The sequence below is a fragment of the Allorhodopirellula heiligendammensis genome (assembly GCF_007860105.1).
GTDB lineage: Bacteria > Planctomycetota > Planctomycetia > Pirellulales > Pirellulaceae > Rhodopirellula > Rhodopirellula heiligendammensis.
The window spans coordinates 2,261,882-2,319,552 of record NZ_SJPU01000002.1 but is presented as its reverse complement, the minus strand read 5'-3'; the positions used below and the strand labels follow the sequence as shown (position 1 = coordinate 2,319,552).

Below are 57,671 nucleotides of genomic sequence, written 5' to 3'. Positions count from 1 at the left end.
TTTTGCCGTCGCTGTCACAGGTGATGTCACCGAGCACCGCGTGGCGGGTGGGCCGTTCGAGCAACCGATGAATCGGCATGATGGGAAACAGTTGGTCGATCGCCCAGGAATCGGGCATGGACTGGAACAGTGAGAAGTTTGCGAAGTAAATATCGGAGAGCATGCGATCGAGATCACATAGATCTTCGGGAATTTCGTCCAGTTCCGCCGCGAAATCGCGAGCCCGATGACAGATGGCAAAATACAGCGTTTCTGCGGCAACGCGTTGTTCCAACGGCAGATACCCACCGCTGAACAGGTTCATGCACAGATCGAGCGCAACTTGGGCGTCGTGAAACGTCTCCAGCATATTGCCAGGGGTCATCAGTTTGTACTGTTCCCAGAGATCATGCACGGGCTGTTCGAATTCGAATGGCGGCCCTGCGGGCTCATCGCTACGAAGCTGGCGTCCGCGAATTTCTTCGCTGAGTGCGTCTTCGCCGAGGTTGTTGTCGTCACCGATTTCGTTGGCTTCGGCAGTCCGAGCGGCTTGCTTCTCATCCGCCGGCACGCGGGCCCAGCTGGGTAAACTCCCCCCGCCCTGAGACGTCACACCGAGCGTTTCCATCACCAAGATGCTGTGTTGCGCTGCCACGGCTCGACCGCTCTCGGATATCAGTTGGGGATGCGGTACGTCTGATTCATCGCACACGCTTTGGACATGGTACACCACGTCATTGGCGTATTCCTGAATCGTGTAGTTCATACTTGATTCGTTGTCCGATTGCGAACCGTCGTAGTCCACCCCGAGGCCGCCGCCGACATCGAGATATCCCATCGCGGCACCACGTTTCTTCAGATCCACGTAGACGCGCGCGGCTTCGAGAATGGCGGACTTCAGCTGGCGGATATTGCCAATCTGGCTACCGACGTGAAAATGCAGTAGTTGGAAACAGTCACCCATGTCCATCTCGATCAGGCGATCGAGTTGAGCCAGCACTTCCGCAACGGTCAAACCGAATTTGCTGCGGTAGCCGCCACTGGCCTGCCAGCGCCCACTGCCACGAGTGGCGAGTTTCACCCGAATTCCAAACGTCGGTCGCACCCCGACCTCGGCGGCAACACGCAGAATTAAATCCAGTTCACTGACCTTTTCGACCACAGGGATTACTGTGCGTCCGAGACGCTGGGCGTGGAGCGCCAGCCGAATGAACTCTTCATCTTTGAAGCCATTGCATACGATGGGCAGTTCCAGAGTGCCCATGGCGACGGCCGCGAGCAGTTCGGGCTTGCTGCCTGCCTCAATGCCAAACCCCAGCTGCCCACCTTCGCTCACGATTTGTTGCACCACTTCACGTTGTTGGTTCACCTTGATGGGAAATACGCAGCGGTATCGATTGCCGTAGTCGTGGTCTTCAATCGCTTTGTGAAAACACGCGGCCAAGCGATGGAGGCGATCGCGAAGAATGCCGTTAAAACGGATCAAGATCGGCAGTTCCAACCCGCGATCGACTAACCGATCGACCAGCTCCTTCAGATCAATCGATTCAGGTTTATTCGGGTCGGGTGAGACGAGAACCGTGCCATTTTCCGAGATGGAAAAATAGCCGTCACCCCAGCGCTCGATCCCATACATCGCCGCTGCATCCTCCACAGCCCAAGACTCGTCGGACGGGGGAGAGGTCATCGCCAAATGTTCGTTCACAGGTATCAAATCCGGGGTGCAGGTGTCGCCCAATGCTCGTAGTTCATCCCAGTCGGGCCGCGGTTCATTATCCACGTACCGCCTGGCACGGCAACGCCGCTAATCATGTTGAGCATCACCGGTGCGGCGATTCAGCCCAAATTAGCATCAGCGGCGATTCTGAAAATGTGAGATGCCTTTGACGAGCAAGCTGACGCCAGTCGATCCACAGAAAATGATGCCAGCGATGGCTTTGAACGGCTTTCGAGCTTCCACTTTCCCCATCAGCACAAGGCAGAGTAAGACGATCAGAGCGATTGCGACGCCAATGAACACGACGCCGCCGACGAGGCACGCGATGGCCCCAACCGTCGAGCCCGATTCCCCACCTGAGGACCGCTGTTGATTGGCCTCCCGCTGAGCTTGCTCGAGGTGGCCACCGGCGGATCGATAGGCGGGTGTGGCTGCCGGGCTGGGGTGGGCGTAGCCGCCGCCCGCATAGGCCGCTGGTGATGGAGAGCTGCTGAATAGGCTGATCAGCCCCCAGATCGCGCCTCCTAACACAATGGGATACATCAAAATTCCGAGGCAGGCGACGGACACGCAGATCGTCGGGACGAGCGCTGCCAAGCAGGTTAGGATGCTCACCCACCGCGGGCCTCCTCGGAGCATCGAGATCGCGCCGCCGAGCACGACGACAAAGTTGATTGCCGCCACGCCAAAGATCACCAGTACCACGGATCGCGTGCCTGCCTGGTCTGGGTTGTCGCTGGCGAGCGTCATGAAAAACTGTGCGACGACAAATAGGAGCGCGAGTGCATTCGGAATGGCAATCAACAGCGATTGCGGCAGGAGTGCCGATTTACCACCGCCGGATATCGAGGAGCGACCGGCCGCGGAGGCGTACGAGGGCGTGGGGGCGGCGTAGGGGTTTTGTCCCAGCGGACTGGGCTGGCTCGCTGCTGAGCGGCCCCCACCGAAACCGGTCGTGGGCGAGGTGGGCAGGTCACCGAACAGGGAGTCACCTGCTGGTGTGGCAGCAGACCGGGGGGCTGGTGCCCGTGGAGCGGTCGGCCGTGGAGCCGCGCGTGGGTTGGTGCTCGGCGACGGGCCGTTGGCTGCAGTTCCGCCCTGCGGCGCTCGCACGGTTAACTTCGTTCCACACTTTGGGCACTGGAACGTGGTTGTTCCCGCCTGGGTGGGCAGCCGCATTGGCACGCTGCATTTGGGGCACCGGGTCGTCCGTGGCTGGGAGCCACCGCTCGATGCCGTCGACTGAGCTGGGGCTTGGCGGGGCGTGGGCTGGGCAGTTGCCGCGGGCCGCGTGGGGGCTCTGCTGGCAGCAGGGGCTGGTCTGGACGACAGGTTCGGAGTCGTATTTGGCGTCGATTTCCGATCGACCAGGTAGACTTCCCGGCATTTAGGACAGCGGACCTGTTTCCCTCTCATCTGATCGGGAATGCTCAGTCGCTGAGCGCACTTGGAGCAAGTTAGAACGAGTGCCATGGGGTCGCTCGCAAGTGGGGGGAAAAGAAATGCCGGTTTATTCTAATCCCCAATGCCGTCGTCGCGTCAAATTGACGCGCAAAAAATGACGATCATCCGAGCGAGGCCCGCGTGGGCGGCTGGCGGGCGTCGCTCCCGTACGCAGCGATCGAGGGCTTCGGCGATCGGTAGAGCTTCTACCGAAATCGCCGGTGAAGAACGGCATTCAAGTTCCGCCGACGCGTTTCGGGGCGAAGGAATATTCGGCTCGGCGGTGTGGCAACAGTGCTCCCCAAAGAGCCAAAAATCAACGTTCTCGGAACAATTCGCTGATCGATTGATCGTGGTGGATTCGCTTAATCGCCTCTGCCAGCAACGGGGCCACCGAGAGCTGGACCAGGTTGGGGAGTAATTTGTCCTCAGAGAGTGGAATCGTGTCGGTCACGGTAATCGAATCAATCGGGGCGTCACGTAGACGCTCAATCGCAGGGCCGCAAAAGATGCCGTGCGTACAAGCGATGTGAATTTCTTTCGCCCCGAACTCGTGCACGAGTCTGGCGGCGCCGCAGATCGATCCCGCCGTGCTGATCATGTCGTCAAACAGCAATGCAATGCGTCCTTTGACGGGCCCGCCAATGATGGTGCTCTGCCGAACCTCGAGCGCGCTGCTGCGCCGTTTATCAACAATGGCAAGTGTCCCACCGAGCCGTTTGCCATGTCCGACGGCACGCTTGATGCTGCCTTCATCAGGGCTGACAACGACGATTTCCTCACCGTCAAAACGACGACTGACGAAGTGATCGTTGATTACCGGAGCGGCATAGAGGTGGTCGACCGGGACGTCAAAGAAGCCTTGGATTTGGGCTGCGTGCAGATCCATCGTGAGCACCCGATCGGCACCAGCACGGGTGATCAGATTGGCGACCAATTTGGCCGTAATGGGCACGCGTCCCTCGTCCTTGCGGTCTTGCCGCGCGTAACCGAAGTATGGGATTACCGCGGTGATGCGTTCGGCGCTGGCTCGTTTACAGCAATCGATCATCGTCAACAGTTCGATCAAGTTATCGTTGACCGGCGGGCATGTCGGCTGCATCAAGAAGACATCGCGACCACGCACGTCTTCATCGAGTTTGCAGTAATTCTCACCGTCAGGGAACTGTCCGAGCGTAATTCGGGCCGGTTTGAGGTGCAGATGTCGGCAGAGTTTCTCAGCGAGTTCGGGATTGCCACGGCCGCTGAAGATTTTGAGTTCACGCATATCCCATCGCTCGCATTGTTTGATCGACCAGTTGAAGTTCAGCAGGGTTGTTGATCGACAAGGATTCGCAGTCCTTGAGGACGGGCAGTGCCTCGACCGGCCGTCCGGCCTCGTAGAGCAGTCGAGCACAGTCGGTGAGATAATATTCACCCTGGGCGTTGTCGTTGCTGAGGTGCTCGAGCGCCCAGATCAGATCCGGAGTGGCGAACAGGTACGTACTCATGTTGACTTCGTTGATTTCCAACTGTTCCGGCGTCGCGTCCTTATGCTCGACAATCCAGGTGAACTGTCCCTCGGAATTTCGCACAATTCGCCCCAGTCCCGTCGGGTCGTCTTTTTTGAGTGTTCCGAGCAGTAGCGCGGGCTGGGTGTTTTCAAAATGGGCGACCAATTTCTGAAGGCTGTCTGCTTGGATTAGCGGCGAGTCGCCAGCAATCACCAGCGTCAGGCCATCGTGTCCGGCAAGATGCTCGCGGCACATCTGCACGGCGTGGCCGGTGCCAAGCTGTTCGTTCTGCTCGGCGAACACGATGTCGCCGTCACCGCGTGCGTTCAATGCGTCGCGGACGGCTTGCTTCTCGTACCCAATGACCACTACTTTTTTACTGAATCCCGCTTCAGAAGCGGCATCGAGCACGAAGTGAATCATCGGGCGGCCGACGACGGGACAGAGCACCTTGGGCAGGTCGCTATTCATGCGTGTTCCCTTGCCAGCAGCCAAAATCACGGCCACGGCAGTTTGGGCGGGAGCGGGGACAGGGTCAGTCATGGGGTGGTCAGTGGGGGGCGGACGAAACGAAAATGCGTGCGTTGGCACTCTGCGGTGTCCAATCGTCCCCTGTCAAGCGGAATCGGGCAACCGGGCTGCCGCGGGAGAGCAGGAAGAAGCGGTTACCGGGTTGATTTGCAGTCGTCGATCGATCGCTTGGCCGACCGCTGTTAGCCCCGGCGAATGGTCTTGCAATGCCGGCGACTGGTCTTGCAATGCTGGCGACTGGTCTTGCGACGCCGCTCACGGGGTTGCTAATCTGAGCGTTGACCCATGCTCCGGGAATGTTTTCTGTTTGAACGAATAAAATACGCTTCAGAAATCGCGATGACCGAGTCGATACTAACTGTGTTCTCACTCATCTGCGCTTGCGAAGTCTCCACTGATTCTGACGGAATGCATCCTGGGACAAGGATTGCGGCGCTGGTAACCGAACCCGAGAATTGTCACTCAGACGAACGAATTTTGCTGGGAAACCAACCTTTTCGTGAGTTCACGAGTCGACTCGGTTGCCGCACAGCCCAATTCCAAAACCGTTTCTGACGAGATTCATATAGTTGTCAATTGTCCACCTGTTTGGCGGGCAAGCACCCACGACGGGTGACAATTGGAGATCGTCAGGTTCCGCTTTCCTCCCAGGGAGCCAGTGAAGATGCAAATTTACGGACCATTTCGACTTTCGACCGCCGCGCCCACGTCATCGGCTGCGAGCACTGCGGCGACCAACCGCAGTACCAATCGACTGGCGACGCCCAACGCTGCAAAAACGTCGGCCGCGCCCGTGGATCAATTGGATTTGTCGTCGACAGCCAAAGCCGCCGCCAGTTCGCCCGCCAACCGGCTCCATGAGAGTTCCGCCGTCGCCGGAGGTGGTGACATTCGCGTTGACCGAGTGGCTGATCTTCGCCGCCAAATTGCTCAAGGCAATTACGATACGCCTGAGAAGATGGATATGGCCTTGGACCGCTTTCTCGACGGCTTTGCCTAACAGCCAGTCAATTGAATTGACATGGCGACTCGGTTGCAATTTGTGAGCCGAGTTCGATCGAGGCACCGGACAAGCCCGGCCGCTTGCGCGTCTGGGCTCACTAGTATGACGGATTCGTCCGCTTGGCTTCTCGGCTCAGTCCTGGAGCGACTCGAACGTTCGCAACTGGTAACCGATCTGCGTGTAATCGAGCAGATTGCACAACGCACGGGCTGCGATCCCAAAACCGTCGGGGCCGCTGAAGCCGCCGAATTGGCCGCCGCCGCGCACATGGGGTTCCAGATCCATGAATACGCCGTCGGCACCGCGGTCGACCATCCGCTGGTGCAGGGTTGGCAAGAATTCACGCAAATCTCTCAGGATCGCTTCATGGGCACTATCGCCACGATCGGCGGGTACAAAGTGGCTAGCTGATTCCTCGTCGACGTGCTCGACGCGGCCACGCAATCCTGGGTCGCTATAATCCTTGATGTGTAGCCAGCCGAGCGATGGTTTCATGGCTTGGTATTCCGCGTAAACCTGATCTGGCGTGAAGCCTTGCATGGCGATATTCGCACCATCGAATATGGTCAACATCGCCGGATGATTCACCTTCGCTGCGATGTCGGCAAGCAGGTGTCCCGTCTGTCCGACTAGATTGGCTTCGACCTCGAGACCAAACGTCAGCCCGCGGGCATCACAGGCTTCGGCAATTTGGCTCAACTGGTCGGCAACGCGGTCGATATGATCTTCGGGAGCGGTGCCTTTGGGATGATAGAACGAGAATCCTCGCAGCAACTTGGCGCCAAACGCTTCCGCACGATCGCAGGCGATCGATACATCCTCACGTAAATATTGGTCAAATGGAACGAACTTGTTGGCCGTCCCGTCATCGATATCGAGCAGTTTGACTTTGCCGATAGGCGAGCCGATGCTGGACACCTTCAGACCGTAATCTGCATGCATTTGCTGCAGCATTTTGATTTCAGTCTCGTCGAGCGCCATCACGTTCTTGATGCCATTGCCGACATCGACGAACCGGATCGAGTAGTATTCCAGTCCAATGGCGGCGAGGGCTGCAAACTGTTCGTTGGCTTGCTTGGAGAGTGCGGACTCGTCAGCGAAACCACTGAGCAAAACGATTGGTGCGGAGTTCATTAAAAGGGACATCCCAAGGTACGGTGATCAGGTGCAACGGCTAGATGGTGATCGCGAATCAATAAGCCACGTTCGCCAGATCTTGGCTAAAATCACGTCGCTGCGTTCGTCAGAAAGTGTAACTTAACCTCTGGCGAGGCTAGCTACATGTGCCGTAACGCGTTTTATTGTCTCGCTGTCGCCTAGTGTGCGATAATATGACCCTGGAGTGAACCCGGCAGCTCGACCTCACGCGCAGAACGCGGCAACCCCTGACTCAGATGAATCTCTTTCAGTTCCAACCCACGTTCACCGTCGACGTTCCGGTGGACCAAGAGAGGGCGATCGCACGATTGAAAACGGCAATTGCGAGCGAGGAGCTGCACGGGTTTGCAGAGTCGGCCGGAATGGTGATCGACTTTAAAATCGCCCCCGCAGAACGTCGGTTCTGGTCACCGCATTTGTCAGCCCAGTGCGGCGAGACAGAGGACGGGGCGAGGATCTTTGCTCGCTTCTCGCCACGGCCAGAAGTTTGGACGATGTTCATCGCGATCTACTTTGTCGTCGCGATCTTGATCTGTTTGGCGATGATAGTTGGTTACGTTCAATGGTCACTCGGGTACGCACCCTGGTCGTTGGTGGCGGTGCCGATTGGGCTGCTGTTGATCGCTGGGCTGCATGCCGCCAGTTTAATTGGCCAGCAACTTAGCGCCGATCAGATGACGCTGTTACGTAGTCGGCTCGACCGCGCGATTGAAATTGCTTTCGGCGACGGGCACAAGTAGCTCAAGGCTATTGGCTCAAGCAAGCAGAGCACGTGAACTTAGCTCCCGCATCGATCACACCGGCTCACCGGCAGGGATTGCTGCCTGGAGTTCATCGCCTGAATGTTTTTGATGCGAGCATCCTGGCACGTGGGACAGTGTCGTACCATCTCGATGTCCCAGGTGTCTGCGGTGACCACGCAGCCCGAATCGTCAGTGCGTATCTGCGACAGTGAGTCGTGCAGCGCCGTCTCCAGTTGCATCAGGGTTGGCGAGACAAACTCCCCGGTGGCGATGAGCTTTTGCATCGCCGGGGTGTCGCTGCGGGTTGGAATGATGGCGACGAACTGGGCTCCGGCCTGAGCGGCATGGATCACGGCTTGCACGGCATCGTCGACACATTTTTTGGGGTTGGCGTGTGGCAACTGCAGCATCACGAAGCACCGGAGAGCAATCTCATTGCGCTGCAGGAACTCGGCCGCACCAGCAAAGTCGTCCAACGTCATCTGTTTCTGTTGGCGTGCGAGCACATCGGGATTGGAGGTTTCCAGTCCCACGGCGACTTCGAGTTGAGGCGAGAGGAGGTCGCGAAACCGCAGTAGCCGTTCGCCGCACATCGTAGCGTGGTTCTCAACGATCACCCGTTCAAACGGTTTGCAGAGTTCGGCGATTTCCGGCCAGTCGGCTGGTGGGATACTGAGCGGATCGGTGAAGTTGCCGCCGTTGTAAAGTTTGATGGCCCAGGTCCCTACCGGCGAGGTGAGAGAAGCTGTTGCGCCACGGATCTGGTGTGGGATCGATCCCACTGGTGTGGCGCCGGGATGGTTGTGCTTCCAGAGATCGCAGAAGACGCATTCAACGGGGCACCGCCGAGCGGTGAGCAGCAGTGTCAGCGTGGGGCGTGTGCGGTTTTCACCGATGGCTTCATGCTCCACGCTGACTCCATAGGCGGATGGACCTAGGAACACAGTTCGCGGAACGCCTTGCGATATTCCATCGGCGATTGCGGGAAGATACGATCGAACGCATCTCGGGAAACCGCACCATGTTGGAAACGCCGCTTCTCGAAAGTCGGCATCTCGATCCCTGTCACCGATTTGACTCCGGCGGCAACGACACTGCCTTTGAGCTGATACAGGGATTCGTGATCCCAGTCGGTTAGGTCGATGAACGGGATCGCCTCGGCGACTTCGATTACCGACGGGGTTGCGAAGGGACTAAAACCGGAGAAACCGAAGGCCCGTAGCACTGCCGAAGAGCGGGAGTGCCCTCGGCTTTGGCCGCCGCTGTAGGTCAGTGAGTGCTTGATCGAATCAACCCCCCAGCCTTCCTGATAGAGCATCAGGTTGTTCAGCACGCTACGGATCGTTAGCTCAGGGTTGTCCTCGATCAGGTAATCCTTGAGGTTTTCATCTCCGCCATCGCCATCGACCAGCCATCGCCAGTCGGGATACCGTTGCCGAATCGCTTCAACGAGTGCGGCTGCGAAGGTCGCAGATTGGATGTCGAGCGGTTTGTAGTCCTCGACCAGTTCAATCGCTCGCCGCCAACTGACCTGCTCCTCAGGTACTTCAACGACTTCGAGGAGTTCGGGAAAACCGCACTTGTTGACGAACTCAGCGGCCTGTTTGAAATCCTGTGCATGGCCGTCAACGGCCAGCGAGAATGCTTTTAGACGCGTGGGGGCCTGGCCGCGTCGCAGCATCAAATCATAGAGCACGCACAGCACCGCACCGCTATCAATGCCCCCGGAAAACAAAACACCAATGGGCTCAGTTTCACCGATGCGATCCAGCCATGCATCGCAAACCCGCGCTAAACGCGTGATGTATTCGTGACCGATCGCGGGGACGTCCGCGGGCAAGCGGTTCCGCTCGGGCGTGAAGAAACGTTGATGGACCGGATTCGGATCAGGACATCCGACGAGTTGTAGCTCGATTAAGTAGTGGGCCGGCACCATGCGCGTGTAGGAAGGGTCAAACTGATCGCGCAAACCTTCACGCTGGAGCCAGGCGGCGATTTCATCGATGCGTTCAGCGACGACCAAGCACGGTCCGGCTTTGAGTTTGGCCATGAAGTAACGCATCGGTCGTCCGATCGTCCGCACCATCCGCACGGTGCGACCGTCTTTTTCACAGATCGCGAACTGACCTTCGATTTTAGAGATGCGTTCACGGTCACCGCCTCGCACGATCTCTGCCGCCGATGTGGCGGTTTCATTGAGGAGGACGTTGGCGTCCGGATCCATCAAATTGACGAGCCGGTCGATCGTTTGTTGAGTAGGCATTTAGCGGGTCTCCGGGAACAAGGCATCCAGACACAACTGACTCCATGTTTCCAACGCATCATATTGGGTTCGTAACTGGGCGATCGTCAGAAACTCTCCGTCCGCCAGTTCCGCTTCGTTGCTAGTCACCTGAGGGTGATCGAGTGTGAAGCGATGGATCACGCCCAGGTGCACGCGGCCGACTTCGTTGCTGGGATCGTACAGCAAGCCTTCTCGCTGGTCGACGTAGTCGCACTGGATCGTTACTTCTTCATCGAGCTCGCGGCGCATGCCTGTTAGATAGGGATCTTCATCGCCTGCGGCGTCCTCGCGGCTGATGTGGCCGCCCACACCGATGCTTCGCTTAGCGTGCAATCGAGATTCGCCCGAGCCCCCGCCGCGTGTGTACGTAAAGACGCGAACGAGTCCGTCCGCTGGATCGGTCCACTGCATCACAACGTAAGGGATCAGCTGCTTGAAACTTGGGTCCAATTCCATCGCCGCTCGGGGCCGATACGAAAGCTGGTCACTGGCGAGGATCGGCATCAGAAACCGATCGACATCGACCTCGAATCCCTCGAGATGTCCCAGTGAGGAAATGAGGTCGGCGGGCACGACCAGGACGTGTTCTTCAGACATGGGTGTTTTTCAAGGGGGGAAGATTTCTTGGGCGAGCGGCAGGTGTTTTCTTAACAACCCAAACGCGTGAGTTTTCCTGAGGCTGACGCCACAGGTGTGATATCACCGTGGCTGAAAAACTCTGCCTGCTGCGTGCGTTGGATCGGTACCTATTTCAGTGGCGGCAACGCGCGGACGTCCCAGATGTCTTGGGCGTATTGCGCGATCGTACGGTCACTACTGAACCATCCGCTTCCGGCGGTATTGAGAATGCTCATTTCATTCCATTTTGCCGTGTCTTGGTAGGTGTTACTCACTTCGACCTGCGCGTCAATGTAGCTTCGCAAATCGGCAATCGTGACCCACGGATCGTGCGGGCTCCGCAGTCCACCGGTCAGCAAATCATACAGGCCAGGGTTATTTCGATTGAATGTTCCGCTTTCGAGGATACTCATCAACCGGGCGATATCCGGATCCGCTGCGATAATATCGTTGGGCCGATAGTCTTTCTTCGTTTCGACGACTTCTGGCGCGTCGAGGCCAAACAAGAAGAAGTTTTCATCGCCGGCATTCTCGCGAATCTCGATATTGGCACCATCGAGTGTGCCAATTGTGAGCGCTCCGTTCATCATGAATTTCATGTTTCCGGTACCGGATGCCTCTTTGCCTGCCGTCGAAATCTGTTCAGACAACTCCGTCGCTGGGCAGATCACCTCCATTGACGAGACACGGTAGTTCGGGAAGAACACCATTCGCAGCAGATCGCGGCACTTCGGATCCGCATTGACTACTCCTGCGACGTCGTTGATCAATTTGACGATCAATTTTGCTACGTGGTATCCCGGTGCTGCCTTTCCACCGATCAGCACGCAGCGCGGAGCCATGCCGGTGGTCTCGCCGCGTTGGATGCGATCGTAAAGGTGGATGACGTGTAACACGTTGAGCAGTTGGCGTTTGTACTCGTGAATCCGTTTGACTTGAACATCAAACATAAACGATGTATCGAAGTCGACGCCCGTGGTTTCAGCGACCAGTTCAGACAAACGTTTCTTGTTGTCGAGCTTGATCGACTGCCAGCGCTGGCGGAAGGTCGCATCGGTCGCCAGCGGCGCAAGTTCTTTGATCTTGGTCAGATCGGTTTGCCAGCCATCACCAATAGTTTCGTTGAGTAGGTCTCGTAGACCGGGATTGCAGTGAGCGAGCCAGCGTCGTTGAGTGACACCATTGGTCTTGTTATTGAACTTGCGTGGCCAAAGTTGGGCGAAGTTCTTGAACAAGCCACTCTCAAGTAACTGGGTATGCAATCCAGCGACACCATTGACGGAGAAACTGCCGACGATGGCCAGATACGCCATCCGAATGTGCGGGTTATCGCTTTCTTCGATCAACGACATCTCACGCCGCATGCCGACATCACCCGGCCACTGCTGGTCGACGAGTTTGAGGAACCGAGCATTGATCTCGTAAATGATCTCGAGCAATCGAGGCAGCAATCGACTGAATAGTCCCACCGACCAACGCTCAAGTGCCTCAGGCAGCAGCGTGTGGTTGGTGTAGGCCATGCACCGCGTGGTCACGTCCCACGCTTCGTCCCACTCCAGGCCGTGCTCGTCGAGCAGCAACCGCATCAATTCGGGCACAGCGCAAGCCGGGTGGGTGTCGTTGAGTTGGAAGCAGTTCTTTTGGCCGAACTGCGAGAAGTCTTCGCCATACTTCTTTACCCACCGGTCGATGACGTCCTGGAGCGATGCTGAAACGAGGAAGTACTGTTGCTTCAGACGCAATTCCTTTCCGTTTTCGCTGGCATCGTTCGGGTACAGCACCATCGAAATCTGTTCGGCATTGTTTTTTGTCGCGACGGCTTCGGTGTAACTGCCCGCGTTGAATTCAGCGAGATCAAACACGTCCGTCGTCGACGCTTTCCATAGACGCAGCGTGTTGACGGTTTCATTGCGATAACCTGGAATGGGCATGTCAAATGGCACGGCGAGCACATCGTGCGTATCAACCAGCCGCTGGCACATCTTCCCTTGATCGTTGGGATACTGTTCGGTGCGACCATAGAACCGGATTCGCCGACTGCTCTCAGCGCGAACGATTTCCCAGGGGTTGCCGTCGCGGAGCCAGTGATCGGGATCTTCGACTTGGCGTCCATCTTCAATACGCTGGTGGAACATGCCGTATTCGTAGCGGATGCCGTAGCCAACCACAGGGAGTTGCAGGTTCGCACAACTGTCAAGGAAACAGGCAGCGAGCCGTCCCAAGCCACCATTGCCCAAGCCCGCATCGAGTTCTCGGTCAGCAACGTCCTCCATCTCCATCCCGTAGGCATGCATGGCGGCGCGTGTTTCGTCGTCCAGATCGAGGTTCTGAACGGCGTTGGTGAGCGAACGGCCGATCAAAAATTCCAGAGATAGGTAGTACACCTTGCGGTCGTCGCTCTCTCGCATTCGACGCAATGTCTGCTGCCACTCCGGCACCAAGCGGTCACGCACTGAAATTGCTAAGGCGCGATACAGGTATCGTTGATCCGATTCGTTGCCGGGCGTTTGGCCATCGTCGAAGTGGCCCAGCGTGACTGTTAAATGTCGGCGGACAGCGGTCGGAAGATCGAGCTCGCCCAACGAGAGTGGCTGCTTAGAGGCTGGTTTCGACTTTGCCGAAGCTGAATTGGTGAGCGTGTTGGACATGTGCGTAGTGCTTTCGTAGAGAAAGTAAAGAGGTCTGGGTGAGACGAGAGATGCGTCCCCCCTGGACATGGACCGCCCTATGGATACGGTTGGAGTATAGAGGGATCTGATTGCCACGCCAACGTCGCATCTTATGCGACCGGTGCGCAAGGGCCGGTTTGATCACGAGAGGGCGGCTTGCGGTTAAGGACGGAAACAGTAGCAACCGGGCAAAAAAACGCGATTGCAGCGGGATCACGCGTCCTCAGAGGCGGTGAGTTGTCGTCGTTGAACTCATGGCGAGTTGCGGCGATGCGGCATTGCCGGCAGGAAGGCCGGAAGTCTTCAAGACTTCCGCTACCTCCCCAGCCAAACGGGCGCCCGGATTGTAGAAACTCACAGCCTCTCCGGGACGATCCGCGCTCTTAATGAAGAAACACCTGCGGTCTGGCTTCACGTCAATTGCGCGTTGCAGACGTAAATCTTCATGGAGTGCCGTGGCATGTCGATAATGCGGTTGCTCGGAGCGACCGGGCCGTCAATGTCCGGAAAGATATCCTTGGGTGGAATCGCGGCCGTGTCGGCGAATAGGTTCCACACGACGCCGCGTCCGATCGAAGGCAGTTCGAAGTCGAGATTGTCGCCCGTGCTGTTGAACATAATGATCAAATCGCGGCCAAGTCCTTCGGGATCGTCAGCGCGACTGGGGGCGGCGATGTAAGCGGTCATCGCCAGCATGCCTTGGTCCCAGTGCAACGGATTGCCTTTGATGCCATACCATGACACATCGGGGACTTTGCGGCCGTCGATCGGACGACCAGTGAGGTATTCTTTTCTCCGGATCGTCGGCTGGTTCTTACGGAACTCGATCATCGCACTGACGAAACGGGCTAAGTCCGCATTCCGTTCGACCAGCCGCCAGTCAAACCACGAGATGTCGTTGTCTTGGCAGTAGGCGTTGTTGTTACCTTTCTGCGTGCGGCGCACTTCGTCACCGCTGACGATCATTGGGACACCTTGGCTGACCAATAGCGTGGCGAGCATATTTCGGATTTGCTGAGAGCGAATCGTGGCGATTGCCTTCTTGCGAGTCGGGCCTTCGACGCCGTAGTTGTCACTCGTGTTATGGTTGTCGCCGTCACAGTTGTTTTCGTTGTTGGCCTCGTTGTGCTTCTCTTTATACGAGACCAAATCGTTCATCGTGAAGCCATCGTGGCTGGTGATGAAGTTGATGCTGCAAAAAGGCGGTCGACCGGCGTGTTCGTAAAGGTCACTACTACCCGCCAGGCGTGTTGCGAGCGGGCCAAGCGTGCCACCATCACCGCGCCAAAAGCCGCGTGCATCGTCTCGATAGCGACCGTTCCATTCGGCCCAACGATGGTTGCCGAAACTGCCGACTTGATAGGCGCCAGCGGCATCCCAGGCTTCGGCAATGATCTTGGTATCCGCTAGCATCGGGTCCTCGGCGATCAATTCCACGATGGGTGGGTTAGAAATCAAATTGCCGGTGCGGTCACGACTGAAGATGCTGGCTAGGTCGAATCGGAATCCATCGACATGGTAGTTGTGCACCCAGTGCCGCAAACAGTGGAAGATCATTTCACGGACGACGGGATGATTACCATTGAGCGTATTGCCGCAGCCGCTGTAATTGCAGTAGTGCTGGCCTTCGCTGAGAATGTAGTAAACCTGGTTCTCCAGACCTTTGAACGACAGAGTCGGCCCGTTTTCGTTGCCTTCACAGGTATGGTTGAAAACCACGTCGAGGATGACTTCGATGCCAGCCTGATGCAACGCCTTGACCATCTGTTTGAACTCGTTGACCTGCGCCGCTGGCGTCTTTCCGTGGGCGTACCCGCGGTGAGGTGCAAAGAACGCCATGGGGTCATATCCCCAGTAGTTCGGGCGTTCGAGTTTTTTTCCGTGCGGTTCAAGAATCGGGAATTCATGTACCGGCATCAATTCAACGGCCGTAATACCGAGCGATTTCAGGTACGGAATCTTCTCGATGACACCGAGATAACTACCCGGCGCCTTCACCTTGGCGGTCCGACTCTTCGTGAAACCTTTGACGTGCATCTCGTAAATGATCGTCTCGCTCATGTCGCGACGGAGATGCCGGTCGCCCTCCCAGTCGAAGGAGTGGTCGACGACGACGCACTTCGGCGGACGAATCAATCCGTCTTTACCGGTTTGGTAGGTGCCCGCCAGGGCCTGCGCATACGGGTCGATCAAACGCGCCGAGGCGTCGAAACGATGTCCGTTCTCTGGCTCCCATGGGCCGCTGGCTTGGAAATGGTAGAGCCCGCCGGCCTCCATTCCGGGAACCTGCAGACTCCAGACGTCTCCCCAGCGGTCGGTATCGCGATCGAAATCGATGATTTCAGCCGGTTCGCGATCGTTAACTTTGTTGTACAGCAACAATCGCATTTCGGTTGCCGAACGGCTGAACACAGAGAATTGGGTACCGGTTGCCGTCGGCGTCGCCCCGAATGGAGGTGCGTAGGCAAATTGTAGTTCAGGGCACGGTTGTCGCATCAGCATTGAAAGATCGCTCCTTGAGTCATTCAGATCGGAACGGCCAAACGCGTCTGCTTGCCACGCGAACCCAGTGTCGTTGGCAATCATCACGCCGGCTGTCCGGTTAGGTTCCAGTCGTCAGGTGAACCCTACCACCCGGTCCCAGTCAAAGCCGCAGAATCGTCCGGCGATACCGCAAAATCGGCACGCGGGGCGACCGTGCGCTCCAATAAGGCAATCGGCTCATTCCAGGTAATTCATGAGAGCCGTGACGGATAAACCACTCCCGCAACTCGATGGGGATGATCGATCCCGTCAGGTACCAGTAGTGGGGGTCGACTGTCAGGGGAACCTCGCTCGGATGAGCAAAGTCATCCGAAAACTCGGAAACGATCTCCTTGTTAGAAGGAAAAGTGAAAATGTCTGAAGAATCGCATCTTATCTGCACAGGCGGACGAAACCGAGCACGAATTCACTTGTTTCGGCGGGTATCGCCACTGCCGTCCCTAAATTACCCCTAGTGGGGAATTACCTCCCCGCGGTTGGCCACTCGCGGGTAAGATTTCCAGCAGACGATGAGCGTTCTCGTCAAGTACTCGTAAAGATTGGGCATTTTAGTCACGATGACGGACCATTCAATTCAACAGCGGATCGATCAGCTCGTCGAGCAAATTCGCTATCACGACCGGCTTTACTACCAGGACGCCGCGCCGGAAATTTCGGATCTGCAGTACGACCAACTCCTGGCAGAGCTCGTCGGATTGGAGCAGGATCACCCTGAATTTGCCGCTTCTGATTCACCAACCCAGCGGGTGGGGGGCGACGTCGTTGAGCATCTGGTGTCGGTCGAACATCGCGCGCCCATGCTTTCGATTGACAATACCTATAGCCGCACAGAATTGCGGGCGGCCATGCAGCGTATCGAAAAGTCGCTAGCTCCCTCGCTCGCCGAGGGTGACGCAGTGGTCTGGGTAATGGAGTACAAAATTGATGGGGTCGCGGGGTCGATTCGTTACGAAGACGGGCACCTCGCCCTGGCGCTGACGCGGGGAAACGGCGTCTTGGGTGACGACATCACCCACAATGTCCGCACCATTCGGGATTTGCCCCTGAGACTCGAAACCGAACATCCACCCGCCGTGGCCGAACTTCGCGGCGAGATTTACATGACCGATGCCGATCTCGCCGATCTGAATGTGCGACAAGCCGAGGCCGGCGCCGAGCCGTACAAGAACACGCGCAATGTGACCGCTGGCACGATTCGGCTCCTCGACCCCAAGATTGCCGCCGCCCGCAAACTGCGATTTTTCTGTCACGGCAGCGGTGAGCTGATGGGCGTTGATGCCAACAATCATATGGAGTTCCTCGACTGGGTGCGGCGCATGGGCGTTCCCGCCACGCCCAATGTCGTGCGGCTGGAGTCAATCGAGGAAGCCCTCGACGCCGTCGCAAAGCTCGAAGAAGGGATGCCCGACCTGCCTTTCGAAGTTGATGGTATCGTGTTCAAAATCGATTCGTTTGCTCAACGGGAGACATTGGGCGTACGCAGCAAGAGTCCACGCTGGGTCATCGCCTACAAATTTGAGCGTTACGAAGCCACCACGCGTCTCGAAGCGATCGAGGTGCAAGTCGGTAAGACAGGCACGATTACCCCGGTGGCATATCTGACACCGGTGGACATTGCCGGCACGACTGTGTCGCGTGCCTCTCTGCATAACGCTGACGAGATCGAGCGTCTGGATGTTCGCGTGGGCGATCTCGTTGTCGTTGAAAAAGCGGGTAAAATCATCCCCAAGGTCGTGCGTGTGGAGAAACATCTCCGCACCGACGAACTGCCGGTGTACGAGTTTCCAACCGCATGCCCCGAGTGCGCCGAACCGCTGACGCGTGACGAAGGCGGTGTCTACATTCGCTGCACCAATCCGCTCTGCCCGGCACAACTCCGTCAACGGTTAGTCTATTTCGGCAGCCGCGCAGGGATGGATATAGATGGGTTGGGCGAAGAAGTGGTCGATCTATTGCTGCAAAGGAATCTGGTGGCCTCGTTCGCTGATCTGTATCGCCTCGATACCGACACGCTCGCGGAATTGACATGGCCTCGTCAGCGAAAAGGTAAAGCCGACGAGATGATCAACGTCCAATTCGGTCGTAAAAACGCAGAGAATTTAGTGGCCGGAATCGATGCCAGCCGGACTCGCGGACTCGCTCGGGTGTTGGCATCGATCAGCATTCGGCATGTTGGACCTCGAGTGGCAAAGTTGATCACCGCCAAGTACTGGACCCTCGCGCAGTTGCAAGCGGCGACGGCTGAGGAGATTGCGTCCATCCACGAAATCGGTGAACGAATCGCGGAGAGCCTCACTGGCTTCCTGCATAGCAATCACGGCGGGCAGGTGCTCGCGGATCTGCAGTCCGCCGGCGTTGTTCTGAGTGAACCTGAGCCGCAGGTGACGGCGGTTGACCAGGACAACCTACCGCTAGCGGGCAAGATAGTCGTCGCCACTGGGACGCTCTCCCACTACACCCGCGACCAAATTAAGGCGCGGATTGAAGAACTTGGTGGGCGGGCGGCGAGCAGCGTCAGCAAGAATACTGATTTCCTGATCGCGGGAGAAAAAGCTGGCAGCAAACGGAACAAGGCCGAGAGTCTCGGCGTCGAAGTCATCAGCGAGGACGAATTCCGCGCACGATACGAGTCGCTGTAGCGATTGGCTGAAGGGCTGAATTATCGCTTGGCACTACGAGCCGAAAGCGTCTGCCCCCATCCGATATGACTAGCCAGTTGACGATGTTGGGTGCTCTATTGAGTTCAAAACGTGCATGCCATCGTTCAAGCTGTAACGCCAATCGATAACTGCCAAGATTCTTTTTCAAGGGCCATGAATCATGCCGCGCCCCGCCGTTTTTTGCAGCGTTGCTGTTGTTCTTTGTCTGCTGTTACCTGAGCTCAGCTCAACCGGCCAAGCTGATTACACCGTCTATCAATTGCCCGGCACATCCCTGCAATTGTTACTTGAGGGCTCGGTGACTTACCACGCGGGCGGGAACGTGACGCACCAGCATCCTCGCGGTTCACTGCATTTCAGTGCACAGGACATTCAGGTTCTCAAGAGCCCGACGCCGCAGAGCGTCTATGCCAAGCGACTTCGTGAAGTCCGCAAATTGGGCGATGTCAACGAGGTTCTGGAGCTAGCCAAGTGGGCGCTCAAGAACGGCATGCTCGAAGAGTCCAAGTCCCTGTTGAGCGTGGCGTGGAAGATTGACTCCAGCGACGAACGGCTCGTCAAGCTCGCGGACTTGATGCGATACATCAATCATTCGGTCCCTGACAATCCCGAAGTCGAACAGCACGCTCGACAGTTTGTCGGTAGCGATCGCATGGTCGCAACCCGCAGCAAACACTTCCTGCTACTGCATGATGCGAACACGGCCACCGACGAGGTGACCCACAAAACGCGGGCCGAGATGCGGCTGGAGCTACTCGAAAAGGTATACGAATCCTACTTATTGACGTTTGCCTTTGAAGGCGTCTTTCTGCGACCCCCAAACCAACCCTTGGAAGTGGTTCTGTTTAGCCGGCAAGCCGATTTCATGCAGATGGAACGCAGACTCGGTGGCTCGCTGAAACAGACAGCTGGTTTTTACCTGCCCAAAGAGAACATCTCGATGTTCTACGACTCCGGCACGTCCGAGGAATTTCAAGTCCTGATGGAGCTCGACCGCCAGCTCGTGAAGTTGCGAGAGACTGCCAAGCAGGCTCGCGGTCCCGGTGCCGGTCAGTTGATCCGGTTTGCCAAGACGATCGAGCTGCTGATTGACATCACCCGCGAGAGCGAAGATGTGTCCACCGTTTCGCATGAAGCGATCCATCATCTCGCTGCCAATACCGGCGTCTTCCCCCGGGACGGTGCTTTCGTACGCTGGGTCCACGAAGGGATGGCGTCCTATTTCGAGTCCGCCAAACTCGCCAAATGGAGCGGTGTGGGTGTGGTCGATTCGAGTCGGATCAGTTACTACCGCGTGCTGGAGGGCGACCCGCATCGTGGCAGCCTCGAATTCATTGTCTCGGATCTGGGGTTCCTGGTCGAAACGGCCCTCGGCGACCAGCTACCCGCGTACGGTCAAGCGTGGGCCCTAACTCATTTTCTTTTCAACGAGCACTTCATGGAACTCATGCAATACTACAAGAAAGTGGGGCAGTTGGAGGAACACGAGGGCGACATGACTGCTGCGATTTTGAAAGAGCGATCCGAAAATTTGCTTTCCGTTTTCGATGAATGTTTTGGGGATCGGACCAAGCTCGAAATGGAATGGCGACGCTACATGCGCACGCTACGAACAGATATGGAACGCTTGGCCGAGAACCGGGCCGGTGGAACCGGACCTACTCGCTGAACCGAAAACTCCCGTCGCGGAAGTCAACCTTGATCGTCGAACCCTCTGGGTAGCTGTTCCTCAGCAGTGCGCTGGCGAGTGGGTTTTGCACTTCGCGTTGGATGACGCGTTTGAGGGGGCGGGCGCCGTAGGCTGGGTCATAGCCGACTGCCGCGATCTCGTCGACTGCGGCGGGCGTGAGCTCGAGTGCCAATCCGCTGACGGCCAAACGACGGCGCAGTTCGTCGAGCTGAAGTTCGACGATGTGTCGAATCTGGGCCTGCTGCAGCGGATGAAAGACCACGATGTCGTCAACGCGGTTGAGGAACTCAGGAAGAAAGCGTGCCTTCAGAGCGTCGTGGACTGCCGCGCGCATTTCGTCTTCGTCACCACCCTCTTCGGTGACACGTTGGATCACTTGGCTCCCTACATTGCTGGTCATCACGATGACGGCGTTGGTGAAATCAACCGTCCGACCTTGGCCGTCGGTCAGGCGGCCGTCATCGAGGACTTGCAGCAGGATGTTAAACACGTCTGGATGGGCTTTCTCCATCTCGTCGAGCAAGATCACCGCATAGGGGCGACGGCGCACCGCCTCGGTGAGTTTGCCCCCTTCCTCATAGCCGACGTATCCGGGAGGTGCTCCGATCAACCTTGAAACGCTGTGTCGTTCCATGAACTCGCTCATGTCGATTCGAATCATGGCTGAATCGTCGTCGAACATGACTTCGGCGAGTGCCTTGCATAATTCCGTTTTCCCTACCCCGGTTGGACCGAGGAATAGGAATGATCCGATGGGGCGATGAGGGTCCTGCAATCCACTGCGACTGCGTCGGACAGCGTCTGAAACCGCTGCGACGGCTTCGTCTTGTCCGATCACGCGTCGGTGCAGACGCTCTTCCATGACGAGTAGTTTCGCACGCTCGGTTTCCATCATCCGCGAGACCGGAACTCCGGTCCAGGTACTAACGACTTCAGCGATCTCTTCTTCGGTTACTTCTTGGCGTAAGAGTCGGCGCGGCTCACGATCATCTTGGTCTATTTCACTGGATTGAGATTCGGCCTTGGCGGACTCAGCGGCTTCGGCTTCCTCAATGCGAGTTTGCAGTTCTCGCTGCCGGGATTGAACTTGCAGCATTTCCCGATAGAGCTCTTCGGGGCTCTCACCACGGAGTTGTTTCTCTTTCGCCTCGGAGTCAAGTTTCGCAAAGCGATGTTGCAGCTGCTCGGCTTCCTGGCGGATCGACTGAACATCATCGAGCCCCATCTTTTCGGCTTCCCACTGCTCTCGCAGGCTGGCCAATTCCGCCTTCACCTCGTCCATTTCTTCCTCAACGTCGGAACGCTTTTCAACGGCCGAGGCTTCACTTTCATCGACGAGTTGGCGATGGGCAAGCTCGAGTTGACGCAGGCGGCGCTGGAGGCGGTCGATCGGTTCAGGCACCGACTCCTTTTCCATCGCTAAGCGACTGGCGGCTTCGTCGACCAAGTCGATCGCTTTGTCAGGTAGAAATCGATCGGCGATATAACGGCTGGATAGGTTAGCGGCAGCCACCAGCGCGCTGTCGGTGATGCGGACACCATGATGTGATTCATAGCGAGATTTCAAGCCTCGCAGAATCGCGATCGTATCATCAATGTTTGGCTCACCGACGAAGACAGGCTGAAAACGACGCTCCAACGCGGCATCCTTTTCGATGTGTTGTCGGTACTCGTCGAGTGTGGTGGCCCCGATGCAGCGTAGGGTGCCGCGTGCCAGTTCGGGTTTGAGTAGGTTCGCCGCGTCGGCGGAACCCTCGGCGTTGCCTGCCCCGACGACTAAGTGCAGTTCGTCGATGAATAACACCACGCCGCCATCGGAATCCTTGACCTCGCGGAGTACTGCCTTGAGTCGCTCTTCGAAATCGCCCCGGAACTTCGCGCCAGCTACCAACGCGCCCATGTCCAACGAGATGACACGTTTCCCTTTGAGGCTCTGAGGCACATCGCCTTCAAAGATGCGCAGTGCGAGCCCTTCAGCAATGGCGGTTTTCCCGACACCGGGCTGGCCGATTAAAACGGGATTATTCTTCGTTCGCCGCGACAGTACTTGGATGACTCGGCGAATCTCGTTGTCGCGACCGATTACCGGGTCGAGTTTACCGGTCTCGGCGAGCTGGGTGAGGTCGATGCCGTATTTTTCGAGAGCTTGGTAGGTCGACTCCGCGTTGGGATCCGTCACTCGCGCCGAGCCACGGATCTCGCTGGTCGCTTTGAGCAGATCGTCAGCGGTCACGCCGGACATCGCGAGCAAATTCTTGGCGGTGTTTTCGATCCGCACCAATCCGAGCAGCAAATGCTCCGTGCTGACGTACTCATCCTTGAGCGACTTGGCCGCTTCATCGGCGGACTGAAAAACCTCTTGCAGCTTTGCACTCACTCGAGGCTGGCCGCCGCCGCTGCTGCGAGGCAGTTTTTCGAGTTCACTCGTGATCAACGCTTGCAGCGATTTCGTGTCGACGTTGAGCTTGTCGAGCAGCGGTTTAGTGATACCGCCGGATTGGGCCATTGCCGCCGCAAACAAATGCAGCGGAGTGATCTCCGCGTTTCCTGAAGCAGTTGCCTGAGCTTGCGCCTCGGCAACCGTGCTCTGCGCTTGAGTGGTCAGCTTATCAAATCGAAACGCCATGAGACTGCTCCGCAGTGAGGATTCGAATCTCTCCGAGACTCCAATGCGTGTCCCGGCGAACATCGACGATGAATGGAAGTGTTTGGTAATGGCTGCCTGTGATGGGAGTAGGCGAGTCTATTGGAGACTCGCCCTACGTGCCTCAGGAGGCACGTCTACTCAATAATCCAAACCTACGGGCCGGTGGCCCGTGTAGAGAAAGCTAGATGCTATTCCTATTCCTTGACTTCGAATTCCGCGTCAACCGCGTCATCATCGTCACCGGAGGATGCACCGGCGCCAGCGGCGGGACCGTCGGCCGACTCGCCTGCCGCATCGGTCTTTTCGTAGAGGACCTTGCTGAACGCCTGCGAGGCGGCATCGAGCTCATCGGAAGCCGACTTGATGGCAGCCAAGTCGTCGCCTTCGGCGGCCTTCTTGACTTTTTCGATCGCGGCGTTCATCGGTGCCTTATCGGCATCGGTGAGTTTCTCGCCGTTCTCGGTCATCAATTTCTCAAGTTGGTAAACCTGCTGGCTGACCTTGTTGCGAGCTTCGACGAGTTCGAACTGACGTTTGTCATCTTCCGCATTCGCTTCGGCATCCTTCTTCATCTGCGCGATGTCATCGTCTGACAATGCACCACTGTCCTTGATCTCGACGTGGGCTTCCTTCCCGGTTTTGAGCTCCTTGGCCGACACGCTAAGGATACCGTTCTGGTCGATGTCAAACTTGACTTCAATCTGTGGTACACCTCGTGGCGACGGGGGGATGCCGTCAAGGTTGAATTCAGCGAGCAGGCGGTTGGCGTTCGCCATCTTGCGTTCGCCCTGGAAGACTCGGACGGTGACGGCGGTCTGATTGTCTGCAGCGGTGCTAAACACGTTTTTCTTTTCCGCTGGCACGGTCGTGTTACGTTCCACCAGTGCGGTCATGACGCCACCTTCGGTTTCGATACCGAGGGTCAGCGGCGTGACGTCGAGCAACAGCACATCGGTACGATCGCCAGCCAAAACGCTACCTTGAATCGCGGCACCAATGGCCACAACTTCATCGGGGTTAACGCCTTGGTGAGGCTCTTTGCCGAAGATTTCCTTCACGGCTTGTCGCACCTTGGGCACCCGAGTACTACCGCCGACCAACACGATTTCATCGATGTCACTCGGGCTCATGCCAGCATCTTTCAGAGCTTGCAAGACCGGGCCACGGCAGCGATCGACGAGCTTGTCGATCAGCTCTTCGAACTTCGAACGCGTGATCTTCATGGTCAGGTGTTTCGGGCCGGATGCGTCCATCGTGATGAACGGCAGGTTGATATCCGTTTCCGGCAGCGTGCTGAGTTCCTTCTTGGCTTTTTCACAGGCTTCCTGAAGTCGTTGCAACGCCATGGCATCGTTACGCAGGTCGATCCCGTTGTCTTTCTTGAATTCGTCAGCAACGTAGTGGATCAAGGCTTCGTCAAAATCGTCGCCGCCCAGGTGGGTATCCCCTGAGGTCGAGATGACTTGGAAGACGCGGCTCTCTTGCTCCTCATCGCCACTATCGGCCACTTCCAGGACCGAAACGTCGAACGTTCCACCGCCGAGGTCAAACACGATGATGCTCTCGTCTTTCTTCTTGTCCAGGCCGTATGCGAGTGCGGCAGCGGTCGGCTCGTTGATGATCCGCGCCACTTCCAATCCCGCGATCTGGCCAGCATCTTTGGTCGCTTGACGCTGGGCATCATTGAAATACGCCGGCACGGTGATGACGGCCTTATTAACTTTATGTCCGAGGTAGGATTCTGCCGACTCTTTGAGTTTGCGCAGTACCTTGGCCGAGATTTCTTGGGGCGTGTATTCGTTGTCGCCGACTTGGATCTTTACGTAGTCGCCCGCACCGCCGGTGATACCATACGGTACCATCTTCTCTTCCGATTCGACTTCGCTGTGCCGTCGGCCCATGAATCGCTTGACCGAATAGACGGTGCGTTTAGGGTTGGTGACCGCTTGCCGGCGAGCCGGTTCCCCGACGATCGTTTCTTGCTTGTCGGTAAAGGCCACGACGCTCGGTGTGAGCCGGTTGCCTTCCGCGTTTGGAATTACCTTCGGTTCGCTACCTTCCATGATCGACACGACGCTGTTCGTGGTGCCGAGGTCGATGCCGATAATTTTTTCGCCTTGTGCCATAATGTTTTCTCCGCAGGGCAGTGTGCCCCGCAGCAAGCGAGGCTAGTTCGTTTAAGAAAATGTGGGTGATGGGTTGTCAACGAACCAAGGGTGACAGGGATCGTTGGTTGATCAGGGTGTCAGACTTTTTCAACGGGACAGGGGAAAGGCAAGAACTGTGCCAGACCGCGAAATTACGCTGAATTGAGCCCCATGCCAAACCTGCACTCCGCTGGAAATGCGGCTTTTTGTTAAAATAAAATGCGTTTTGACATCCATGAAAAAGTTTTTGCAGCAAAATTGGCAGCCCTAGGTTTTCAGGGAACTCGGCCAAATATGGCGTGTGTCAAAATGGCAGTTTACGCGCTCGCGCGACGTAGGTGTTCGCGGACGATTCCCCAGGCGTCGCACCCAGACTCCGTGATGGATATCTTCGGCGATGGGGAAACGGCGATGGGGAAACGGCGATGGGGAAACACTGACCCGGAAGTACCGGAGACGCTCGTCGCCGAAGTTCGTGGAGCAGCTGAACAAACTCTTAAACCAGCGGATGCTTACATCAGCGGCACCTGAATCGGAATGCGTGCTTCCTTCCGATGAGCCGGTTTTGTTGATCGGAACGCACAGGGGGTAATCGCAACCGTTCCTTAACTTGGGGCGTTTGGCCTTACTGCTGAAACCATCGTCGCCAGCGCGACCATAATGAACTCGCAGGGAACCGGATTCGAGCTGGTGTGACGAGTCGTGCCGGAAGGGTGGTCTTGGAGCTCACGCTCTCCAGCGCGACGATGACCTCATAGTGAACCGTACCGACCATCGTGCTATCGCGGTCAATCGGATCACTGCCGAGCCAACCTGCGGCTAAGACTTCTTCCGGGGCACTATCGACGGGGTCTGCTGAGATCGATGCAACTCGCCCGCGAATCGATCCCCGGGGTAAGCCGCCATATCCGAATATGACTGATTGCCCGATCCGGACTTCGTCGATGGTATGTTCGGGGACATAGAGTGAGGCGACACGGCGATCAGGACTGCCGACACGACCGAGGAGCGTGCCCTCGCCCAGCGTCGCACCGACGTTGGCTGGTTGGAGTGGCGTACCGGTCCAACCCCAGCGGCCTGCGATTTGTTCTTGTCGAGAGACGTGCCGTAGCGGCGGCGCAAAAAGTTTTTCCTGGGGAGCTATGGAGATGGAGAGCTGATCAAGACGATTGACCAGCGTGCGGTGATTCTCCTGCTCGCTGGCGATCTGATCGGCGAGGATCGGTTGGATCAACGATAGTGAAGGGTGGTCGATGCGATCAACGCGACTGGCAGCCAACTCTGACTCCAGTTCTGCGATGCGACCCCGCGACGCCAACTCCTTTATTCGTAACCGCCAGTCATCCAGGCGGACCTGAGTTTCCGTTTCCTGCGGGAGCAAGATTCCCGCAGTCGAGAGATAGATTGGTCGCTCACCAAGCGGACGAATCAGACTGCCAACCCGCACGCTATGGGGTAGCGGGACCAAGGTCAACACGAGTATGCCGAGCAGGATTGCGACCGATAGAATGCCGCCTCCCCAACGGGCGTCGTGAGACTGGTGCGCGCGTGGTCCACTCATCACGAGGTTGGCCCACCGCTGCCGCAATACTGTAAACCCGAGTACGAGTACGATCGGTAATGCGGCACCGTAGCCAATCGAAACCTTCAGGAACGAGAATACCGCCCAACCGATCACGCCTAATACGAACAGGCGGTAGGCGTTACTGGCGATACCATAGGCAACCAACCACTTCTGGGGCGATGCGGATGCAGGACTTTCGCTCCGAGTACCGCACCAGTTTGACCAGGTGCGGCGGATCGCAAGGTTTGCTTCGTCAGCAAGATTCGGTACGCCAGTGGCGTCCGAAAGGATGTAGTAGCCGTCATACCGCAGTAGCGGGTTGGCATTGATCAAGAACGTATTGACGGACGCCACCACGACGATCAGCGTGGAGACATCATGCAGCAATCCCGGCCGAGTTGCCGCCCACACGAGCGCGGCAACAGCGGCTACCATCCACTCGGCGATTACCCCTGCAGCGGACACGAGGATTCGATCTCGGCGTCGCGGCATCAGCCATGCGTCACTGACATCGCAGTACAAGCACGGGATTCCAAATAACAGCAGGACGCCGATCTCGCGGCAGCGGCCACCGAGCCTGTGGCAGACCCACGCGTGGGCGAGTTCGTGAAATATTTTTGTGACGGCAATTGCGGAAGCAAACACTAGCAGTGTGCTAGCCAGGGGCCCGGTCGCCCACGGGCTGGTTGACTTCGCCAACGGCGCCGCCAAATGCGAACCTGCGTTCGCTAAGTCATCGATGAAGTCCTGTTGCCGCAGCATGATGCTCAGGGCAGCGAGAAAGATGATCGCTGCCACGACTGTCATGATGGCGACCGTCGTTCCACGCTCAGTTCGCAATGTGTCAGGTACTGCTGCTACAGAGCGGAGGTCATCGATCTGTTGTGGTTCGGGTGCGAGGCGAGCGGTGGCTGCATCACTGCCCCTTGTCGCTCGATGGAGCTGCGCTGGTCTGCCCCGGCGCGGGCGTCCGCTGGGGGTAAAAAGACCTGCCGACAGCTGGAACAGTGCATGGCGGTCTGGGGTGATGCCTGGCAATCGAATCACCAGCGGGTTTTTCCACCAGGCGGTTCGGGTCGGTGGTGGCGCGGGTCGCCATGCCGGCGATGCTGCGACGCCATCGGTTGTGACGAGAATGCCAGCCCTGGTGGCAGACGAGAGAAATTGAGCCAGGACGGCTGGCGGCAGGCGATCGCGGTAATACGCTGCTAAGTTGGCAAATGCGACGCTGCTTCGCAGGCGACGCAAGATCGCAAATTCGGCCTCCTCAAAGAAATGAAGTCGCCTCGACAGCGGGTCTTTCAGGACCCACACACAGCGATCACGCAGGGAGATTCGCCGCATGATGAGATCGGGGCGTAACTGCAAACGGGGGACGGACATCAGCGAGCCTCCACCGAGGCTTTCGATCCAGGATAGATTTTGCCGTCGCGGTTATCAAATTCAATCCAGATGCGGACCTCCCCGGTCACGGCATCCAGCTCGGGGCTCACGAAACGCTGGACACCATCGCGTTGGATTGTGGTGCCGTCACTGTTGGTGACCCTGACGACCACACTGTTCGCGTTTCGCAGCCTGTGGGCATGTTCGGACGTCACGTAGCCTTCGGCCCGAAGGCGTTCACGACCAATGATTCTCGCGATAACCTGTCCGCTGCGGACCCAGTCTCCCACGCCCGCGGAGATCGAGACAACCGTACCGTCGATGGGCGATTGCAAATGGTGGTCGTCACTGACCACGCGTGCCAAGTCCAATTTGAGACCTTGGATTTTTGCTTCGAGTGCTCGCACTTCGTTTGCCGCTTTCGCAGCGTGCAGGCTCACACGGGCGGACTCGAGTTGCCACTGCAGGGTTTTGCCCATGGCTTGGTCGAGCCGCACGTCGATCGCCGCCATCTCAAGTTGAAAGATGGCTTCTCGAGTCTCCAGTTGGCAGCGCTCGTAGGCGAGTTGTAGCCCTTCGATTTCAGACTCAGACACAGCGTCGACAAAGTTCTGGCGAGCGGATTCAGCCCGCTGCCACTCATTCTTCGCGACCAACTCTGCTTTCTCGGCGGCTTGAATTTTGAGTTCATTCGCGGCGCGGCGGCGATTAAGTTCACTCCGGATTTCATGCTCGGCGATCGTTTGCTCCTGCTCGGCGACAGCCACCTTGGCGGCGTCCACTGCACTTGTCTCCACCTGTCGATGAGTTGCGATCTCAGCAGCCTGCTGAGCCAAAGATTGCTCCAGTTGTGCCTTACGATCATCAAGTTGGATGATGACGTCGCCGGCACTGACGGTCTCTCCCTCCCCAACAACAACTTCACTAACTGATCCTTCGATCGCCGCAGCAATGGACGCTTCGTCCATCAGAACAACGACGAGACCGCCGATGCTGCCAGCGGAATCTGGAGTCTGAGCGACTGCTTGAACGTGAATGAAGAGGAGTGGAAGCAGGAACAAGCACGCTTGAATTCGCTGCGTAACACGCATTTGATTCGCCGTTGGAATACGAACGCGGGTTTGGGGGAGAAGAGACCACGAGCCGCGCTTATCGCTCATACGTCGTAACGCCATTGACGCAGAATCGAATATCTTGACGAATTCCCGTTTTAGATTGATGTTTACCATCCGTAACTCCGGAGAAATTCAATGAAGGGGCGAAACCAGATGAAGCCTAACGAGCGACGGCCCACTTCAATCGTCCCAACCACGGTGGCTCCGACGTGCACATCATCCGGTAGAGGGACATCGATGGGAATGATGACTTCAATCACGGCTTTGCCTCGTTCATTCAGCTGGACAGTATCGGCAACGCGGCCAACCCTGCAACTGAACTGGACATCGGGAGATGCCAGTAACCGCAAGTCGCTGATCGGGTTAGCCTGCTCGGTATTGAGCACCCGGCGTAGGTAAGCGTCGTCGTTTTCAGGTAGATCGATGATGGCAGCATATCCAGCAGTTAAATCAGCGAGCTGCATCAACCACTGGCTCTGGCTGATCGTTTGGCCAACCAGCTCGGATTGTTCGTCGCGGAGAATGATGCGACCATCGATTGACGCTCGAATCGTCAAGGATTCTCGGACCTCACTCATGAGGTCGGCTTGTGCTTGCAAAGAATGAATGCGGGAACGAAGTACCATCTGGCGCGATCGGCTTTGGGCTGCATCCTGTGAATGACCCATTGATGAGGCATGGGTAGACTCAGCGGCGGCCGAGTCGGATTGCCGCAATCGCAATGTGGCGAGCTCAGTTTCCGCAGCAGCGAGTTCGCCGACGAGACGTTCTTGCTGGAGGTCGATCTCGACACTACGAAGTTCTGCTAAGGCGGCACCTTGGGCAACGACATCACCGTCACTCGCGTGCATTTCTACGAGCGTACCGGCGGCGGGTGCGAAGACGCCAAACGACTTGGCTGGCTCCAGTCGCCCCTCAACAGACAGTCGGAACGGAACAGGAATGCTGAGTAGCAATGCGAAACCAATGCCGATCCCAGCGACCACGGCGAGACGCTTCCAATTGGGGGCGTGTCGCCACCATGCCGTGGCTCGCCGCTCCGATTTGGCAGCCCGTTGCCGCAATGCGGACGCAACCTCCGTCGCGGCCACGTCGATCTCGCGCCGCGTGCTGGCCAGTGATGCGGCGAGTGAGTTTGGTTTGGATGTGTAGCGTTGCAGTACGATTGCCGCCTCGATGTTGTCAATCGAGTCACGGTCGGTGACTGGGATCGCCAAGGTCTCGGTCGCATCCGTCAGGTCCGAAGGCATCTCTATCGACTGTCGTTCCACCTGAACGTCGGTGCCTGTGCGGCACACCTCGTCGGCGAGTTGTCTCAACCAGCCAGCCTCCGAGGAGCGCGGATCGATCGCTGGAGTCGTCGACGTGGCAACGACTTGGGACGTAGGACCATGCTTGACTACAAAGCTAACCCGATCGGCTGCGACCACCCGCGAGATTTCGCCACACAGACTTTGCGCGCGAACGATGGGATCCGCTAAAGCGTCGGTACCGCGTAGCCACGCGAGTTCGAAACGTTCACTGAGACGATCGGCGTTGGGGTCGGGCGGGTGACTCATCGACGTATCTTAACTGGTAGGGGTCTGAATCTTGTACACGCGTTCGAGTTTCACGGTGTGAAACACAGTGAGGCGTCGTTTCGTAACGATTTCACTGGATGCAGTCGTAGGGAATCGTCGAATAAAGACGGGTGTACGGATTGTGACATCTGTCGGACATCGACTCTATAACGCAGCATTTTGATCGCATCATCGAAATCGACCGGCCAACCGAATCCTGGCAGAGCAACAGGGTTACGGGAATCGCTAGGGGACGGACTGATGTCCGATTCACCCCCGGTCATGCTGGCCGGTGATGGAGTCGAGTCTGCCCGTCGACTGCGTGATTCGCGGCATCGCTGGCCGCTGTTCTCCATTGTCCTATGGTCCCTTGTCACCGGTGCTTTATTATCGGCCTTCGCGGGGCTGTTGGGGTGTCGCGCCGTCAAGAGCTTGCCTGAAACGGTTGGCAATGATACCGCCTGCGTCGACGCGATCATGGCCAATGTTGACGCTGGGGCTCCTCCTGGGCAAGCCGCCGAAGCGATTGCGCTGACGACCGCACCGCTGCCCCCGATCACAATCCGAGATGCCACTTCACTCGAAAATGCAGCCTATCGCGACTTGACGCTGCGTGAAACGATCTTAATCGCGCTGTCCAATTCGGAGGTGCTTCGAGATCTCAACGCCACCGTGCTGCGAGCTCCCGAGCAAGTCGCTAGTCAGCAGACCTTACCTCTGGTGCAAACCAACCCGCAGCTCGGTATCGAGGCGGCTCTCTCCGCGTTCGACGCTCAGCTGTATGCGATGGGACAATGGCAGAACAACGATCGCCAGTTCAATAACCGATTCTTCGGCGGGGGGGCCAACGCCTTCCAGCAAGATCTACACGACTACGTTTTTCAAACCTCCAAGCGAACGGCCACGGGGGCTGAGTTGGCGCTTCGCAGTGTGACGGATTACGACGCGAACAACGCGACGGGAAACCTCGTTCCAAGCGCGTGGCAGTCTCAGTTTCAAGCTGAGATCCGTCAACCGTTGTTGCGTGGAGGTGGACTTACGTTCAACCGCATTGCCGGGGCGGCTGCCCTGCCAGGCGTCTACAATGGCGTGTTGATTGCTAAAACCAACAACGACATGTCGGTCGCGGTGTTCCGCCGTAATACCCGAAACTACATTAGCAACGTGGCCAACGCCTACTGGGATCTTGCGTTTGCTTATCGCGATGTCGACGCCCGGGCCGAGGCTCTCGAACGAAGTCGCCTCACTTGGCGCAGCTATGATGCCCAGAAAACCTCGAATCGCCGTGGTGGCTCTGCAGAAGCGCTCGCCCGAGAGCAGTACTACCGATTTCAAGGCGAATACCAAGATGCAGTCGCTGGGAAATTGGTGCAGCGGACGCAAATTTACAACGCGACTTCCGGCGGTACGTTCTCAGGGGTTGGCGGCGTCCTGGCGAGCGAACGTCGTTTACGATTGCTGATCGGACTGCCTGTTAGCGATGGAGTGCTGCTGCGGCCCGTTGATGAACCCACCACTGCCCCGGTGATTTTTGATACCGATTCCCTGTCAGCTCAAGCCATCCGGATGAGAGCTGAGTTGCAAGAACAGCGACTGCTCGTCAAGCGGCGGGAAATGGAATTGCTTGCTGCAAAGAACTTCCTACTGCCCACACTCGACCTGACATCGACATATCGAATTCGTGGATTGGGATCCGATCTCGCTGGGACGGGATCCGCGTTTGAAGAGATCGGCGACACACGATTTCAAGAGTATCAGGGTGGCCTGGAATTCCGAATGCCTGTTGGATTTCGACAAGCACACGCGGCCGTCCAGCACGCAAAGCTGCAGATCGCGAGGGACCAAGCATTACTGCGCGAGCAGGAGCGCCAGATTATCCATGATCTGCTAAGTGTTATCGCCGAAACCGACCGCTCCTATGCCCTGGCAGAAACGAGTTTAAATCGATATCTCGCAGCGAAGGATGCGCTCGATACACTCGAAGCCAACCGCGAAGCGGGGCTGCCGATCAGTCTGGTCGAGCTGCTCGATACCCAGCGACGCCTCAGTGAAGCACAGGTCCGTTATTATCTCGCAGTGACCGAGTACATGGTCGCGCTCAAAAACGTGCAGTTCGAGACGGGCACGCTTCTCAACGATACCGAAATCATGATTGCCGGCGGTTGAGCTTAGACGCTCAAGTATTCGGGGTTGTGAGCTCTCTGACTTGAGTGATCGTTCTTCCGCACCCTCTAATCATTGCAGTCTTTCTCCCCTGTGCTGCTCCAGCCTTCCCAGATTGAGCTATTAATCTCGGTGAAGTACAACTCCCCGTTGTGATTTCACAACGGGAGTGGTGCGGATGGCGGAAAAGCGAGTATTGGTGCAGTGGATTGGGCATAGTGACCTGCGGGCACTGGCCGCCGCTTCGTCTGCATCTCGGGCAAAAAAGATCCTGGAGGCTATTCGCTCTGGACCTTCAGAGCCTGATGATCTCGGGCCGACAAAGACCCTTCTCAGTCAGCAGAATTTTGACGAGGTTCGACTTCTCACGAACTACAACACTGAGACCAATAAATGGTTTGCTGCCTGGGCCGGGCATCGTGACAACACACCTTTCGTCGCGTTGCGTCTGGTGGATGCAGATCGTCTCGTACACCTCGGACTTGCGCCCGAGGCTGTCGCATACCGTCGCGATTGAGACTGCGGAGGCTGACAGAACCCCGCCCAAAGTGTTCACGTTCGCACGCCTAAGTCGCCTCCAAAGATTGAACAGATCAGCACCAGGCCATTTGCTGCACCTTACCGAGTGACCGTCTTGATTGCCGGCTGATTTAACCGAAAAGTCAACCCCGATGCCCCGTTTTGCCACTTGGCTACACTTTCGCTATGCTTTGTGTTATTGCTTTTTGTTTACCAGTTCGGTAAACTATTTCTCAAGGACATCTCCGTTGCAGATCGAATTTACCAACAAGAAACTTTGCAAAATTTGCTCGTCCGCGACGGAGTCACAGGCGAAGTTCGGCAAGCCCATGGCTCTGAAGTTGCAGATGCGACTAGGGCAAATGCAAGCTGCCGAGACGCTTGCTGACTTGCTCCTCGTCCCAGGAGCACGTTGTCACGCCCTAACCGGAAACCTGAAAGGGAAGTTTGCCGTGGATCTCGCACATCCATATCGCCTGATTTTCTCACCGGATCACGACCCACTTCCCCGCAAGAAAGACGGAGGGCTGATTCTGGAGGAGGTCACGGCGGTAGTGATTCAGGCAATCAAGGATTACCACTGAGCCGCGATGGAGCGAAACGACCCTAAATATACACAACGCATAAAAAACGGCAGCACCGATGGCAACCAACGCAAAACGATACCGCTACGAACCGGACTTTGCCGTCCCACCTGGAGCAACGCTCCGGGAAACGATCGACGAACTGGGGATTGACCAACGAGAACTCGCCGAGCGAACAGGCCTGGCGACCAAGACCCTCAATCAAATCATCAAGGGCAAGGCCCCGTTAACGCAGCAAACGGCAATGCTGCTGGAACGTGTAACCAACGTTCCCGCCAGAATCTGGAACAACTTGGAAGCGGAGTATCAAGAGCAGTTGGCTCGCCTTCAAGCTCGCGAAGAGCTTGCGAAAGATATTGAGTGGCTGAAGCTGGTTCCCACCAACGAACTAGTCAAACGCGGGTACCTCGAAGCTACGCAGGACAAGATCTCTCTTCTCGAACAAACGCTGAGCTTCTTTCGGGTGGCAACTGTTGGAGCATGGAGGGACGGTTGGTGCGAAGGTCAGTTTTCTTTTCGGAAGTCACAAGATGCGTCGTGTCTGGACTGCCGGCTGGCAACTTGGCTTAGGATCGCCGAAAAAGAGTCCGAATCGATCGAAGCCCAACACTTCAATAGACGAGCATTTGCAGCGGCTGTTTCCGAGATTCGTGAGCTGACAATGGAAGCACCAGGCGTTTTTATTCCCAAGATGAAGGAAGCATTCGCAGCATCAGGTGTTGCCTTGTGCTTGGTGCCGGAAATCAAGGGTGGGAAAATCAACGGAGCGGCACGATGGCTATCCCCGCACAAAGCGATGATTGCGGTCAATCTTCGAGGCAAAATGAATGACATTTTCTGGTTCACGTTGTTTCACGAAGCCGGGCATATTCTTAGTGACAGTAAGAAGCAAACTTACATTGATGTGAGGTACTCAGATGACCCGCGAGAGGCTGCCGCCAATAAATTCGCTCGCGAGCTTCTCATTCCGCGTGAGTTCGACGCTGCTCTAAAAACAACCAAGTCCATTAGTGCCGTGCTGGCGTTGGCGGAAGAACTTAGGATTGCTCCGGGGATTCTGGTGGGACGATTGCAGCATGAAAAAATCATCGGCTATCAACATCTAAATGGCCTTAAGCAAAAGTTCAACTGGGCGAAGGAATAGCCACGAACAGTGCATTTTGAAGGGATGGCAGCGAACTCCCAACGTGACAAGGATGTCGAGAAAGTAGGCTCATCCAACTGACGGGTGCGCGAGGCTGGGGGCGATCGAGAATGTGGTGTATGGAAGAAAAAGCGTGGACATGCGATCTTTCGAGGAGATTTCTCACGTCTTCTTTGAAAAATGCACATGTCCACCACCTTGTTGTATCAGTCCTTTGGCATCCGTGGCTTCCAGCAGACGCGGATTGAGTTCTCCAAAGGCGTCACACGATTTTATGTCCAGCCAAGCGAAAAGGCGATTTACTGTCCATCGTGCGATAGCCGGAACGTGATCCGTCGAGAGCTCAGGCAACGAGAATTTCGAGCTTCTCCGATCGGCCTAAAACGGACCGTAGTCGTCGCCTCCTCGCCTCGCGTGCAGTGCAATGATTGCGGGGCCGTTCGCCAAATCCAAATTGAATTTGCCGCCGCCCGCCGAAGCTACACCAAGGGCTGGGGGAAATACGCTTTGCAGTTAACTCGAAGCATGACGAGAAAGGACGTTGCTGATCTGCTTGGCGTTACCTGGGATGTGATCAAAGAAATCAAAAAGACGGACCTCCAGCGGCGATTTGCCAATCCTTCCCTGAAAGACGTACGGCGAATCGCCATCGATGAGATCTGCATTGGCAAAGGTCACCGCTACGTGACGCTGGTGATGGACCTGGACAGCGGTGCGATTATCTTCGTGGGAGAAGGCAAATCGGCCGATTCGCTGGTACCTTTTTGGAAACGACTGGGCCGTCGGCGGCATCGCATCGAAGCGGTTGCGATGGACATGTCCAGCGCCTACATCCTTGCGGTGCGTGGGAACCTTCCTAACGCCGATATCGTGTTTGACCGCTTCCATGTCGTGAAATTAATGAACGAAAAGTTGACGACGTTCCGTCGGCAACTCTTCCAGAAAGCGACCGCCGCTGAAAAGTCGGTGCTCAAGGGGAGTCGATGGCTGCTGCTGAAGAATCCCGAGAACCTACGTGCAGATCGCAACGAGGAAGCACACCTGGCCGCGGCCTTGGAACTCAATGAGCCGCTAGCCACGGCGTATTATCTCAAGGAGGAGCTGCGAATGTTTTGGAGGTATACGTTTCGCTGGCCGGCCCAGTTGTTCCTGCGGTCTTGGTGTGAGCGAGCGATAGCGACCGGACTGGCCCCTCCGCAAAACAATGGCCAAGACGTTGATGCGGCATGAAGAGGGACTGATGAACTATTTTGCGCACCGGATATCATCCGGACCGATGGAGGGCACCAGCAACAAAATCAAGACTGTCCAAAGGCAATCCTACGGTATCCGCGACCGTGAGTATTTTGAGCTCACGCTCTACTCGCTCCATCAAACAGAGTACGCTTTCGCTGGATGAGCCATGATTTCCCGATTTCCTATGTAGCGATGAAGGTATTGAGCGAGGCATCATTTAAATTATTCCTAAAGAAGCCGTTGCTGCGGTGATCAGTAGTCAGGGCGATTCGTCGCGTAGTCCGAGGGATTAAGCCGGCTTTGCAGGACGTGCGCGAGTTATGTATGGGAACACTATGCGGTTAGTACACGATGGACTCAATTATGTTTGACGAGCGACGTCATGTTCTGCTGACTGGCGCGACTGGACACGTGGGCGGTGCGTTATTGCCGCGGCTCCTCGAGGCCGGTTTCTATGTTCGTTGCATGACGCGCGATCGCACGAAGAGCGAATTTAGGGAGGACGAACGGATTTCGGTGATCGAAGCTGACGTGCTGCAGCCTGATTCGTTGAGACGGGCCATGGAGGGGTGCGATCTAGCGTACTATCTGGTGCACTCGATGTCGGGTGACGGTGATTTTGCTCAGCGAGATCGCAGGGCGGCCGGTCATTTTCGTGATGCAGCCGCTGAGGCCGGACTCGATCGGCTAATTTATCTTGGGGGCCTCGGTCGGGAGGCTGATGGGCTGTCGGAGCATTTGCGCAGTCGCCAAGAGGTCGGACGAATTCTGCGGCAGGGTCGCGTTCCTACGATTGAGTTTCGCGCGGCGATGGTGATTGGGGCGGGAAGTCTCTCTTTCGAAATGGTTAAGAATCTTTGTCACCGTCTGCCAGTAATGATCTGTCCTCAATGGCTCTCCACGCAGACCCAACCTATCGGTACTGCCGACTTGGTGCGCTACCTGATGGCCGCAGCGGATATTGAACTGTCCGCATCGGAGATTGTCGAAATCGGCACCCCCGACACGACAACCTACCGTGAGATATTGGCTGAGTATTCCCAACAAAATGGCCTGCGACGCGTCTTCATTCCGGTTCCGTTTTTAACTCCCTGGCTATCTGGATTGTGGCTGTCGCTGGTGACCCCCGAAACTGCTCGCATCGGTTCGGACATGGTGACGGGACTGGCCAATCCGACGATCGTAACGGATTCTTCCGCCGAGCGTTTTCAGATCGATGCAATGTCGGTTGATGCCGCCATTGCCAGGGCTCTCGCCGGAGAAGCTGCGGGACATGCGAAGGCATGATCACACTGCGACGACCCACCGAACTTGAGCTGCTGAGATGCACACGCAATCAGAGTAATGACGCGCTGTCGTATCAAGAGGTCGGTGAAACCTGGGGTGCGATGCCGGCGAATTATTTTCACAACGAACACGCTGTCGATCTGGGGCGTGGAGAGGCGTGCTTTGCCGCTGCGTGTGAAAATTTGCAGCAAGGTCGCTGTCTGCAACTTCCATGGGTTTCGCTGTTTCGCGACGGGCCACTGTTCGTTGGCCAAGACACCGCCATCGTCGCGCGTGTGATGCGAGTGTGGACGCTCAATTGCTGCCGCGTCGTGGATGTGAGGTCCCCCACCAAGACGGACGGTGGTCACTGTTTCTCATTCGCTGTGGGCACGCTGGGGCGGCACATCATGATTGGCGAGGAACGGTTCACCGTGGCATTCGATCCGAACACTGAAAAGGTTCGATTTTCAATTCGCTCGTTCTCACGTGCGAGCAGCATTGCGGCCGGAATTGGAACGCCCGTGATTCGCTACTACCAACGACGCTTCGTCGACAGCGTTGCTCGAGCCATGCAACAGGACCTCCAAGCTACCGCGACAAGCGGGTAGCTACGCTCCTGAGAATGCGAATTCAACATCATGGCTGGGGCCGCTGCTTGTGCGTTGACCCGTTCAGCGAAGTCAGGTAGTCGGGTGACGGACCAACGTAACATTGGCAATGTTTGCAGACGGTTGAGGCCTCGGGAACATTGCGTGAGCAGAGTGGACATTGCCGCATCGCCGGCAGTTCTTCATGTGCCGCCTTTTCATGCGGGGGAGGATACTCGCCAAGGATGCGCATGACCCCTGTATCCGACAGCGTGTCGCGTTGCCGGGGCGGCGACGACTGTGGTTTAGCAATTGAAGCGTCTTGATGTGCCGTATGATGCATTTATTCCATCTCCCAACGCGGAGTGAGTTGTTTGTGCTGCTAAAGAACAAACCCCTACCGCGAACGAAGGTATCGCAGGGCCAGCAACTATTTCCATCACAACTGCCTGGGGAGGGCAGAATCCGTGGGATTGCTCCGAGCAGCTACGGCAGTGCATCGCCGACTAGATTTTCGTCGCTCATTGCAGGAGCACGCTGAGGGTGAGCGAGATGGGCGAGCACGAGTGTTTGCGCTCGCACCTGTTTGCAATCAGGAGAGATCTTCATTCCGCCGATCGCTTGGTCGAGGCGTGCCACCAGTCGCGCCGATCCCGGAGGGATTGCGTCGTGAGCGAGTAGTTGGTTCATCGCGTCAGTCATGCCCATGGGGAGGTCCCTTGGCACCACCACCCTCCCGACCGCTTGCATGCGAATCGATTTTCGGGCACCGCTGCCGATCGTGCCCAAAGTCGCCATCCTCGCCTCCCCCGCTGCGTCACGTTCGATCACGAAAGCATCGAGTAGCTCTAGCGAGGAATCATTCACGATGGATGCTCCGTCGATGGAGCGGCGGGGGGCGTCCTGCGCAGTGGTTTGCAGGTGTACAGGGCCGGCGACGTCGATGATTTGCTCCGCATGCACAACGCCATACGAGTTGCTACCCACGCCGATGTTATTCATGGAGGGCCCGGCTTCGAAGCCGAGTTCGAAATCAGCATCGACCGTGCCAAACAAACTCGCGTCCTGTTCGTCCTGGCCTCGCCTCCGAATGACTTCGATCGCAGCATCAGGGCTGTTGAAATCGATGCGGTAACGGCTCGCCAGCGAGTTGTAGAGTCCAACCACTCGCGTGAGGTGACCCCGAGAGTAATTCACGGGCAATTCGAGCATGGCCACTTCATTGCGACTCCGTGCGAATCCAACATCGAGTTGGGCGGCGTGGGCCACCCAAAACGCGCCGGCGATTGACAACGGCACGACTGCCAGCCACGCCCATTCGAGCTGACCGAGCAATCGAAAGACGGTGTAATTCAGGGGGATCAAAATCACTAAATAAATCAGCAAGCTACGAAACACCAAGGAGGATTTGGGAATCGTCACGCCAATTTCTTGACGGAGTTGGTTCTGGCCCCAGGTCAGCAGATCACTCTCGTTCGTCCAGGCACCCAGACCGCTAACTGGGTGCGGCCACACGTCATCGCTTTTCCACGCTGCGAATGGTGCGTCGGCGTCCGCAGTTGATTCCGATTTCGGCGTCTCGCTTGCCGTGTCATCATTGCGAGGAACTCGCATTTTCGCGTCACGCGAAAACAGCCGTAACCCCGTGTTGATCGCTGGCGAGGTCACGTCCGTATGAAATCCCACAAAACTCTGTCGCACAGACGGGGACGGAGTAATGTCTGATCCGAGAACTGTCGCGTCATCCGGTGAAACGAGTGGTGTCTCTGGCGAGAGCGGCGTCGCGGCCGATGGGGTCGCGTCGGCGGCAACTTGCTCGCGTCGAAATACTCGTGGCGGCCGTGCCAGGATCGCGGAGTTGACGAAGCTGTCGTACGACTTCCAGGGCATGAGCCACGGGCTCATCAGATCGATTCGGGACTGCACCAATCTTCCACGTCCCACCCGGCGTTCCAGCAGCAGTCCCCCATCACCGATCTCCAAGGCGTCTGGTCTTTGCTGGCCAGCCGCTGCGACGAACGAGGAATTGCCTTGGAGGTCTTCGATTACCCTCGCGGTGGAGGGGTCGGCGACGACGCTATGAGAACGAATGAAATCTTGCGCGTCGCCCGCTAGCAGTTCGGCAGCGCCACCGGGGATCACAGGCAATAGGTCCTGAAAATCAGCATCGGTGAGCGAGTCAACTCCCGCCGGGCCGTTGACAACAATCAGCCCACCAAAATTCAGCCAGTCCAAAATAGCGGTTCGCTGTCCCGGTGTCAGTGAGCTCGCTGGTAAATCATCCCACAACAACACGGCGGTCGAGGTCCAGTCGAGGGCGGTTTCCGCAAGTGGTAGCACGCCTTGCGTGGGCGGAATGACGATACGGTAGTTTTGGGGTGGTCGCTTGAAAGAGTCAGCACCGTGAACCGCACGTACCCAATTTGATGTTTGCCAGCGAGTGAATCGTTCGGGGCGGTTGGTGAGAATGACCAAGAAATACGTCTGGGGCAACATCACCGCAAAGCGGGCGGGACGGAGGTCGAAGCGGGCAGTCGAATCGCGCCCCAGAAACTGCCCGTCCATGATCACGTTTTCAAACATCTGGCCTTCGCGACGAGGCGCGAGGAAACGCGTCTCCAATCGCCGCATTTGTCCCTTGGGCAAGACAGCGGGGCGACGGACAAAAAACGAACTCGTTAACTCAGGTTCAAGTGCGTCCAGCGATCCATCGTCGAGCAGACCGTTTGGAGACTCGCCAACCTCGCTGCGAGTTTGCACCACGCCGCGGCGGTCATCGAGATTGCTGCGTATGGATAGTCGGGCGCTCGTCCAATGACCCGGTTTTACCGATCCGTTGGGACTCTCGCTGGTCTGCATATCGGGGCGCGATGCAGGGTATGCATCGGCGGCGCGAGACGTGAAGGGCGGTTGCTGCGTTTCACTCTGCGGGGCCGCTTCGTCAGGTTCACTGGTTAACCGGCAGCCGTCGCAGCCGACGACCAAGGGCAAACAGAGCAGAAACCACCACCACGCTCGACCGAGCGAGGCTACCATCCCATCACCATGTTCGATTCGATGGCGCGGCGGGCCTGGTCGACGTCGCAACCCGTCTCCATCCGATACAGGCGAATCGCATTGACTTTGTCGCCAGCCGATTTGCTGAGACAGTCCCGCGCGATCGTGCATGGATCGAGGGTGCGGTCGGTCAGTCCCAGGGCGCCCTTGCTGATCACCCAGGAATCCCGCGGCCGCTTAGTGATTCGCAGGACTTCATCTTCGGGATAGGCATCATCGACGACCGTCTGCGCGGAAACTTCGTCTTCGGACCATGTGATGATGATATGTGCGTCGGTTTCGATCTCAAACAATGGCATGGCGCTGGCTCGGGAGTGTGCGAAGACGAAGAACGCAGTCGGTCACGCCACAGCAATGGATTGCCATGATGTGTCGGTCGACTGCCTGTTCAGCATAGGCGTCCAGCGCGGCGTCGGCAATGTCGTGAAGCCATCGGTCGTCATTCGCTAAATCGCTTCGAAGCCGCTAAATCGCTTCGCTGCTTTCAAACATGATCAATTCGGCACCGTCGAGAAAGCTGACCAGCGATTTCGCTCGGTAGGGCTGCTGCAGTTTGCGAACGGCCTTGCTCTCAATTTGACGCACCCGCTCTCGAGTCACTTGGAAAATCCGGCCGACCTCTTCGAGCGTGTAGGTATAGCCATCGGCCAAGCCGTACCGCAGTCGTAGGATCTCACGCTCACGATAATTGAGCGTTTCCATCGCGAGGTCAATCTGATGCTTTAACGCCTCGCGATTGGTTTCCATCAGCGGGTCTTGGTCGCGGTGATCTTGCAAGAACTCTCCGAACGCACTGTCCTCGTGATCGCCGACCGGCTGATCCAACGACAACGGCTGGCGGGCCATCTTTAAGATGATTCGTGTGTCGTCGAGCGACAATCCGCTACGTGCACAGACTTCTTCGGGAGTCGGCTCGCGACCAAATTCCTGCACGAGATCACGGGTGATCTGACGAATCTTGTTCATGGTGTCAATCATGTGTACCGGCACGCGAATGGTGCGGCTTTGATCGGCGATGGCCCGCGTGATGGCTTGGCGAATCCACCAAGTCGCGTAGGTGCTGAATTTGTAACCACGGGCATGTTCGAACTTGTCGACCGCACGCATCAAACCCGTGTTGCCTTCTTGGATCAAGTCCAAGAAAGACAGTCCGCGATTGCGATATTTTTTTGCGATCGACACTACCAGACGCAGGTTTCCCGCGGACAGCACGCGTTTGGCGGCATCGTAGTCATCGCGAAGTGTGTCGCAGCGATCGACGCGGCGGGACAGCGTTTTAGGTGTCTCGTACGTCAGACGCATGAGTTGTCGTAACTCGCTCTGCAATTCCGCGACCGGCGGCATGCCCGCCAGCGCCAGCCGATGAGGTGCGTCTAAGATTTGGCGAATCTCATTCATTCGCATCGCACTGCGACGCAATTTTTCGAAGATGGGCTGCAACTTGTTCGTCCGCAGGTTCATTTCTTCGACCAATCGCACGGCCTTGTTGCGGCGAACGACAAGGTTTCGCCATGCCGCTCGGCGCCGCCGCATGGGCAGTGATTTATTGATCGCCGTCAAGTAATCGTTGCGATTTCTCTCCAGCAGATGCCCCAGTGTACGGGTGTTGGGAACGATCCGCTTCATGATCGCCTTCTTCTCGGCGGCGTTCGTCACGCTGACTTCGATCGTACGGTCCAGTCGCAGTTGTTTATCACGCACCTGTTGCAGCAATTTCAAGGCAGCCTGCAACATGAAATCTGTCGCCATCATGCAGTGACGGTAGCGTTCTCGTGTGGCCTCGATCTGGACAGCGGCAGAAACCTCTTGATCTCGGGTAAGTAGCGGGATTTGGCCCATTTGCATCAGATACATGCGGACGGGATCCTCCGTAGGATCCGTTGGCATTTCCTCCCGGCGGACGACCAAATCATCGTCGGAGAGTGAGTTCAGCTCCGAGTCGTCGGACACCGCGTCGGCGAAATCTTGACCCATGGTCCGCGAGCGACGGGAGATGGAGTCTTCGGCATCAAAGGCGTCATCCTGCAAACTGCGACTGCTAAACTTTTTGCCCATCAGGTTCTCCTCGTCTCCCGGTTGATCGTCAAAGCTGTTTGGGAAGGAACACCATGCACTGTTGGTGCCAGCGGAGAACTCAGGTAACGCATGAATCATCGCAAGTAATTGCCGCACAGGAGGTTAGGCGTAATAAACGCCCGTGGTCAGAGAAGCGTAGCGGCGCAGGGTGTGGACGAGGCTCATCGCGATGTTGCTCGCACGCAACGCCCGGTGATTTCAATCAACTCGTCCACCAGCGTGGGACCGTTTCCCGATCCCACGTTCCCCAGCGTTCGCATGTTCAAAGGTAGGTCAGGTTTTGCGTCAACAAGGTTAAAAATAGGAATGAATTGCCCATCCTCCGACTCCGCTACACCAACTCGCCCCTGGGGCGTAAACTCGGGGCGATACGTCCCTAGCAGGATTAGATGCCGTTAAGTTGGGAAAGTTCCCGACACGTATGACGACGCGTTGGCTTTCAACGGCTGTTGCCGGCAGGTCGTGCGAGCCGCCCCATCCATAGAATGCCCCGATGACGACCGCTGTGAATTCGTTCAACGATTACCATCCCCTGCGTGAGAATCGCTTCACTGACTCCGCCCGTGTGCTCGCTGCATTGGAAAAAATTGCTGCTAGCGGTGTTGCGCCGGACCTTTTGACAGGGTTGTGGACGTCCCTGCATGATCACTTGGGCTTGGTTGACGATCCCGATGGGGCGGTGCAACTACTCGAGCGATTTGTGGATGTTTCTCGCAGCCCAACCTCGTTGTTAGCATTGTTTGATCGCGATCCCCAAGCCCTGCCAGCGCTTCTGCAGGTGCTTTCAACCAGTCCAGCGGTGGCTGAGTTGTTGATCAGCGATCCAGAAAGCTTCGACCTGATCCGTGCCAGTGACGGCCGCCCAACATCGCGGGAGCAGTTACGCGACGAGTTGGCGCACGAGCTCCGCACCACCGCATCGATCCCGCGTGCAGCGGTTGCGATTCGACGGTACGTCGGTCGCGAGGTTTTGCGGATCGCTTACGGCGAATTCGTACGCGGACTGGCCCCCGATCGCGTTGCCCGGCAGATCAGCCATCTCACCGACGCGGTGCTGGCGACTGCACTGGATTTCACGATCGACCAAGTTGCTTCGCAGTTCAATTACCCGCAACGGATCGATGCTAGCGAACCGAAATACGCGATCATTGCGTTGGGAAACTATGGCGGCGAGGAAATTGGCTACGACTCGCCACTGGACCTGCTGCTATTGTGCGATCAGATCGACCGAAGAAACGAGAGTCACCTCAAATTCAATCGTCATATCGTGGCCGGATTGCTCGGCCTGCTCGGTTCCAATCGCGGTCCGGTCGTGTCGATCCACATCCGATTCGTACAGCAGCCGGGTGAGGATTTCGCGACCGCCGATACCCAGCGGCTGAGTGATTTTATCCGCACGGGGGAATCTGCATCGCGGCAAGTTGATTTCCACGCTGCCAGTGATGCAGCAGCCTATTACGAACGCGAGAACCAGACCTTCCAGCGTCTGGCGTTTGTCAAAGGTCGGGTCGCTGCCGGCGATCGTGGGCTGGGAGATTGGTTCCTAAAGCAGATGGAGCCTTGGGTCTACCATCGTCTTCTTAGTCGCAGTGAAATCGCGGACATACGGGTCCTGCGCCGCAAACTCGAAAAACGCGCACTCTCTGTGGACACTCAGCGCGGCACTCCGATCGCCGATTGTCCTGGTGGTCGCCGCGATATTGAGCTGACGATCCAGTTCTTGCAGCTGATGCACGGCGGTGAGTTGCCTGAGGTTCGTGTCCCGGGGACGCTCGATGCGATCGCGGCATTGAACCGACACGGTTGCTTGACGCAGCAGGAAGCCTCCATTTTGTCCGAGAACCACGCGCGACTTTGTCGGCTTGAGCACCACCTCGCCGTCTTGTTGGACCACCGAGTCGCTTACCTGCCCGATGACGATCTGATCCGCACTCGCTTGGCGTGGCGGTTGGGTGTGCGCCGGCCGCGGGATCGCAGTGGCGAGAGCGGTGATGGCTCTGACGAAAAAGCCGCGGTCGGTGACCGCGAGCGATTTGAAAAGTTGTTGGACGAGACGTTCGACGTCAACCGCAAGATCATCAATCACCTGATGGCTCAGGACGTCGCCGCGAGCCCAACAGCGGCATCCGACCTCGCCGTACGCCCGGTGGCTGCTCAGTCAGATCTCGCCCCCGACATCGATGCAGTCGAAATCGAAACTGAATTGATTCTTGATCCGGATCCGGATTCCGATAGGTTTGCTGAGGTCTTGCGAGGTCATGGATTTATTGATCTCGACCGCGCCGCCGACCAGATCTCATCACTCAGTCATGAGTCGGTATCCTTTCTATCACCGCGCCGATGTCGCCAGTTTTTCGCAGGCCTGGCCCCGCACCTGCTGCGTGAAATTGCGCGCACGCCTGCGCCTGATCGAACTCTCGACCAACTTAGTAAAGTCGCCGACTCAATCGGTGCCAAGGCGACTCTTTGGGAGTTGCTCGGTGCCAACCCGGCAACTTTGGCGTTGATGGTGAATCTGTGTTCGCTGACGCCCTACCTGACCGGTATCCTGACGGAGAATCCGGGGATGATCGACGAACTGGTCGACTCGTTACTGATGAATCGCCTGCCGCCATCGGAACGCCTCGACGCGCAATCGATTCGGTTGTGCCAGTTCGCGGACGATCTGAGCCCGATCCTGCAAACATTCCGGGCCGGATGCCATTTGATGATTGGCACGCGTGACCTATTGGGCAAAGAGACGGTAGACGCGATCGGTCAGTCCCTCAGTGATACCGCGGACGCCTGTTTGCGGCGGGTCATCGATCGCGAGCTTGAACTCCTGACGGCGAGATTTGGTGATCCGGTTAATGAGCAGAATGAGCCGGTGGAAATGGTTGCCGTTGCACTGGGGAAATACGGCGGGCGGGAGCCTAACTATCATAGTGATCTCGACCTGACGTTTCTGTACACAGCCGAAGGCGAAACGCAGCGCCGCGTCGGCGGTCCCAAAGCAACACTCTCCAACCGCCAGTTTTTTAACCAATTGGCTCAGAACGTTGTCAGGACAGTCGATTCGGCAGGTGATCGACTCTATGAAGTTGATCTGCCCTTGGCTCAGGGTGCCGATGAAACAGTGTTGGCCTACTCCATCGACCAGTTCATTAAACCTTTTCGTTTAGGCGGCGCGCCGCTGTGGCGACGAGCAGCTTTGTGCCAAGCTCGCGCGTTCTCAGGATCGCGTCGGACCCGCGAACTCGTCAGCGCTGCCATCGCCAAAGCGATTCGGCAGACACCGTGGCGTGACAGCCAGTTTGCCGAGTTCAAGACCCTCCGGCAGCGCGGCGAGTCGACAGCCGCGCCTGGCAATATGAAGCGTGGCGTCGGTGGCACCGTCGACGCGCAGTTCATCGTCGCCGCGGGAGTGCTGAAATCAGCGGGAAGACTGGATGCCGAGATTGCCACGGGGGTGGCGGCGGCGCTGAGCGACCTCGCTGCTGCCGGTGTCTATGACAGGGCTGACGCTGAGAAACTGATCGATAACTATCGTTATTTGCGCAATGTCGAAACAAAATTGCGACTGATCGACACGCCTGCTCGCCATGAATTGCCGCTGTCAGCCGACGGTAAGCCCGACACCCTCGAAATGAAACAGCTCGCGGCCCTGCTCGGTGAATCGGATCCGGCAGAGATCGTGCGTCGCTGCGATGACGTCCGCGTCTCCAACCGCAGCATGTTTGAGCGGATGCTCGCCCCCTGAGGGTTTAATCGTGGAACTCTGCGGTCAGTTGGACGCTATTGACGTCACTCCGTCACGCAAAAGTCCTGATCGCTGAGCAGGGGGTGACGACCCTGTCGCGATCCTAACGCAGATGACCGGCGCTGGTCTGAAACATCCGGTGCCGGCGATGCTGGGAATCTCGCTCTTGGGCGATTGCTTGAGTTAGGTCATCGAAATTGGCATTGCAAACGCGGCAACCGATGTCATTGAGGTGAAACCGAATGTAGTCGCTTTCCTCGCTCCCAATTTCGCCCAATAAGTGGCGACGGAGCAATTCGCGATCGGGACAACTCAGCCGCTCACGCCGCCAGATCGCTCCAATGGTATGGAGACCAGCGACGTTTTGACCCCGCAGGCGTACCAGTCTCTGGTGCAATTCAGGGTGCTCGCGAATGGCAACTTCGATCCTGGCGGAATTCTCTGGTGCGAGTAACTCATCGAGGAAAGCGAGCAATTCAATGTCGCTAAATTCGATGGAGTCGCTGTCGTGCTCGTGATCGCCGTGGCCCATCAGGTTCGTCGTGCCGGGAGTGGGAGTGGGAGTGGGGGTGGTCGGTGAGGCAGGGGCCTAGGGACGAGCGCCGCTGGGAGTGGACGCCGAATGCTCGGTGCCATCGTTATTGCCGGCATCCTCTGGTGGTTCTGCAATCGGTTTGGGGGCTGCCTCGAGCACGGTTTTTAAGACGTCGATGAGCTGGTCTAAGCGGAATGGCTTGTACAGGACCGCCTTGGGGTGCAGTCCGTTCTGTTTGGCTTTGACGATAGAGTGCCCTGGATCGTAACCGAAACCGGTCATCAGGATCATGGGCACGTGATCCATAAACTTGCCCAAACGCAGCATCAGTTGGTAACCGCTATAGTCAGCGAGTCGAATGTCACTGATGATGGCATCATAGGAATTCTGCCCACCGCTGCGGCGAACCATCAGCAAGGCCTCGTCGCCAGCATGGGCGGTTTCAACAACACATCCGTAGCGTTCGAGTAGACGGTGAGCATCCTCACGAACTTGATCGTCTTCATCGACGACCAAGATCCGTTTGCCACGCAGGATCACGTGCCGTTCGGACTTCTCGTCGGCAGCAACTGCCTCGAGTGGGGTCATCTTCTGCCCGATCTGCTGAATCGTACGTTTGATATCGCGTGAATTCTGCAGGATGCGGCTGAGACGATCCATCACCTCGCTACTGTGCCCGATATACCCTTCCATCACGTGCACTGCATCGTTGAGAATGGCGTCGACTGGCATCGCGACGGCGCTGTGAATCGCGTCACAACTTTGCTGGGCTGTGTTGGCCTTTTGCGCGACCAACAATTCCAGCGTGTTGAGTGCGAAGGCGATGTCTCGAGCGAAAATCTCTAGGAACTGCAGGTCGCTATCGGTGAACGTGGCGACATCGGGGCTCTCGACGTTGATGGTTCCGAGCACCTGGTCGTGCAAAATCAGAGGGACAGTCAACGAGCTACGGGTGTTGGCGACACCGGGGATGAATAGCGGGTCATTGAGCACGTCATGACAGATGTACGGAACCCCGCTGGCGGCGACGTATCCGGTGATCCCATTCTCGTGCATTCTCGCCAGTAGCTTGCGATCGGATGCTTCCTCGTCAATTCCCACGCTCAGCAGTGGCAGTAGATCGCCAGTGGATTGTTCGAGTACTCGGATTTCGATGACTTCGAAGTTCAGCAAGTCGCGGAGGTAGTGCTGGATGTTGTCTTTGAGAAGATCGATTCGCTCATCCACCTCCATCATGAAGATCTCGTTGGGGCGAAGATCGGCGAGCTCCCGTCCGGCTTGGTGGATCGCGGCCAGCTTCTGTTCCTGGAGGATCTCTTCGGTGATATCACTAACGGTGACGATGAGGTGTCGCGATGCGGCTGCCGAATAGATGGGAGCGGCGTGGACCTTGAAGTACTGATTGTGGGTGCTGTGCAGCGTCGAATGGCTCTGATCACCTGTCGCCAGCGAGGTGTGAAACGGACAGAAGTCCGGTCCCATGATTTCGGGATTGTGTAAGAGCTCGTAAAAGGTCATACCGAGCGGGGGGCCTTCGTCGCGGCCAGCCCACTGGAGCAATTGCCGGTTGGCCCAGATTACCCGCAGATCGGAATCGAGCAGAGCGACGCCTTCGGGCATGTCCCGCAGCATCAAGCCACTTTGGGTGATCCCGCGAATCTCCGAAATCTGCGGCAGAGTTGAACGCTCTAGCCAGATGCCGGCGACTGACTCCTGCTCGAGCATGGGAAATGCTTCTACGATCGATTCGGCACGTACCCATTGGACGTCACCGGGGAAATCGATGGTGCCCGCGGAACTCGCCTCGGGTGGCTGTCCCCCGTCGCCTACCCAAATCATTTTTGACACAGCTTGATTTCCCCCCACCTCTGGAAGCCATTCATCTCGTCGTACAAAATGCGTGTTCCAACGCTACACTCAGAACTATAGACGAAAACGCCCGGCAACACGTTCTTTATGTTCGCAGATTGCGGGCGGTTTGCAAATCGGATCGGGCATCGCTTCGGCGATCCGCTCACGCAAAAATATTTGGGATAGCGGCTTCATCGCGCGGAACAATCGACAAGGGAGTGTTCGCCTCCCAAGGAACCTAGATGGTGGGACAGAGGCGGCTCTAAGCTCAGCGGGACAGCGTGAGGCCTGTGGCCGGCGATGCAGGGATGTCCCCCTGAACAGGTGTCTCAAAAAATATTCAAATATTTTTTTCAACCCGGGGTCGTCTTGCTTGAAAAATCCGTGAAACTTGCCGCCGAATGGCACCTGCATTGTTGACACAGCTTACCCAGCATCTACCTTGGATCACTGCAGGGCGATGTTCGCCCAGATTGCGCAGCCGTTAAAGCTTGCCCGTGTTTCTTCTGTTGCCTCACAATATCGTGAGCATTTCGAGAGGGTTTTCAATGAAGTCTAGTGTTTTGAGGATGTTTATGGGGGTCGCCGCAGCGATGTTATTCGCTGCCTCGGTCCACGCAGGATGCGGAAGTTGTAGCGGTTGCGCCAGCGGAAGCGGTTGTGCTTCGCAAGGTTCAACGGCTGGTTGTGGCGGTGGCTGTGCCGACGGTGTCGGAGCAGGCTGCGGTGATGCTGCCGGTTGTGGTTCGACAGTGTCTTATCAAACGCAAACGGTAATGCGTTCTCAGTACGTGACGGAAACCCGTATGGTTCCGACCACCACGTACGAGCGTCAAACTCAGACTCGCACTCGAAACGTCACAAAACAAGTTGCTCGTGTCGAAACACGCTCGCAAGAATACACCGTGAACGTGCCAAAGACGGAAACCAAGACGGAAACCTACGACGTTCAAGTCGCTGTGCCGTACACTGAAGAACAAACGTACACAGTGTCGGTGCCCGTGACCACGCAGGTCGAACAGACTTACCAAGTCTCGGTCCCTTACACCGAACAAGTCGAACAGACCTACTCGGTTCAGGTTCCCTACACCGAAACCAAGACGCAAGAATACACGGTCTGTGTCCCGTACACCGAACAAGTTGAACAAACTTACAGCGTTCAGGTTCCCGTAACGAGCACGCAAACCCAAGAGTATCAAGTTTGCGTTCCTTACACCGAAACGCAAACGCAAACGTACACCGTCCGCGTTCCGCACACCGAAACCAAGACGCAAGAGTACACCGTCAACGTGCCTTACACCGAGCAGGTTGAACAGTCCTACAACGTGACCGTGCCTTACACCGAACAAGTCACGCAGACGTACAATGTCATGGTTCCTTACACCGAGCAAGTTGCCCAAACGTACACTGTGCGGGTGCCTGTTCAGCAAACTCAGACTGCCTATCGTACCGTCAGCAAGTGCGTCCCCGTGACCAGCATGCGAACCGTACAACGCGATCTGGGCAGCTACGAGTGCCAAGCAGTCGCGACTGCCCCCGCTGCAAGCGGATGTGGCTGCGACAATGGCAGCACCAGCGCCTGCGGTAGCCCATGTGGTGGCTGTGGCGGATGCCAGAGCAGCTGCGGATGCGGTGGCAGCGTTGCCGCCAATGCCGGTTGCGCTCCAGCGGTAACTTATCGTCGCGTTTACGTTCCTAACGTTGTGACCGAGCAAGTTCCAACGACCACTTATCAGCGGACCACCGAGCAAGTCCCTTACACCTACACCACGACTTCCTACAACTGCGAAACCAAGACCCGTATGGTCCCAGTTACCCGCATGCGTAGCGAATCCCGTGAGCGTACTGTCAACGTGACTCGCTGCCGCACGGAAACTCGCACTCGCACCGTTCCCGTGACTCGGTATCGCCAAGAAACCCGTACTCGTGACTACCAAGTCACCACGTACACGACCGAAGAGCGGACTCGTGAAGTTCCTGTTCACCGCACTCGGATGGAAACTCGCACCCGCGAAGTTCCTGTGACGACCATGACAACCGAAGAGCGTACCCGTACTGTTTCGGTTCAGAAGACTCGTCAAGAGCAACGCACTCGTGAATATCAAGTCACCAAGTGCCGCACCGAAACTCGCACTCGGATGGTTCCCGTGCAACGTTGCCGTACCGAAGATCGCACTCGCATGGTCAATCAAACGACCATGAAGAACGAAGAGCGTACTCGCACTGTCAATCTGACTCGCATGGAAACTCAACAACGCGAACGCGAAGTTTCGCACACCGTCAACGTGCCCGAAACTCGTACTCGCACCTACAACGTGACTGTCTATGACACCGTCACTGAAGAAGTGCCAGAAACCTACACCGTTTGCGTTCCTGTGCAATCGATGAAGGAAGTTCAAGTTCGCGTCTGCAAGCAGGTTCCTACTACCATTCAGGTTCCTGTCTACAGTGCCCCAGCCGCCGGTTGTGGCTGCGGATCGGTGCAAGCGACTCCGGTTGCTGCTCCCGTCCAAGGCACCCCTGTCATGCAAGCTGGTGCTGGTTGCACCAACTGTGGCGCCTAATTGAAACCCCTGATCGACTCGCTCTCCGGGGCGAGTCGACGGCATCCTAAAACGGCGAAACCGCGTGGGCCCAGCTCACGCGGTTTTTTCGTAGGATGGCCTCTGCGCTGCCTGCGAATCTCGCGACAGTCTATTTCATCGACTGGGCTCCTGCCCTAGCAGGAACGCAAGCGAGGGACGAGATGGCATACCGCGCTGACGCGTTGGGATAGTACATCAACCGGCAAGTAGACTGTGCCATGAAACAGCAGACGCTCCCGCGGTACGGGCGGCGCCGAATCAAAACGCGGATGGTTTCATGTATCGATCGGATGATCGCTGGAAGGAACCCCTCCTAAGATGATAACCAATCGAGTTTTGTGATTTTGCGCAAGCGGTCGTCGAAATTGCCGATGAGGCCGCCGACCATGACCCATTCGTTGGATTGCCGTAGTTCGATTTCTCCGAACTTATTGATCCGCAAGATGGAGTCACCGGTCACACCGGAATCACGCAATTGCCGCATATCGATCTCGCCTTCGTTGACGACATCCAGCAATGTTTTGCCGGTCAGTTCGATGAACTGCATGACTGAGGTTGCCGACATGATTTGCCGAGGGGCTAGAGAGGATCGAGGACCGGTCGTTCGGTCCCCCGTTGCTATCGATTTTAATTTAACGAATCCGCTTTTGGACTTCTGGCATCAAATCTTCACCCGAAAAATTGAGATGAACGACTTTTCCCTCGGCATCCATGATCGCAACGAACAGCAGTGTCACGGCACCGAACCGGTACGCTACCTCGTTAACGATCTCGGCACTGGGATCGGACTCACTGCGGAAGCTCGGGAAACTCAGTCCGTCCCGCTGCATGAATCCTTCCACGTCCGTGCCCGCCACGTCGAGGTTCATCCCTACGATCGAGACGCGGTCGGGATACTTCGCCTGGATTTCCTGCAGGTTTGGCAGGACCGCCAGCGAATTGGGGAAGGCACTCGACCAAAACGGCATCAGGACGATTTTACCTCGGTAGTCGGCCATCTTTACGGGCTGTCCACTGACTGTCGGGAGATCCGGGTCAAATTCGCGGCCGATCACCGCCTGGCGATTCTCACGGGCACGCAGCGCGGTCCTCGCGACCCGTCCGATTGCGTCTTGGCGGTCAGCGAATTGCCGCTGCAGCACGTCGTAAGTGGCCGCAGCGATATCATTTCGACCCACCGCTTCGGCCTCCAAACTTGCGCCGCAAAGAAACTCGACCGTCAACAGGTCCGCTGGCGTCGATAGCACGTCTTTGATGGCCGCTTGCCACGCCGATACCTCGACCGGCATTGTCGAATGATGCTCGTCGGGAGTGTTGCTTGAGGCAGTCGTGGCGGTCGCCACGATTTGCTGGCGGAGTTGGTCGAGATGTTCGAGCGCCGAATTGGCCTGTGAGAATCCAGATGACGCGATCATTGCCGCCATGCGAGCGACCTCGGCGTCTTGAGCGTCTCCAAACCGATCAGTGATCAGATCCCGAATCTCCTCGGCTTCTGCCTGGTACTCATACTGCAGGAGCGTGTCCTTGGCCTGTCCGAGCACCATCAGCGTGGCGACATCAACACGTTGATCACCCTCGAGTAACTCGTGCGCGAGATCCATCACGTGGGCGGCGGCATCCGATTTGCCATGGCGGAGAGATTCAATCCCCAGGCCAATGAGCACCAATTGACTATCTGACCGCAGAGCCGTGTCGGGCGAATTGCGAGAGTCCTCAGCAATCGCCTGCAGCTCCTCGGCGGCTTTCAAGTCACCCATGGACGCCAAGTGGGAAAGGGCTTGCAATACACCACGGCGACCGGTGACGCGATCGCGTTCAGTCCCATCGGGGTGTTCACTTAAACGCTCGGCGGCAACTCGTTTTAACGCGACAAGACGCACGACCTCTTCCTGGACGGCGCGCGGGTCTGTGTTGCCGGCCTGCCCATTGATCAAGGCTCCCATTTCACGATCAATATCTCCCAGAAAAGCGTTCAGCTCTCCGGGGCCCCAATCAGGTCGAAGCTGAGGGCGTTGACTCGCCCCATCGATCGCCGGAATGCGGGGTGGAGGCGCATTTTCGCTGGAGGGCGGCTGATCAGCCGTGTCGTCTACGCCAACCGGTGGTGACAGCTCGGGAGACGCAGTCGGCGGCGGCAACGATTCCGCTGTCAGAGACGAGCTGCCTTCAGCCAGATGCTGAGTGCCCGACATCTCGCCAGTGGTTGCCGCAGGAGCAGCGTCTGTCGACGGCTCCGGTCGTCCACAACCTGTTAATGCTAATGTGGTCAGTCCCACGCTCGCGAATCGCAATCGATGCGTCTGCCAATAGGTCGCAACGATCTCTTTGAACCGATACTTTTGCACGCGTCGTGTCCCTCCCGTGGAAGCGAAAACCGGCAGTCTAAACCGTTTGCAGCCAACTGGGAAACCCAAACGCGTGCTACGCGATGGGCCTTAGGCGGCTGAATGGTCCAGCGATAAAGCCTCAATCAAACGGGCAAATCGCTCTCCGGCTTCTTGCCGACGCTCCATCCGCTCGGTAACCGTCCAGCTACTGCGGATGCTGCGAACCCGACGCAAAATCTCGATATCCGAGAGCTGTGTCTCATTTTGAGCCACATCAGCGACGGGCGAGACGAACGTTGAAGCGGTGGACGATGGGGTGGCAGTGGCAGTCATCATAGGTCTTCATCCTGAAAAGATGGGAACAGTGTCGGTCGCAAGCTTGTCAGATCGCGTTTCCGTTTTTAACGATATTGCGATGTAAAGCACAAACCATGCCAATGCGTCGGAGGCATCGAGTTTTTAGGCCGAGTATTCGGAAGGCAAATGTGGCTGGCCTGGCGATCGACTAAGAAATTCCCTGTTTGACGCCAGCATCCCGCTGATTTTTAGCCGCTCGGTGGGCGAGAGGATGCGTGGGGTTGGCAAATTTTCGCCGTCCTCGATTGATGGAGAGTCAGTCGTCGCCCTGCGACTCTTTTGCAAAGTCGTGTAAATTTTGCCATCGTCGGTCCGGTAGCCGCATGAGGTTGAGCTCATCCGGGTCGCCCCAGGCTGCAAAGAGATCGCCGATCCGCTCGTTCAGCCGCCGGCAGCCCTCCTGCGAAACTGCTCGGCCATGTAAATCGATGTACTGAATCTGTTGACCATCGTCGAAAATGGTGGCGTCAATTTGCCACCCGGCGGTCTGGTTCGCCCACGTCAGTGAACCGTCCCACTCAAAAAACAGTCCTGGCAGTGAATTCATCGCCTCAGCAGCTTGTTCGAGCGTACGACCTAACGGGCGCCCTTGTCCGCGATAAACATAGGCTTGAAATGAAAAATAGGGGGACATTCCGTCACCATCGAGCGTATATTGGATGGAAAAGAGATTTTTACGGGTTTGTCAACCCAGAATTCCTTGACCGCGTCCGTTTTTGTCCTAGAGTAAAGTGCTCTAGGATCCCCGTCCACGGTTAAGAACCCTACGGCCTGTCCTTCCTACCGATGAATTGGAAGGTCGTTTTTGAGAGATACTGTGGCCATTGTAAAGGAATTAGTCCATGTTGGTTTTGTCAAGAAAGAAGAACGAAAGCATCATCATCAATAACGATATCAAAATCGTTGTTGTTGAAATCCGCGGCGACAAAGTTCGTCTGGGGGTTGAGGCCCCGCGTGAGGTGCCCGTTCATCGACACGAAGTCTACGAAGCGATCCAGCGTTCCAACGAAGCCTCCGATAGCTCCGTCGAGGGTTAGTTCGCGAAAACTCGCGAACGGACTCTCGTTGAATTCCTGCGATGCGCCCGTCTCCGTTTTCGCCATCCTCACCAAACGAGCAGTTTGGTTGGCGATGCCCTCGTTTCCTGCGTGAAGGGGCTTAAAACGAACTTAATACGTTTTTCCCAGCTCCTCGCCGATGAACCCTTGACGCCCTCAGCGTCTCCTTGTAAAAACACGCCCATCACGGCAGCGATGTCGTTTTAGAGGTCCCTTCGTCTAGCGGTCTAGGACACTGCCCTTTCACGGCGGCAACACGGGTTCGAGTCCCGTAGGGATCATCTGGGTTTCATTACCCACCATCACAGACCCCGCAAAACCAAGCGTTTTGCGGGGTTTTTTTGTGTCCGGGCTTTCTCCATGGTGGTCGGTAGCGGCAGGTGTGACACCGCCCAGGACACCGCCGTTTGTGGCGGTGTCAATCTTGACTGTTGTGATCGACGCTCCAGCGGCCCAGTGATCGGGGGTCACCTGCAAATAGTGTTTGGCGGCCACGGCGGCGGAATGACCGAGCCATGCATCGATAACGTGACCGGCGAAACATTCCTGCAACTCGGTTCGTCGTGACGCCCGCAAATTCTGAAAAGTCTTCGCCCACGGAACAATTCCCGCAGACTCGATAATCCGCTGCATGTGGGTCGCCATGTTCGCACCTGGCAAGTGATTGACGACCAGACGGCGATTCATCACCAAATCGTTTTCACGCTCAGCCGCAGCGGCCTCCAGAATCGGACGCAGTTCCGGGAAGATCGTACAGAACCGCAGTCCCGTTTTGGGTGAGTTGATCTGAATACGGCCATAATCCAGCCGAACATCCGACCATTTGACGATCAGCAGTTCGCAAACCCGCAACCCACCGAACCGAGCAAGAGCAAACAGAGCACCTGGGGACAAGCACCTGGGGACACGGCACTTTGTTGACCATGGCTGTATGGACTCATCCTGCTCGTGCCCTCGTGCATCGGTGCAGTCGATTGGTTTGTGAGAAACCGAGCGACATCCGTTCGCGTTGCTGCCGCCGCGCTACTGGCCATCGTGATGATAGTAGCGATTGGGTGGGTCTTGTTAGGCGGGGAATCTGAATACTGGGGGACAAGCATCTGGGGACACGACACTTTGTTGACCCCTCGCAAGTGGCCCGTTGGGAGTAGACGGCAATTCGTGAGATCTCTCCAGCCGCTCAGGTACCGAAACGAGCTACTTTGCCGTCTTGGCAGCCTGAAAGTGTGCGCCGCAAGCGTTATCGACCCGGAAAGGTGATCCGCTGGAGCGAAGAAGATGCGATCGTTGACTTTAACCAGCGTCCGCGAATAGCTCTCTTGCCCGCCGACGCATGTGGTAGCGACGATGGGTACGGTGACTACGCATCGCGTCAACACAACCGGGGCGTCCCGCTACCGTACCAAACAGCTTGCCAAAATCGCTGACCAGTTCACACCACGAAGCCCGATCCAAGCCCAGACGCTGCAGGATCGGCGGGACGCTCGCGGGTGTTCTGCCGCGCTTGCCAGAGGCCGTCTGGCGGGCGGTCCAGTCCAGCAATTCCAAGTAGCTCGCCAGCGACATGGCCAGAAAACCTTTCTCACTGCAGCGCTCTTTCGACTCGCTCTCACAGGGGCCTACTGGATCGAGTAGCT

General features: G+C 57.0%; 40 protein-coding genes, 1 tRNA gene and 1 pseudogene (1 of these 42 cut by a window edge). 17 read left to right on the top strand and 25 right to left on the bottom strand.

Translation table 11 applies throughout. From position 1 onward, the window contains the following. From speA to Poly21_RS18730, 4 genes are all read right to left on the bottom strand, one after another. Positions 1–1,666 carry the 5' portion of a biosynthetic arginine decarboxylase gene (speA, locus tag Poly21_RS18745; RefSeq protein ID WP_146408373.1) on the bottom strand. It extends 404 nt beyond the left edge of the window, so the window shows 1,666 of its 2,070 coding nt (coding positions 1–1,666); the start codon lies at positions 1,664–1,666; the stop codon falls past the left edge of the window. Positions 1,667–1,831: 165 nt separating this feature from the next. After that, positions 1,832–2,875, bottom strand: coding sequence for a hypothetical protein (locus Poly21_RS18740; RefSeq protein ID WP_146408372.1), 1,044 nt, complete (start codon positions 2,873–2,875; stop codon positions 1,832–1,834). A gap of 580 nt (positions 2,876–3,455) precedes the next feature. After that, on the bottom strand, positions 3,456–4,406 hold the full coding sequence (locus Poly21_RS18735) for a ribose-phosphate diphosphokinase (protein WP_146408371.1): 951 nt from the start codon (positions 4,404–4,406) through the stop codon (positions 3,456–3,458). Next, complete coding sequence (locus Poly21_RS18730) at positions 4,399–5,175, bottom strand: sugar phosphate nucleotidyltransferase (RefSeq protein ID WP_146408370.1); 777 nt, start codon at positions 5,173–5,175, stop codon at positions 4,399–4,401. Before Poly21_RS18730 ends, Poly21_RS18735 begins: the two co-directional genes overlap by 8 nt. Positions 5,176–5,827: 652 nt before the next feature. Here Poly21_RS18730 and Poly21_RS18725 point away from each other — a divergent pair. Next, the gene (locus tag Poly21_RS18725) at positions 5,828–6,163 is read left to right on the top strand and encodes a flagellar biosynthesis anti-sigma factor FlgM (protein ID WP_146408369.1); all 336 of its coding nucleotides are present in this window, start codon (positions 5,828–5,830) and stop codon (positions 6,161–6,163) included. A gap of 135 nt (positions 6,164–6,298) precedes the next feature. On the opposite strand, the gene Poly21_RS18720 is transcribed toward Poly21_RS18725, so the two are convergent. After that, the gene (locus Poly21_RS18720; RefSeq protein WP_146408368.1) at positions 6,299–7,300 is read right to left on the bottom strand and encodes a sugar phosphate isomerase/epimerase family protein; all 1,002 of its coding nucleotides are present in this window, start codon (positions 7,298–7,300) and stop codon (positions 6,299–6,301) included. A gap of 260 nt (positions 7,301–7,560) precedes the next feature. Here Poly21_RS18720 and Poly21_RS18715 point away from each other — a divergent pair, with 260 nt between their 5' ends. Next, positions 7,561–8,064 (top strand): hypothetical protein, encoded by a 504-nt coding sequence (locus Poly21_RS18715; protein ID WP_146408367.1) that lies wholly within the window; start codon positions 7,561–7,563, stop codon positions 8,062–8,064. Between the two features lie 38 nt (positions 8,065–8,102). Here Poly21_RS18715 and Poly21_RS18710 read toward each other — a convergent pair whose 3' ends face one another. The 5 genes from Poly21_RS18710 to glgX all read right to left on the bottom strand — a co-directional run bounded on the left by Poly21_RS18710 (position 8,103) and on the right by glgX (position 16,140). Beyond that, a complete protein-coding gene (locus Poly21_RS18710; protein WP_146408366.1) occupies positions 8,103–8,978 on the bottom strand; it encodes a radical SAM protein in 876 nt (291 codons plus the stop codon). A 23-nt stretch (positions 8,979–9,001) separates the two neighbouring features. Then, positions 9,002–10,330, bottom strand: coding sequence for an asparagine synthase-related protein (locus Poly21_RS18705; protein WP_146408365.1), 1,329 nt, complete (start codon positions 10,328–10,330; stop codon positions 9,002–9,004). Next, complete coding sequence (locus tag Poly21_RS18700) at positions 10,331–10,948, bottom strand: phosphoesterase (protein WP_146408364.1); 618 nt, start codon at positions 10,946–10,948, stop codon at positions 10,331–10,333. Positions 10,949–11,097: 149 nt separating this feature from the next. Continuing rightward, positions 11,098–13,617 carry a glycogen/starch/alpha-glucan phosphorylase gene (locus Poly21_RS18695; protein WP_146408363.1) on the bottom strand — a complete coding sequence of 840 codons (2,520 nt, stop codon included), beginning with the start codon at positions 13,615–13,617 and terminating at the stop codon, positions 11,098–11,100. A gap of 432 nt (positions 13,618–14,049) precedes the next feature. Next, positions 14,050–16,140 carry a glycogen debranching protein GlgX gene (gene glgX / locus Poly21_RS18690; protein WP_146408837.1) on the bottom strand — a complete coding sequence of 697 codons (2,091 nt, stop codon included), beginning with the start codon at positions 16,138–16,140 and terminating at the stop codon, positions 14,050–14,052. A gap of 599 nt (positions 16,141–16,739) precedes the next feature. Here glgX and ligA point away from each other — a divergent pair. After that, complete coding sequence (ligA, locus tag Poly21_RS18685) at positions 16,740–18,821, top strand: NAD-dependent DNA ligase LigA (protein ID WP_146408362.1); 2,082 nt, start codon at positions 16,740–16,742, stop codon at positions 18,819–18,821. 181 nt (positions 18,822–19,002) lie between these two features. Then, complete coding sequence (locus Poly21_RS18680; protein WP_146408361.1) at positions 19,003–20,511, top strand: DUF1570 domain-containing protein; 1,509 nt, start codon at positions 19,003–19,005, stop codon at positions 20,509–20,511. Here the strand turns inward: Poly21_RS18680 and clpB are convergent. Next, positions 20,501–23,158 (bottom strand): ATP-dependent chaperone ClpB, encoded by a 2,658-nt coding sequence (gene clpB / locus Poly21_RS18675; protein WP_146408360.1) that lies wholly within the window; start codon positions 23,156–23,158, stop codon positions 20,501–20,503. The genes Poly21_RS18680 and clpB overlap by 11 nt on opposite strands. Positions 23,159–23,373: 215 nt before the next feature. Beyond that, a complete protein-coding gene (dnaK, locus tag Poly21_RS18670; RefSeq protein ID WP_146408359.1) occupies positions 23,374–25,305 on the bottom strand; it encodes a molecular chaperone DnaK in 1,932 nt (643 codons plus the stop codon). A gap of 399 nt (positions 25,306–25,704) precedes the next feature. Here dnaK and Poly21_RS27705 point away from each other — a divergent pair, with 399 nt between their 5' ends. Continuing rightward, the gene (locus Poly21_RS27705) at positions 25,705–25,857 is read left to right on the top strand and encodes a hypothetical protein (protein ID WP_302119558.1); all 153 of its coding nucleotides are present in this window, start codon (positions 25,705–25,707) and stop codon (positions 25,855–25,857) included. Between the two features lie 94 nt (positions 25,858–25,951). Here the strand turns inward: Poly21_RS27705 and Poly21_RS18665 are convergent, their stop codons facing one another. From Poly21_RS18665 to Poly21_RS18655, 3 genes are all read right to left on the bottom strand, one after another. Beyond that, the gene (locus Poly21_RS18665) at positions 25,952–28,273 is read right to left on the bottom strand and encodes a peptidase M50 (protein ID WP_146408358.1); all 2,322 of its coding nucleotides are present in this window, start codon (positions 28,271–28,273) and stop codon (positions 25,952–25,954) included. Further along, positions 28,273–29,364, bottom strand: coding sequence for an HlyD family secretion protein (locus Poly21_RS18660; RefSeq protein WP_302119557.1), 1,092 nt, complete (start codon positions 29,362–29,364; stop codon positions 28,273–28,275). The genes Poly21_RS18665 and Poly21_RS18660 overlap by 1 nt, the downstream gene beginning before the upstream one ends. Before the next feature lie 131 nt (positions 29,365–29,495). After that, positions 29,496–30,947: an efflux RND transporter periplasmic adaptor subunit gene (locus Poly21_RS18655; RefSeq protein WP_146408356.1), complete on the bottom strand. Its 1,452-nt coding sequence runs from the start codon at positions 30,945–30,947 to the stop codon at positions 29,496–29,498. Positions 30,948–31,229: 282 nt separating this feature from the next. Here Poly21_RS18655 and Poly21_RS18650 point away from each other — a divergent pair, with 282 nt between their 5' ends. The 8 genes from Poly21_RS18650 (at position 31,230) to Poly21_RS18620 (ending at position 38,470) form a co-directional block, all read left to right on the top strand. Continuing rightward, positions 31,230–33,113 (top strand): TolC family protein, encoded by a 1,884-nt coding sequence (locus Poly21_RS18650; RefSeq protein WP_146408836.1) that lies wholly within the window; start codon positions 31,230–31,232, stop codon positions 33,111–33,113. 175 nt (positions 33,114–33,288) lie between these two features. After that, on the top strand, positions 33,289–33,627 hold the full coding sequence (locus Poly21_RS18645; protein ID WP_146408355.1) for a hypothetical protein: 339 nt from the start codon (positions 33,289–33,291) through the stop codon (positions 33,625–33,627). A gap of 250 nt (positions 33,628–33,877) precedes the next feature. Then, positions 33,878–34,213, top strand: a complete 336-nt coding sequence (locus Poly21_RS18640) for a type II toxin-antitoxin system RelE/ParE family toxin (protein WP_302119553.1) — start codon at positions 33,878–33,880, stop codon at positions 34,211–34,213. A gap of 58 nt (positions 34,214–34,271) precedes the next feature. Beyond that, positions 34,272–35,357, top strand: coding sequence for a helix-turn-helix domain-containing protein (locus Poly21_RS18635; protein WP_146408353.1), 1,086 nt, complete (start codon positions 34,272–34,274; stop codon positions 35,355–35,357). 186 nt (positions 35,358–35,543) lie between these two features. Further along, on the top strand, positions 35,544–36,587 hold the full coding sequence (locus Poly21_RS18630) for an ISL3 family transposase (RefSeq protein ID WP_302119552.1): 1,044 nt from the start codon (positions 35,544–35,546) through the stop codon (positions 36,585–36,587). Beyond that, on the top strand, positions 36,562–36,756 hold the full coding sequence (locus Poly21_RS27700; RefSeq protein WP_302119550.1) for a transposase: 195 nt from the start codon (positions 36,562–36,564) through the stop codon (positions 36,754–36,756). The genes Poly21_RS18630 and Poly21_RS27700 overlap by 26 nt, the downstream gene beginning before the upstream one ends. Before the next feature lie 188 nt (positions 36,757–36,944). Beyond that, positions 36,945–37,880: an NAD(P)H-binding protein gene (locus Poly21_RS18625; protein ID WP_146408352.1), complete on the top strand. Its 936-nt coding sequence runs from the start codon at positions 36,945–36,947 to the stop codon at positions 37,878–37,880. After that, a complete protein-coding gene (locus Poly21_RS18620; protein ID WP_146408351.1) occupies positions 37,877–38,470 on the top strand; it encodes a DUF1990 domain-containing protein in 594 nt (197 codons plus the stop codon). The genes Poly21_RS18625 and Poly21_RS18620 overlap by 4 nt, the downstream gene beginning before the upstream one ends. A gap of 465 nt (positions 38,471–38,935) precedes the next feature. On the opposite strand, the gene Poly21_RS18615 is transcribed toward Poly21_RS18620, so the two are convergent. The 3 genes from Poly21_RS18615 to Poly21_RS18605 all read right to left on the bottom strand — a co-directional run bounded on the left by Poly21_RS18615 (position 38,936) and on the right by Poly21_RS18605 (position 43,660). Then, entirely contained in the window at positions 38,936–41,485 is a 2,550-nt protein-coding gene (locus Poly21_RS18615; protein WP_146408350.1) for a hypothetical protein, read from the bottom strand. Then, entirely contained in the window at positions 41,479–41,805 is a 327-nt protein-coding gene (locus tag Poly21_RS18610) for a DUF6793 family protein (protein WP_146408349.1), read from the bottom strand. The genes Poly21_RS18615 and Poly21_RS18610 overlap by 7 nt, the downstream gene beginning before the upstream one ends. 166 nt (positions 41,806–41,971) lie before the next feature. Continuing rightward, positions 41,972–43,660 (bottom strand): RNA polymerase sigma factor RpoD/SigA, encoded by a 1,689-nt coding sequence (locus Poly21_RS18605; protein ID WP_146408348.1) that lies wholly within the window; start codon positions 43,658–43,660, stop codon positions 41,972–41,974. Positions 43,661–44,075: 415 nt separating this feature from the next. Between Poly21_RS18605 and Poly21_RS18600 the strand changes: the two genes are divergently transcribed. Further along, positions 44,076–47,321, top strand: coding sequence for a [protein-PII] uridylyltransferase family protein (locus Poly21_RS18600; RefSeq protein ID WP_146408347.1), 3,246 nt, complete (start codon positions 44,076–44,078; stop codon positions 47,319–47,321). Between the two features lie 103 nt (positions 47,322–47,424). Here Poly21_RS18600 and Poly21_RS18595 read toward each other — a convergent pair whose 3' ends face one another. Both Poly21_RS18595 and Poly21_RS18590 read right to left on the bottom strand, forming a co-directional pair. After that, positions 47,425–47,853, bottom strand: coding sequence for a hypothetical protein (locus Poly21_RS18595; protein ID WP_146408346.1), 429 nt, complete (start codon positions 47,851–47,853; stop codon positions 47,425–47,427). Positions 47,854–47,910: 57 nt separating this feature from the next. Next, a complete protein-coding gene (locus tag Poly21_RS18590; protein ID WP_146408345.1) occupies positions 47,911–49,704 on the bottom strand; it encodes a response regulator in 1,794 nt (597 codons plus the stop codon). Between the two features lie 572 nt (positions 49,705–50,276). On the opposite strand from Poly21_RS18590, the gene Poly21_RS18585 reads away from it, so the two are divergent. Further along, the gene (locus Poly21_RS18585) at positions 50,277–52,271 is read left to right on the top strand and encodes a hypothetical protein (protein ID WP_146408835.1); all 1,995 of its coding nucleotides are present in this window, start codon (positions 50,277–50,279) and stop codon (positions 52,269–52,271) included. Between the two features lie 334 nt (positions 52,272–52,605). Here the strand turns inward: Poly21_RS18585 and Poly21_RS18580 are convergent, their stop codons facing one another. The 4 genes from Poly21_RS18580 to Poly21_RS18565 all read right to left on the bottom strand — a co-directional run bounded on the left by Poly21_RS18580 (position 52,606) and on the right by Poly21_RS18565 (position 55,610). Continuing rightward, positions 52,606–52,857 (bottom strand): hypothetical protein, encoded by a 252-nt coding sequence (locus tag Poly21_RS18580; protein ID WP_302119545.1) that lies wholly within the window; start codon positions 52,855–52,857, stop codon positions 52,606–52,608. A 67-nt stretch (positions 52,858–52,924) separates the two neighbouring features. Next, positions 52,925–54,637 carry a TlpA family protein disulfide reductase gene (locus tag Poly21_RS18575; RefSeq protein WP_302119544.1) on the bottom strand — a complete coding sequence of 571 codons (1,713 nt, stop codon included), beginning with the start codon at positions 54,635–54,637 and terminating at the stop codon, positions 52,925–52,927. A 90-nt stretch (positions 54,638–54,727) separates the two neighbouring features. Then, positions 54,728–54,955 (bottom strand): hypothetical protein, encoded by a 228-nt coding sequence (locus Poly21_RS18570; RefSeq protein ID WP_146408344.1) that lies wholly within the window; start codon positions 54,953–54,955, stop codon positions 54,728–54,730. Positions 54,956–55,232: 277 nt separating this feature from the next. Further along, entirely contained in the window at positions 55,233–55,610 is a 378-nt protein-coding gene (locus Poly21_RS18565; RefSeq protein WP_302119541.1) for a hypothetical protein, read from the bottom strand. Positions 55,611–55,818: 208 nt separating this feature from the next. Between Poly21_RS18565 and csrA the strand changes: the two genes are divergently transcribed. Continuing rightward, positions 55,819–56,013: a carbon storage regulator CsrA gene (gene csrA / locus Poly21_RS18560; RefSeq protein ID WP_146408343.1), complete on the top strand. Its 195-nt coding sequence runs from the start codon at positions 55,819–55,821 to the stop codon at positions 56,011–56,013. A 229-nt stretch (positions 56,014–56,242) separates the two neighbouring features. Continuing rightward, a tRNA-Glu gene (locus Poly21_RS18555) sits at positions 56,243–56,315 on the top strand. Positions 56,316–57,327: 1,012 nt separating this feature from the next. Here the strand turns inward: Poly21_RS18555 and Poly21_RS18545 are convergent. Next, a pseudogene (locus Poly21_RS18545) lies at positions 57,328–57,671 on the bottom strand (hypothetical protein); the annotation flags it as partial.

What these genes read in the sequence shown, in the direction of transcription:
- Poly21_RS18610 (WP_146408349.1), bottom strand. Translation starts at nt 41,805, where the DNA reads ATGCCATTGTTTGAGATCGAAACCGACGCACATATCATCATCACATGG.
- Poly21_RS18585 (WP_146408835.1), top strand. Translation starts at nt 50,277, where the DNA reads ATGTTTATGGGGGTCGCCGCAGCGATGTTATTCGCTGCCTCGGTCCAC.
- Poly21_RS27700 (WP_302119550.1), top strand. Translation starts at nt 36,562, where the DNA reads ATGGCCAAGACGTTGATGCGGCATGAAGAGGGACTGATGAACTATTTT.
- glgX (WP_146408837.1), bottom strand. Translation starts at nt 16,140, where the DNA reads ATGCTGATGCGACAACCGTGCCCTGAACTACAATTTGCCTACGCACCT.
- Poly21_RS18695 (WP_146408363.1), bottom strand. Translation starts at nt 13,617, where the DNA reads ATGTCCAACACGCTCACCAATTCAGCTTCGGCAAAGTCGAAACCAGCC.
- Poly21_RS18605 (WP_146408348.1), bottom strand. Translation starts at nt 43,660, where the DNA reads ATGATTCATGCGTTACCTGAGTTCTCCGCTGGCACCAACAGTGCATGG.
- Poly21_RS18655 (WP_146408356.1), bottom strand. Translation starts at nt 30,947, where the DNA reads ATGAGTCACCCGCCCGACCCCAACGCCGATCGTCTCAGTGAACGTTTC.
- Poly21_RS18600 (WP_146408347.1), top strand. Translation starts at nt 44,076, where the DNA reads ATGACGACCGCTGTGAATTCGTTCAACGATTACCATCCCCTGCGTGAG.
- Poly21_RS18595 (WP_146408346.1), bottom strand. Translation starts at nt 47,853, where the DNA reads ATGGGCCACGGCGATCACGAGCACGACAGCGACTCCATCGAATTTAGC.
- ligA (WP_146408362.1), top strand. Translation starts at nt 16,740, where the DNA reads ATGACGGACCATTCAATTCAACAGCGGATCGATCAGCTCGTCGAGCAA.
- Poly21_RS18615 (WP_146408350.1), bottom strand. Translation starts at nt 41,485, where the DNA reads ATGGTAGCCTCGCTCGGTCGAGCGTGGTGGTGGTTTCTGCTCTGTTTG.
- Poly21_RS18635 (WP_146408353.1), top strand. Translation starts at nt 34,272, where the DNA reads ATGGCAACCAACGCAAAACGATACCGCTACGAACCGGACTTTGCCGTC.
- Poly21_RS18715 (WP_146408367.1), top strand. Translation starts at nt 7,561, where the DNA reads ATGAATCTCTTTCAGTTCCAACCCACGTTCACCGTCGACGTTCCGGTG.
- Poly21_RS18645 (WP_146408355.1), top strand. Translation starts at nt 33,289, where the DNA reads ATGGCGGAAAAGCGAGTATTGGTGCAGTGGATTGGGCATAGTGACCTG.
- Poly21_RS18720 (WP_146408368.1), bottom strand. Translation starts at nt 7,300, where the DNA reads ATGAACTCCGCACCAATCGTTTTGCTCAGTGGTTTCGCTGACGAGTCC.
- Poly21_RS18705 (WP_146408365.1), bottom strand. Translation starts at nt 10,330, where the DNA reads ATGCCTACTCAACAAACGATCGACCGGCTCGTCAATTTGATGGATCCG.
- Poly21_RS18580 (WP_302119545.1), bottom strand. Translation starts at nt 52,857, where the DNA reads ATGTCGGCAACCTCAGTCATGCAGTTCATCGAACTGACCGGCAAAACA.
- Poly21_RS18570 (WP_146408344.1), bottom strand. Translation starts at nt 54,955, where the DNA reads ATGATGACTGCCACTGCCACCCCATCGTCCACCGCTTCAACGTTCGTC.
- Poly21_RS18680 (WP_146408361.1), top strand. Translation starts at nt 19,003, where the DNA reads ATGCCGCGCCCCGCCGTTTTTTGCAGCGTTGCTGTTGTTCTTTGTCTG.
- Poly21_RS18735 (WP_146408371.1), bottom strand. Translation starts at nt 4,406, where the DNA reads ATGCGTGAACTCAAAATCTTCAGCGGCCGTGGCAATCCCGAACTCGCT.
- Poly21_RS18650 (WP_146408836.1), top strand. Translation starts at nt 31,230, where the DNA reads ATGCTGGCCGGTGATGGAGTCGAGTCTGCCCGTCGACTGCGTGATTCG.
- Poly21_RS18565 (WP_302119541.1), bottom strand. Translation starts at nt 55,610, where the DNA reads ATGTCCCCCTATTTTTCATTTCAAGCCTATGTTTATCGCGGACAAGGG.
- Poly21_RS18630 (WP_302119552.1), top strand. Translation starts at nt 35,544, where the DNA reads ATGTCCACCACCTTGTTGTATCAGTCCTTTGGCATCCGTGGCTTCCAG.
- Poly21_RS18740 (WP_146408372.1), bottom strand. Translation starts at nt 2,875, where the DNA reads ATGCGGCTGCCCACCCAGGCGGGAACAACCACGTTCCAGTGCCCAAAG.
- Poly21_RS18700 (WP_146408364.1), bottom strand. Translation starts at nt 10,948, where the DNA reads ATGTCTGAAGAACACGTCCTGGTCGTGCCCGCCGACCTCATTTCCTCA.
- Poly21_RS18725 (WP_146408369.1), top strand. Translation starts at nt 5,828, where the DNA reads ATGCAAATTTACGGACCATTTCGACTTTCGACCGCCGCGCCCACGTCA.
- Poly21_RS18730 (WP_146408370.1), bottom strand. Translation starts at nt 5,175, where the DNA reads ATGACTGACCCTGTCCCCGCTCCCGCCCAAACTGCCGTGGCCGTGATT.
- Poly21_RS18625 (WP_146408352.1), top strand. Translation starts at nt 36,945, where the DNA reads ATGGACTCAATTATGTTTGACGAGCGACGTCATGTTCTGCTGACTGGC.
- Poly21_RS18660 (WP_302119557.1), bottom strand. Translation starts at nt 29,364, where the DNA reads ATGCGTGTTACGCAGCGAATTCAAGCGTGCTTGTTCCTGCTTCCACTC.
- Poly21_RS18620 (WP_146408351.1), top strand. Translation starts at nt 37,877, where the DNA reads ATGATCACACTGCGACGACCCACCGAACTTGAGCTGCTGAGATGCACA.
- clpB (WP_146408360.1), bottom strand. Translation starts at nt 23,158, where the DNA reads ATGGCGTTTCGATTTGATAAGCTGACCACTCAAGCGCAGAGCACGGTT.
- dnaK (WP_146408359.1), bottom strand. Translation starts at nt 25,305, where the DNA reads ATGGCACAAGGCGAAAAAATTATCGGCATCGACCTCGGCACCACGAAC.
- csrA (WP_146408343.1), top strand. Translation starts at nt 55,819, where the DNA reads ATGTTGGTTTTGTCAAGAAAGAAGAACGAAAGCATCATCATCAATAAC.
- Poly21_RS18665 (WP_146408358.1), bottom strand. Translation starts at nt 28,273, where the DNA reads ATGTCCGTCCCCCGTTTGCAGTTACGCCCCGATCTCATCATGCGGCGA.